This is a genomic window from Nocardia sp. CDC153 (assembly GCF_035818515.1).
Lineage (GTDB): Bacteria > Actinomycetota > Actinomycetes > Mycobacteriales > Mycobacteriaceae > Nocardia.
The window spans coordinates 1-57438 of the sequence record NZ_JAYKYU010000001.1 but is presented as its reverse complement, the minus strand read 5'-3'; the positions used below and the strand labels follow the sequence as shown (position 1 = coordinate 57438).

The window sequence follows — 57438 nt, the reverse complement described above, 5'->3', positions numbered from 1 at the left end:
CGAGCCGGTCGAGACCACCATGTCGGGGCAGACCTGGGCGAGTGCGTTGAGGTATTCCAGCGTCACGTAGCGGTCGGCGCGCCACACATTGGTGCCGCTGATGACGCCCGCGTAGAGGCGCTTGCGGCGGATGCCCGGGATCTTGGCCAGTTCCTCGGGCACCACCCGGTGGCTGGCCAGGTCCAGGCCGATGGCCTCCACCGAAGTGCGGCACAGGATTTCGACGGCCTCGCCGAAGTCGCCGTACTGTCCGGTGACCAGCATGCGCGGGCGCAGCGGGGCCTTGGACAGCTGCTGGTAGGTCTTCTCGAACAGCTCCATGGTGGAGGGCGAGCGGTCGCTGGTGAAGCAGGGCTCGTCGAGCTGCACGCAGGTCGCGCCGCGCTTGGCGAGGATCTCGAACAGCTCCTCGTACACCGGTAGCAGCTTGTCCAGCAGCACCAGCTTGTCGAATTCGGTCTGGCCGGGCACGTGTCCGGTCTTGGACAACAGCAGCAGCGACAGTGGGCCCAGCACCACCGGGCGCAGTTCGATCCCGGCGGCCTTGGCGCGGTCGAACTCGTCCAGCAGCGCCTCGGGGTGCAGCGAGAATTCGGTGTCGGTGTCGAGTTCGGGCTGGCGGTAGTGGTACGGCGTGTTCAGCAGCTTGACCAGCTCGAGCGGCGGCAGATCCGGTCGCCCGCGGGCCATCAGGAAGTAGAAGTCCAAGGGGTGCAAGTCTTCTCGGAAGGGCTCGAACCGCTTGGGGACCGCGCCGAACAGCAGCGCGTTGTCGAGAATGTGGTCGTAGAACGAGAAGGTGTTGCCGGGGACCTGCGTCAACCCGGTGGCGGCCAGCTCCAGATACTGGCTCTCCTGAATGTCGCGCCCGACGGCGATGAGCTCGTCGCGCGACAGCGTGCCGTGCCAATAAGACTCGAGCGCGCGCTTGAGTTCACGATGCGGACCGATCCGCGGATAGCCCAGGATGCTGGACCCGAACCCGTCGGTGATGTTGACCATCTGAACGAGCACTCCTTCCGAGCTGCCGGTCCCGAACGACCTGTTTGCAGCTTATGCCCGGTTGCGGTGGACGCCCCACATGCCCAGCGGCGTGCACCTGTGGTGAAGAAACACGATGCGCTCACGCGACCACCCGCGTGAGCGCATCGTTACGCCATGAAGGCTCGGGTCACGCGCGGTTGTACTGGTAGAAGCCGGCGCCGGCCTTCTTGCCCAGCAGACCGGCCTCGACCATGCGCATGAGCAGCGGGGGCGCGCTGTAGAGCGGCTCCTTGAACTCCTCGTACATGGAGTCGGCGATGGACTTCACGGTGTCGAGGCCGACCAGATCGGTCAGGGCCAGCGGGCCCATCGGGTGGGCACAGCCCAGCACCATGGCCTTGTCGACGTCTTCCTTGGTGGCGAAACCGGATTCGACCATGCGGATGGCCGAGAGCAGGTACGGCACCAGCAGCGCGTTGACCACGAAACCGGAGCGGTCGGCCGAGCGCACGACCTGCTTGCCCAGCACGTCGGCGGCGAACTGCTCGGCGCGCTTGGTGACGGTCTCGGTGGTCTTGAGGGTGGTGACCAGCTCGACCAGCGGCAGCACCGGCACCGGGTTGAAGAAGTGCATGCCAACGACCCGCTCCGGGTTGTTGGTGGCGACCGCGATCTTCATGATCGGGATCGACGACGTGTTGGAGGCCAGCACCGCGTTCGGATCGGTGACAACCTTGTCGAGTTCGGCGAAGATCGCGGTCTTCACGTCCTCGTTCTCCACGACGGCCTCGACCACCAGCTGGCGGTCGGCGAAATCGCCGAGGTCGCTGGTGAAGCGCAGCCGCCAGGCGGCCTGCTCGCGCTCGCGCTCGGTGATCTTTCCGCTGGACACCCCGCGGTCCAGCGACCGCAGGATGCGGGCACGCCCGGCGGCGGCGAGCTCGCGGGTCTGTTCGAACACGAGGACGTCGACATGCGCCCGCGCGCACACCTCCGCGATACCCGCGCCCATCTGTCCGGCACCGATGATGCCGACGCGCTGAATCTTTTCGCTGCTCACGTCCCGCTCCTGCTGTTTTGGCCGTCGTGGCTGTGGATGAAGGCGTCGTATAACTGAACGACCCTGCGCCTTCTTAAGGTCTCGAATCGCGTCCGTCGAAAAACGGTCTTACGAAAATCGTTATTAAGGAAATGCCCTCCCCGCCGGGGCTGTCGACGGGAAGGGCGGGGTGGACTCGCCGAGAGGGGCTTGCCATCCCTCTCGGCGAGTCCTGAGGTCCCGCGGCGGCGGAAGGTGTGATGCGACTGCCGCCTTGGGTGTGCCTCGGAACCTGAAGTGGCTCAGCTGTTCACACCGAGCCGCTTCGGGTGGCTCAGTGGAACTGGCCCTCTTCGGTGGAGCCCTTCAGCGCGGCGGTCGAGGTGTTGGGGTCGACGGTGGTGGCGATGGTGTCGAAGTAGCCGGCACCGACCTCACGCTGGTGCTTGATCGCGGTGAAGCCACGCTCGGCGGCGGCCTTGAACTCGCGCTCCTGCAGGTCGACGAAGGCGGTCATGCCCTCGCGGGCGTAGCCGTAGGCCAGGTCGAACATGCCGTAGTTGAGCGAGTGGAAGCCCGCCAGGGTGATGAACTGGAACTTGAAGCCCATGGCGCCCAGCTCACGCTGGAACTTCGCGATGGTCGCGTCGTCCAGGTGCGCCTTCCAGTTGAAGGACGGCGAGCAGTTGTAGGCCAGCAGCTGGTCCGGGAACTCGCCGCGGACGGCCTCGGCGAACTTGCGCGCGACCTCGAGGTCCGGCACGCCGGTCTCCATCCAGATCAGGTCGGCGTAGGGGGCGTAGGCCTTGGCACGCGCGATGCAGGGCTCGATGCCGTTCTTCACACCGAAGAAGCCCTCGGCGGTGCGGGTGCCGTCCAGGAACTCGCGGTCACGCTCGTCCACATCGGAGGTGATGAGGGTGGCGGCCTCGGCGTCGGTGCGGGCGATGATCACCGACGGCACGTCGGCGACGTCGGCGGCCAGACGCGCGGAGGTCAGGGTGCGGATGTGCTGCTGGGTGGGGATGAGCACCTTGCCGCCCAGGTGGCCGCACTTCTTCTCCGACGCCAGCTGGTCCTCCCAGTGCACGCCGGCCGCGCCGGAGGCGATCATGGCCTTCTGCAGCTCGTAGGCGTTCAGGGCGCCACCGAAACCGGCCTCGGCGTCGGCGACGATCGGGGCCAGCCAGTTGGCGACCGAGGTGTCACCCTCGACCTTGGCGATCTCGTCGGCGCGCAGCAGCGCGTTGTTGATGCGGCGGACCACGGCCGGAACCGAGTTGGCCGGGTACAGCGACTGGTCCGGGTAGGTGTGGCCGGACAGGTTCGCGTCACCGGCGACCTGCCAACCCGAGAGGTAGATGGCCTTCAGGCCCGCGCGCACCTGCTGCACGGCCTGGTTGCCGGTGAGGGCGCCGAGGGAGTTGATGTAGTCCTCGTTGTTGACCAGATCCCAGAGGATCTCGGCGCCACGACGAGCGAGGGTGTGCTCCTCGACGACGGTGCCCTGCAGCTTGACGACCTGATCGGCCGTGTAGTTGCGGGTGACGCCCTTCCAGCGGGGGTTGGTGTCCCAGTCCTGCTGGATTTCCGCAGCGGTCTTCGGGGTGCCGACCTTCGACATCTCTGACTCCACTTCTTCGTTCGGTCTCGGTAGCCCCGCCGGTCGAATCGAGGGCTGGGGAGCCTCGGATATTCGACCACTGCTGGAGCGGCAATTTGCAGGCTTGCTAGGCCTGCGCTGTGTACTTCCACACGATGGCACAGGAAAAAATGTCCGTCTACCTGTTGCAAGTGTGAATCCCCGCTAGCTTTCACCAGCATTTTGCTAATGCTGCGAAATTTGCTTGCGAATAGCAGCGGCGGAATCTACTTGCCAGTAGCCCTGACGTGCAGTTTTACATAACGCCCGTACTGCTTGCGTGACGGGAGCCACCGGTGCGTGACGCGCCGACGGCCGTCCAGATGTGAGCACCTTCACAGATCATTGTGATCTTGATAGTTGTGAGGCGAGCCACCGGGGTAGGCATTTCAGACCAATCGGTCGCACTCGAACCGTGAAATCTAGCGGCGCTAGACAAGCTAGCCCATTCGCTGTTATCGTTGCTTCAATTCCTAGCGACGCTAGATTCGATGAAAAGAGACACCCCGATGCTCGTCCTGACCGGCCAAATCCTCGCCGCCCTCGCCGTTCTCGCCAATGCCGTCGTCTACGGCACAGACTGGTCCGTCGCCCTCGTTACCCGGTCGGTCTACCGCGACCACCTGGACGACGCCACCGTCACGATCAGCGCCGGATGGGGCCACTACTACGGCGACAAGCGCATGCCCCTCTTCGGCGCGGGCGGCGTCATCACCGCCGTCCTCACCCTCGGACTGGCCATTGCCACCGGACACCTCGCCGCGGCCATCGCCGCCGCCATCGCCCTCGCCGCCCTGCTCACCTGGCTGGCCTGCTACGTCCGCATCGCCAAGCCGATCAACACCGCCCAGACCACCGCCGCCCAAACCGGCGTCATCCCGCCCAACGCCCGTGCGCTCCAGACCAAGTGGGACAGCATCCTCAACGCCCGCGTCGCGCTCCAAACCCTCGCCCTCACGGGCCTGCTCGCCGCCCTGATCCTGTTCTGACTCACCCAACCCTCGAACACGCGAAGGCCCCGCACCGAACCCGGTGCGGGGCCTCACCTTTCGTTATCGGCCGGCAGCTCCGGGGCCGACGAGCACCCCTCAGCTCGCCGACCGGATCGATTCGGCCTCCTCGTCGCGATCGACCTCTCGATCCCGCCCCGCCGCGCGCAGGGCCAGCCAGCACATGACGTCGGTGACGGTCACCCCGATCATCTCGGCGTGCAGCGTCGCGACCTCTGCGTCGAATTCCCCTGCCGGACTGGACAATCCGATGAGGATCATCTCCGCGAGCCGTAGCCCCACGATCGCTTCGTCACGCGACAACCTCCGATAGGTCGGCAGATAGGACAGCACCCACCGCCCCCGATCCTCTCCCGGCACGTCCACCCGGAAGGCGACTTCATCGGCCTTGTCGCTGGAGATCAGCCAGTCGAAATCCTGAATTGCCATCGATCCGTCCCTTTACTGACCGCGGACCCGTCCCCCGTGCCCGTTGTTTTTCGGTCACTCAATGATCGCGAGCGGACGAGCGACATTCGATCCCATGGGGTTTCGCGAATTCTTGGCACATCACAGGCCCTTGACCAGCCGAAACCCGCGCGGTACCAAGGAAATGTTCACAACGGCGGGGGTGAGACCGTGGACGAGAAGAATGCCGGGCGGCGGAATGGGGAGGGGGATGCGCTGGGGGCCGAGGCGCGGAAGGAACTTCGGGGGATTTTACTGGGGATCGGGTTGCGGGAGAACGAACTTCTGGAGCCGCTGGTGGCCGAATTGCGGTATCGGGGGTGTCGGCCGCGGAAGGCGTGGCGGCTGGCGAACGAGTTCACGCAGCAGTATGTGGCGGCGGAGTTCAATCGGCTGACGGGGAAGCCGAGTGCGCCGATGAAGGCGGCGCGGATTTCGGAGTACGAGTCGTGGCCGGGGGCGCGCGGGGCGGGGCGGGTGCATCCGCGGCCGACCCTGGAGGTGTTGAAGAATCTGGCGGTCATCTATCGAACCAGTTGGGACCAACTGGTGGATACCGCGGATCTGGCGCACATGCCGAGCGCGGAGGTGGCCGCGTATCGGGCGGTGGTGGCGCGGCGGACCACGGCGCTGCCCGCCGCCGCGGACAATGGATTCCCCAGCGGGCTGGCGCCTTTCGTGGGTCGCACCGAGCCGCAGCGGCTGTTGCGGGAGCGGATCGAGGCGCATCTGACGGCGCGCGGTCCGGGCGTGCACGTGGTGAACGGGCTCGCGGGGGTGGGCAAGACGGCGCTCGCGCGGTGGGTGGTGGAGACCTTCGGGGACCGCTATCCGGACGGGATCATCTGGGAGAACCTGCACGGGCACACCGACGGACGGCCGCCCCGCACACCCGCCGGAGTACTGGAACAGGTGCTGCTGAAGTTGGGGGTGCCGCCGGAGACCATCCAGCCCGACACCGCGCATCGCTCCGCGCGCTGGCGGCACGAGATGCGGGATCGGCGCGCGCTCATCGTGTTCGACAATGTGCTCGATTCCAAACAGGTCCGGGCGCTGCTGCCGGAGGCGCGCGACAGCTTCGTGCTCATCACCAGTCGGCACAAGCTGACCGGGCTGACCGGGGCGGTGCCGTTGCAGCTCGATGCCATGGAACCATCCGAGGCGGAGGAGTTGCTCGTCGAATTCGCCCATCTGCCACCGGATTACGATGTCGACGCGGCGCGGCTGGTGTTGCGGGCGGCGGGCGGGCTGCCGCTGGCCATCCGCCTGATCGCGGGCCAGATCGCCTATCAGGGGCCGGATCTGCTGGGCGCGGCGGCGGCCGAGTTCACCCGCTTGGCCGACCGGATGCGGCAGGGTCCGGGCGACGGCACCGAGGATTCGCTGGTGGAACGGGCCCTGGATCTGTTCTCCGCGGAGGGCGAAACGCTGCGCGCGGCCTTCGAACTGTCCTATCAGCGGCTGCCGGACCCGGAGTTGCAGCGTTGCGTGCGCTTGCTGGGCTGGTTCCCGGGCACCGAGATCACCGCCGAGACCCTCGCACCCATGGTGGGTGTGCCGCAGGCGCAGGCGTACGGGCTGATCCGGCAGATCTTCGAGGTGGGGCTGTTGGATCCGGCCGAGGCCGGGCCGAACGGCCAGCGCTACCGAATCCACGATGTGACAAAGCTTTTCGCCCGGGTGAAGGCCGACACCGCGGATCTGCCGAGCGAGCACGCCGCCGCGGTGGGGCGGCTGGTGCGGCATTGTCTGAGCGTGGCGCGCCAGGCCGGGGTGCAACAGCCCTACGAGTCGGCGGGCAGTTTCCCGGCCCCGCTCGCCCCGGACCCGACCGGTGCGACGCAGCGGGCGCGGGCCTGGCTCGCCCGGGAGCGCGAATTGCTGCTGGGCTGTGTCCGGGTCACCGGTTCCGAGCGCGGCACCGGCGAGCTGGCCCGACTGCTGGGCGCGTACCTTTCCGAACTCGGTCACCTCTCCGACGCGCGCGGACTCCTGTTCCGCGCCTTGGCCATTGCCCGCGACGCCGACGACCGCAGCACCGCCTGCGACATCCTCTTCGAACTGGGCACCCTGCACCGCCGCGCGTGCGCCTACGAGACCGCCGCCGCCTGTTTCCAGGAGGCCCACGACATCGCCACCGCCCTCGACGACACCCAGCGCATTGCCGCCACCCTGTGGGGTCTGGCCGATATCACCAGGCACCGCGGCGATTACGACCGCGCCCGCATCGCCTACTCCGACGTGCTCGGCATGGCACGGCAATTGGAGAACGCGAAATTCGAGGGCGACGCCCTGCGCGGTCTCGGCCATATGGAGCGCATGGGCGGCGACCGCGCCATCGCCCACCGCTACTACCTCGACGCCCTGCGCATCGCGGGCGAGATCGGCGACACCTACAGCCTGGGCTGGTCGCTGTGGGGCCTGGGCAGCGTCTCGCGCGAATCCCGCGAATTCGACACCGCCAGAACCCAATTGACGAAGGCGCTGACCATCGGCGCCGAGATCGGCGACCACCTGCTGCGCGCCGACGCCCTGCGCGGCCTGGGCCACCTCGAACGCGATGTCGGCGATCTCGATGCCGCCCAGGAGTTCTACGCCGAATCCCTCGAGCTCACCCGCCGCACCCGCGACCCGCACGGCGAGGCGGACGTCCTGCGCGCCCTGGCCTACATCGCCCTGCGCTCCGGGGGCGCGCACTGGCGGCCCTGCGATCTGCTGCTGAAATCCCTACTCCTCTACGAGAGCATGGGCATCAGGCTGGCCGATCAGGTCCGCGCGGAACTCGTCGAGGCCCTGGCCCGCTGCCGCCGCGAATCGGTGGTCCTGCCGGACCGGATTCAAGAGGATCTCCACCGCCTCGGCTTCGGCTGCTGAGCCCCGCCGACGGGATCTCTCATGCGGCGGGAGCGATCGGGCAATCGATAGTGGTCACTTGATCAGCGAACCTCGGCGGGTGGGATTACCCTGCTCGCGTGAACCCCGAACGCCGCGCTGGAATGGCGCTCGCGGCCGGTGCCCGGCCGCGCCCGCAAACGTCGGGCACCGGGGTGTGGCCGGGGTGGCCGTCACCGGGGGATCCAGTTCTTGCGACGGGGACTATCGCCGCGCGGAACAGTGCGGTGGGGAATTCCCACCCGCGGAAGGCTGCGGCCGGGATCGGTGGAGCGGCCGGGGTGTGCTCGGGTGCGGAGCGAAAATCGGGGGCGGGCACTTATTTAAGGCAACGAGCGGATATGGTGTGCGTCACGTGCGATGACCTCGCAACGGGGATCGATCGGGACTACCCGGCGGGCAGCGCACGGTGATCGGGAGCATGTGATGCGGGAAATCATCGACGACCTTCTCCGGGTGTGGCACAGCGGTCGGACGGGTGGGTTGGCGACTCTGGTTCGGACCCAAGGGGCTACCCCCGTGCCGATCGGTTCGGCCATGGTGGTGGACGCGGACGGTCGGGCCTTCGGTTCGATCTCGGCGGGCTGCGCGGAGGCCGCCGCCTACGAGGCCGCGGTGGAGTCCGCGCGAACCGGGCGGCGCGGGCTGCAGCGGTTCGGGCCGGGCACCGGGCTGGACGCGCAAATGGACTGCGTCGGCACCCTGGACGTCTTCATCGAACCGTTCTCGCGGCGGCATTTCCCCGAATTCCCGGATGTCGCAGCCGATATCGCGGCGCAGCGGCAGGTCACCGTGTTCACGGTGGTGTGGCACTCCGACCCGGACGTGATCGGCCAGCATCTGGTCACCGACCGCAAACACGGCACCGAACTGGTCTCGCTGCCGGACTCGGACGTGTTCGTCTCCTCCTTCGCCCGGCCGCCGCATCTGATCCTGGTGGGCGCCAACACCTTCGCGGGCGCGCTGGCCACCCAGGCCAAGCTGCTCGGCTACCGCGTCACCATTGTCGACGCCCGCCCGACCTTCGCCAACGCGGCGGCCTATCCGGGCTGTGAGGTGGTGGTGGACTGGCCGCACCGCTACCTGAACACCCTGGCGTCCGCGGGCGAGATCGACTCCACCACCGCGATGGTGGTGCTCTCGCACGACCCGAAGTTCGAAATCCCGCTGCTCACCGTGGCTTTGCGACTACCGGAGCTGGGGTACCTGGCCGCCCTGGGTACCCCGGCGTCGCACGCGCATCGGCTGGAGGCCCTGCAGGCGGGCGGCTTCAGCGACGACACCCTGGCCCGCCTGCACTCGCCCGCCGGTCTGGACGTGGGGGCGCGCACCCCGGCCGAGACCGCCGTCGCCATTGCCGCCGAACTGTTGGCGGTGCGCAACGGGACCTCGGCCGAGCCGCTGTCCGCCTCGCCGGGTCAGGGCAAGCGGCACGTGCAGCTGGTGCGCTGAACCTGCGGGATCGAGCCGATCACGCCTTGAGTTCCGGGTGCTCGGCGAACATTTCCTTGAGCACCGATAGGTCGAACAGCTTGTCGGCCTTGATATCGATTTTGGCCTTGGCCAGCGCCGCGATATTGTTCGCGATCAGCTCGTCGGTCATGGTGAACAGCCCGTTGGCCTTGGTATCGGCCGACACCACCAGTCCGTTCTGCGCCGACGCCTCCATCGTCTGTTCCTTGAGTTCCAGCCGCTGATCCTTGCCGTACACCTCGACGGCCAGCCGCGCGGATTCCTCCGAACTGGCGACGGCGTCCTTCCAGCCCTTGACCTCCGCCATGAGGAACGCCTTGAGCTTGTCGCGCTCGGTGTCGATGGTCTTCTGGCTGACCGTCAGCGTCTCCGCCACCAGCGGCAGCCCGTAGTCGGCGAAGAGGAAGTTCACGTTCTGGAAGCCCTTGGAGGCCAAGGTGATCGGCTCGTTGGTCGCGTAGCTGACCCAGCCGTCCACCTCGCCGTTGGCCAGCGGGGTCGGATCGTATTGCGCGGGCACGATGGTGACGTCGCTGGGCGTCATGCCATTGGCGGTCAGCAGGGCGTTGAAGATGAGCTGATTGGTGTCCTGCACACCGATCTTGCGGCCCTTCATGTCCTGCGGGTTCTTGATGGGCTTGGCCGCGGAGCTCACGATGCAGAAGGGGTTCTTCTGATAGGTGGTGCCGACGATCTTGGCGTTCAGCCCCTCCAGCACCGCGGGCGCGGTGGTCTGCGGCGCGGACATGCCGATCCAGATCTTGCCGGTGCCCAGCCCGGCCTCCACCGAGGTGCTGGCCGCGCCGCCCGCGACCAGGTTCACCGACCCGAATCCGGCGTCCTTGTAATAGCCCTTGGAGTCGGCGAAGTACTCACCGGCGAATTCGATGTTCTTGAGCCACGACAGCTGCACCGCGACGGTCCCGTACTTGGAGCCGTCCGCGACGGAACCATTGCCGCCGCCCGAGGAACTGCTGCCGCAGGCGGCGAGCACCCCGGCCCCACCCACCGCGGCGCCGGCGAGCCCGGCGTATCGGAGGAAGGACCGGCGGCCCATGGACGACTGCGAGGCCGGAACCGGCCCGAACAAACCACTCATGCGGAGAATCTAGGCGGTTTCGATTTCCGATATTTTGCTTTTCACCAGGTATTTGTATGCGGCAGGTTAACTCGTTGTGTCATTCGCGGGCCCGCTCCGGCGCGAAGCGCGCCAGCACCAGGTTCTCCAGCACGCCCACCACGGCGTAGGCGAAGACGGACACGACGGTGACCAGGGCGATCGAGGCCCACAGCCGGTTGTACTGGAAGGTGGGTATCGCCCGGATCAGCCCGGCCCCCAATCCCGTTCCGCTGCCCAGCCATTCGCCGAGCAACGCGCCGATCAGCGCGCCCGGCACCGAGATTCGCGCCGCCGCGAACACCGCGGGCAGCGCGGCCGGGACGGCCACCATGCGCATGGCGGTCCAGTTCGAGCCGCCGTAGGCCAGCACCAGTTCCGTGGCCTGTCGCGGCGCCGACCGCAGCCCGGTCATGATCATCACCAGGGCCGGGAAGAACACCACGATGGCGGCCATGACGGTGACGCCCAGCAGCCCGCGCCCGAACACCAGCACGATGATCGGGGTCAGGGCCACCAGCGGCACCGACCGCAGCAGCATGGCCACCGGCATGAACGCCTGCGCCACCGCCGGAATGCCGATGAACAGCGCGGCCACCACCAGGGCCGCGCCCAGGCCGAAGCCGAAGCCGATGAGGGCGTCCTTCAGGGTGATTCGCATATCGTCGAAGATCACCCGGCGGGCGGTGTCGGAGGTGGGTCCGGTCACCAGGTAGTTCCACACGTCGCCCGGACTCTTGCCGACCAGTCCGACCTGCGGGTACAGCTGCAGGAATCCCGACCACAGCACCACCAGCAGAATCAGCGAAACCACCAGCGGCAGCAGGAATCTGCCGATCGGGCGCAGCAGGTTCAGGGTCTTCATCACGCCTCCGCTCGGGTCCACGGCACCGCCACCCGGGCGACCAGCGCCACCAGGGCGTAGCCGAGCCCGGCCAGCGCCGCCGCGGCCAATGCCATGCCCCAGGTGCGCGGCACGTTGTAGGCGGTCTGCGCGGCGGTGAGGGCCACGCCGATGCCGCTGTCCACGCCGCCCAGATACTCGCCGATGATCGCGCCCAGCACCGCCGAGGGCGCGGCGATCTTCAAGGCGGCCAAGGTATTCGGCAGCGCGGCGATCACCTGTACCCGCCGCAGCCGCTGCCACCGGCCGCCGCCGTAGGCCCGCACCAGGTCCAGGCTGGTGCGATCGGCCGACCGCAGCCCGGACACGGTGCCGACCATGGTGGTGAAGAAGCAGTACATGGCCGCCAGGAAGATGGTCGGCGTGCGTCCGCCGAAGACCACCAGGATGATCGGCCCCAAGGCCAGCAGCGGCGTGCAGTAGCTCAGGATGGCCAGCTGGGTGACCAGCATTTCGATCGGTGGAATCAGCACCACCAGGATCGCGAGCGCGATGGCGAGGGCATTGCCCCACGCGAACCCTTGCAGCGCGCCCCAGGCCGTGACGCGGAAGTTCGGGCCGTAGAGCGCCCAGCCGTCGGTGTACATGGTGTGCACGACATTCCACGGGCTCGGGATGGTGCCGCCCGCGACGCGCAGTTCGGCCAGCAGGGTCCACACGGCGACCAGCACGAAGATGCCCGCCAGGCCGCCCAGCCGGGTGATCGCGAACCGTTCTCTTATTGCGCCCCAGTTCATTCCGTCACAACCCCACCCTGCCCGCTGCGTCCGAAAAGCAGTTCCAGCAGATGGTCGTGCAGCTTGTGGAACTCCGGCGAGCGCATCATCTCGGGGGTGCGCGGCCGCGGCAGGTCGATGTCGACCACCTCCACCACGCGACCGGGCCGCGGGCTCATCACCGCCACCACATCGGAAAGGAAGACCGCCTCGGCGATGCCGTGCGTGACCATCAGTGTGGTGGCGGGCTTCTCGGTCCAGATGCGCAGCAGTTCCAGGTTCAGTCGCTGCCGGGTCATATCGTCGAGCGCGCCGAAGGGCTCGTCCAGCAGCAGAACCGTCGGCTTCACCACCAGCGCACGGGCGATCGAAACCCGTTGCCGCATACCGCCGGAGAGCTGCGCGGGCTTGGCCTTCTCGAAGCCCTCCAGACCGACCAGCGCGATCAGATCGGCGATCAGGTCCTTCTCCACGGGCAGGCCCGCCACCTGCAGCGGCAGCTTGATATTGGATTCCACACTGCGCCAGGGCAATAGCGCCGAATCCTGGAAGGCGATGCCGAACTCGTGTCGCCGCCGCAGCTCGGCGGGGGTCTCGCCATTGATCTTGGCGGTGCCCGCGGACGGCGACTCCAGATCCGCGAGAATGCGCAGGATGGTGGACTTGCCGCAGCCGGACGGCCCCAGCAGCGACAGGAAGGCCCCCTGCGCCGTATGCAGATCGACATTGTCGAGCGCTTGCACCACACGCCGCCCGGAGCGGAAGGTCTTGCTCAGCCCGCTGATATGAATGCCCGTTCCCGTGGCGACTTCCGAACTCATAGGGCAACGGTAAGGGCCGGGAATTGCACGCAGATTGCGAATCGGCGGACAAGATTTCGCGGTTGTTACTTCCGGACACCCGGCACGGTTACCGCGACCTCACCACCAGGCCGGTGGCTCGAACCAGTCGCGGGCCTCCTTGCGAAACAGCAACACGATCACGGCCAGTGAGACCAGCGGTCCCAGCGGACCGGGCGGCTGCCATTCGGTGATCGACGGGACCGTCCACACCATGTTCATGGCCGCCACCAGAATCGCCGCGATGCGGACCGACTGGCCCTCCGAGTTGAAGGTCAACGCGACCAGACCGAGCAGAAAGGCCGCGACGAACGGTATCCCGGTCTGGATCGCGGCCCGCGTCCCCAACAGCCACCCCGACGACGCCACACACATCACCCCCAGGCCCGCCAACCCCAGCGCGAGCACCTGCGCCGCGCGCACCGCCCGCGGCATTCGATATCTGTCGTCCACGCCCGACCCTCGGTCGGGCTGTAGATCTAGGTCCGACACACCCCCAACCTAACCCCGCATCACCCCCTAACCCCGCCCACCACGCCGCCAGCCCCCAGGCCATTCGACAACACTCCCCGCCAATCCGGCTCGCCCCCTCAGGGCCGCGCCGCGACCGGTTCGAGTTCGCGGACCTGGACGGTGGGCAGCAGGCGGTCCCGCAGCACCCGGTCGATCTCGCCCGCGACCGGAATCACCACGGCGGCAGCGGAAGTCGCGACGGCGTCGGCGAGGACAGCGGGCCAATCCGGGTTCCGGTCATTGGCGAACGCGGCGATCAGCGCGGCGACGGCCGCGTCGCCCGCGCCGGTGGGGTTGCCCGCCAGCGGTTTCGGCAGGGCCGCGGTCCAGGCCCGGGTCGGGGTGACGGCCACCATGCCCGCGCCGCCCCGGGTCACGATCACCGCGCCCACACCGTCGGCGATCAGGGGATCGACCGCCGCGAGGATCTCCGCAATCGTGCCCGCCGGGCGGCCGGTGAGGCGCTCGAGCTCGTCGACATTGGGGGTGAGCACGACCCCGGGCACCCGCGCGGCCAATTCCAGTGCCTGCCCGTCGAAATCGCAGACCGTGGGCACGCCCGCGGCAATGGCGGTCCGGGCCAGCTCGGCGGGCAGGCCCGCGCTCACCCCGCCGGGCAGCGAGCCCGCGATGACCAGGCCGCTCATATCCGAGAGCATGCCGTTGACCCGCACCCGCAGCTGGTCGACGGCATGCGGTTCGGTGACGCGCGGCCCGGGCTCCCACAGCGCGGTGGCCGTGCCGTCCTCGGATTCGCTGATCACCACCGTGCGCCGCACCCACGGCAGCGCGTGCACGAAGTCCACCGGCATCTCGAGTTCGGCCGCCGCCGCGAAGGAGTGGTCGGCGAATCCGGTGGCCCGCGCGTACTTCCCGAGCTGGTTCAGCACGCGGGTGACATTGATGCCGCGCCCGCCCAGCCGCTGATCCACCGAGCGCACCCGCTGCGCCCGGCCGCGCTCGAAATGCTCCACCCGATAGGTCATGTCGTAGGCGGGGTTCAGCGTCACGGTGAGGATCACCCCACCATCACGGCACGTCACGGCACCGGATGCAACCCCTGAATGTCATTGTGGCACCGAATGTCGTTGCCATTCGGAGATATTCGAGGGGCAGGATGTCGGCCGTGCATCCGCTCCCACCGAAACACCTGCTGCTGCAGGCCTGCCGCGGCCTGCCACCCGACGATCACCCGGTGCTGCGCTGTGCCGGATTACTCGCGGACCTGCACGAACGCAGACTCACCGCCGCCATCGGCACCGAGCGGATCGACCATGATCGCGCCCGGCTGGTGCACGATATCGACGCCTGGGTGGCGGCCGAACTCCCCAAGGCGGCCCGCGACGCGCACCTGCACACCGAGACCGTGGGAACCGTGGTGGACCGGCTGGCGCAGTTCTCCGCGCTGGCCTATCTGACGCTGGCCATGTCGCCCGACGACACCATGCACGACGCGGCGCAGCGGCTGACCGAACTGGCCATCGCCTACGAGGATCTGGCGGGCGAACTGGCCGCGGGCCGGCGGCGGCTGCCGAATCTGACCGGCACCCACGACTACGAATCCTGACCGCGGAAATGACCGCGGCCGGTGGTACCCGGCGAGGGGGCGGGGCACCACCGGCCACACAGGTGGACCATGCGCAATCCACCGTCGATGCCGAGCGGACGGCACGAGTTCACAGGGGTCCGCGTGGGAGATGCGGTGGCAGTTCCTGCTTCTCGTCACCTGACAACCGTCCGGTCGACCATCGACCCCTCGAATCCTCCATCCCGAAACTCGGAGCGCCCCCTGTTCCAGCTGTGAATCCCCTGTGAGAGACCCCAACTCGGGGGCCGACCTACTTGCTGCCGGGTAGGAGGGCTTGGATGGTGTCGATGGTGTCGGCTTCGGCGGGTTCCTTGTCGGGGCGGTAGCGGACTACGCGGGCGAAGCGGAGGGCTACGCCGCCGGGGTAGCGGGGGCTGGTTTGGACGCCGTCGAGGGCGATTTCCACGACCAGGGTGGGGTGGAGGTAGACGGTGGTGGTGTCGCGGTCGCGTTCGTGGCGGGGGAATTCGGCTGTCTGCCAGTGGAGGAGGGCGTCGGTGAGGCCCTTGAAGGTCTTGCCGACCATGATGGGGTCGCCGCCTTCGGGGTCGCGGGCGCCGAGGTGGAGGTTGGACAGGTAGCCGGTGCGGCGGCCGTAGCCCCATTCCGCGCCGAGCACGATCAGGTCCAGGGTGTGGGTGGGTTTGATCTTCTGCCAGGCGCGGCCGCGGCGGCCCGCCGCGTAGGGGGCGGCCAGGGATTTGATCATGATGCCCTCGTGGCCCGCCGCCAGTGCGCCGTCGAAGTATTCGGCGGCGGTCTCGGAGTCGGGGGCGATGAGGGCCGGGATGCTGAGGCCGTTGGCCACGCCGGTGAGGGCGGCGCGGCGTTCGCGCAGCGGCGCGTCGAGCAGGTCGACGCCGTCGAGGTGCAGGCAGTCGAAGAAGTACGGGTGCAGCAGCAGTTCCTGGGCGGTGGCCGCGCCGAAGCGGCTCATGGTCTCCTGGAACGGGCGCGGACGGCCGGAGTCGCCCCGCGCCAACGTCTCTCCGTCGAGCACCACGCTGGTGCACGCCAATTTCCGCACCAGCTCCACCAGTTCGGGCACGCTCGCGGTGATGTCGCGCAGCGTCCGGGTGAACACCCACACCCGATCGCCGTCCCGGTGCACCTGAATGCGCGCCCCGTCCATCTTGTGCTCGACGCTGACCTCCCCGCCGAATTCGGCCATGGCCTCGTCGAGGCTCGCGCCGGGCGAGGCCAGCATGGGCTGGATCGGCCGCCCCACCTCGAGCCGAAAGGCCTCGAGCGCCGCGACCCCGCCGGTCCGCGCCGCGACCGCGGTCACCGGCAGCCGCCCGGACAGCATGTGCGCCCGCCGCACCGCCGCGATCGGCACCTCGAAGGCGACCGCCACCGACTCGGCCACGATCGCGGTCAGCGCGCCCTGCCGCATTTCCCCGGTCAGCAGCCGAATCAGAAAGTCGCGCTCATCCGGCGTCGCGGCCGCGAAGAGGGTGGTGAGCAATTCCTGTCGCCGCGCCGCCGACCCGCTGCCGCCGACCTCGGCGAGCGCGCCGAAACTCTTGTCCACCTCGTCCACGGACAAAGTCGGGGCGGCGGCCGATTTCACCTCCAGCGTGGTCAGGGTCCGCCATCCGGTCCCGATCCGCCCCTGCAGCAGGTCCCCCGACAGCCACGCCACGACCTGCGCCAATTCCCCGATACCGGCGCGTTTCAGCAGCTCGGCAAAGATATTGATCTTGTTCTTGCGCGACGACGTCGCCCGCACATCCCGCGACGCATCGACCACTTCGGACAAGAGCATCGTTCGACGGTAACCCGCCCCACCGACAGGATGTGACTCAAAGCTCAGCAGGCATGCTAATCCCGGCGTTGGCAACGATGCTAATGCGCCCATAAACTCGGTCGTATGGCCAAGACTTATGTCGGGGCGCGGCTCCGCCAGCTGCGTACCGAACGCGGGCTGAGTCAGGTCTCCCTGGCCAAGAAGCTCGAGATCTCCGCGAGCTATCTGAATCAGATCGAACACGACGTTCGCCCGCTCACCGTACCGGTACTGCTGCGCATCAGTGAAGTCTTCGGTGTCGACGCCGGATTCTTCTCCTCCCAGGACGACACCCGGCTCATCGCCGAGCTCCAGGAGGTCGTGATGGACCAGGAACTCGGGGTGGAGGCCGACGCCCAGGAGATCGCCGAAATGGTGTCCGCGCACCCGGGTTTGGCGCGCGCCATGGTGAATATGCATCGCCGCTATCGGAATACCACCGCGCAGCTGGCCGCGGCCACCGAGGACCGCTTCGCCGACGGCAGCGGTTCGGGCGCCATCTCCAAACCGCACGAGGAAGTGCGCGACTACTTCTATCAGCGGCAGAACTACATTCACGAATTGGATACGGCCGCCGAGGAACTCACCCACCGCATGCGCTTCCACGGCGGCGACTTGAAACGCGAGATTCCGCGCCGCCTGGCCGACGCGCACGGCGTGCAGATCGTGGAGCGCATCGACCTGGGCGACGGCCTGCTGCACCGCTACGATCCCGAGCAGCGCCGCCTGGAGATCGCCCCGCATCTCTCGGGCGGGCAGCGGGTCTTCAAGCTGGCGGCCGAGCTGGCCTATCTGGAATGCGGCGAGCTGATCGAAAAGCTGGTCGCCGAGGGCAATTTCTCGAGCCACGAATCGGTGGTGCTGGCGAAGCTGGGTCTGGCCAACTATTTCGCGGCCGCGACGGTGTTGCCCTACACCCATTTCCACGAGGTGGCCGAGGATTTCCGCTACGACATCGAGCGGCTCTCGGCGTTCTTCACCCAGAGCTACGAGACCATCTGCCACCGCCTGTCCACCCTGCAGCGCCCCAAACTGCGGGGTGTCCCGTTCTCCTTCGTCCGCGTGGACCGGGCGGGCAATATGTCGAAGCGCCAGTCCGCCACGGGTTTTCACTTCTCCTCCAGCGGCGGCACCTGCCCGCTGTGGAATGTGTACGAGACCTTCGCCTATCCGGCGAAGATCATGACCCAGATCGCGCAGATGCCCGACGGCCGCAAATACCTGTGGGTGGCGCGCACGGTGGAACGCCGCGCCACCCGCTACGGCGAGCCGAGCAAAATCTTCGCAATCGGGCTCGGTTGCGAACTGCGCCATGCGGGCCGCACCGTTTACGCGGATGGCCTGGATCTCAACGAGCCCAAGGCAACTCCGATCGGCGCGGGTTGTCGAGTATGCGAACGATCCAATTGCCCCCAGCGCGCATTCCCACCGCTCGGCAAATCCCTCGACATCAGCGAGCACCGAAGTTCCATCTCCCCCTACGTGATTCAGTGACAGATCCGATGACCTATCCGGACGGTGAACGCCGGTGAAATCTCGTACGAACATGATCATGTGAAAATGAGAAAGATCGTCGCCACGGCTGCGCTCACCATTGCCGCCATGGCGATCACGGGGGGCACGTCGTATGCCGCGCCGGAGCCGAGCGCGCAAGACGTGCAATCGATTACGCACCTCGCGGGTGATCAGGGCGGCATCCATTACGACACCGTCCGTTCCGATGCGAACAAGACCGTCACCACCACGCTGTCCGGCGGCACCTTCGCACTCACGGACTCGGGTGTTCAGGTTCTGAACGCGACCGGTGCGGTGACCTCGACGATGCCCCTGGCCATCACCGACGGCGTCAATATGATCGCGTTCCAGCCGAAGATCAGCGAGGACGGCGCGACCCTGGTCGCCACGCCGATCTTCGAGCCGGTCGGCTGGCTGTGCTCACCGAGTTCGCCCCGCTCGCGCAGCATCGAGGCCGGAGCGGGGTTGACCAGCCTCGTGGGCGTGTTCATCGGCGGCATCGTCGGCATCGCAATCGCGGTGGCGACCATGGGTATCGGCATCATCGCGCTGCCGTTCACCGCCCTCATCGGAGGTCTGATCGGCCTCGCGGTCGGTGGGGCCGCCGGTGCGGCGGTACCGAATTCCGATCAGCAGGACGCCTGGGAGTGCTCCACGTAGCGCTGAGCACCGTCACCGACGGATCTCAGCGCCCGCATCGAGCCGGTGTCAGCCATAGCTGTCGCCGGCTCGAACCGTATCCGCCGCGCTGACCTGCGCGTTCGCTTCGCCACCGCGGGCCGAATCCCGCTGTGGTGAGCAGAAATTCACGACTACGTAATAGTAGATATCCCGTCTTCATCGAGAGTCATTCCGGCGCAACACTTCCCGCCTACCGTTCCGTTTCACGAATACAACCGTTGTATACGCGGCGGTATTCGCAAGCGGCGCACGTGGCGTCGCAGCACATCGTGAAGTGAAGGATCCGCCCCATGCACGACTCTTCCCGCCGGGACAGGGCTTCCCGCCTGACGAAGGCGATCATCATTCCGACCGCGCTGGCGCTGTCCGCCGTCATGGTCGCCGGTTGCGGTTCGCGTGACAGCGATACCGCCTCGGGTTCCAATGCCAAGTCCTGCGTGGACACCTCGAAGGACACCATCAAGATCGGATCCCTGCACTCGCTGACCGGCACCATGGCCATCAGTGAGGTGACCGTCGCCAATGCCACCAAGCTGGCGGTCGACCAGATCAACGCCGCGGGCGGTGTCATGGGCAAGAAGCTCGAGGTGGTGCTCGAGGACGGCGCGTCGGACCCGAAGACCTTCGCGGAGAAGGCCGAGAAGCTGATCAGCTCCGACTGCGTGGCCGCGGTCTTCGGCGGCTGGACCTCGGCCTCGCGCAAGGCCATGAAGCCCAAGTTCGAATCGCTGAATTCGCTGCTGTACTACCCGGTCCAGTACGAGGGCCTGGAGGATTCGAAGAACATCTTCTACACCGGCGCGACCACCAACCAGCAGATCATCCCGGCGCTGGACTATCTCAAGCAGAAGGGCGTCACCTCCCTCTACCTGGTGGGTTCGGACTACGTCTTCCCGCAGACCGCCAATCGCGAGATCAAGGCGTACGCCAAGGCCAATGGCATCGAGATCAAGGGTGAGGACTACGCGCCGCTGGGCTCGACCGACTTCTCGACCATCGTCAACAAGGTCCGCAATTCCAAGGCGGGCGCGGTCTTCAACACCCTCAATGGCGACTCCAATGTCGCGTTCTTCCGCGAGTACGCGAACGCGGGCCTGAAAGCCGCCGATATGCCGGTGGTTTCGGTGTCCATCGCCGAGGAGGAGGTCGGCGGCGTCGGCGTGCAGAACGTCACGGGCCAGTTGACCGCCTGGAACTATTACCAGACCGTCGACACCCCGCAGAACAAGGCGTTCGTCTCCGCGTACAAGGCGGCCTACGGCGCGAACAAGCCCACCTCCGATCCCATGGAGGCCGCCTACACCTCGGTCTTCCTGTGGAAGAACACCGTGGAGAAGGCGAAGTCCTTCGCGGTGGCCGACATTCAGAAGGCCGCCGACGGCGTCAGCTACGACGCGCCGGAGGGCACCGTCACCATCGACGGCTCCAACCACCACATCACCAAGACCGCCCGCATCGGCGAGATCCACCCGGACGGCCTGATCTACACCGTCTGGGACTCCGGCAAGGCCATCGCGCCGGACCCGTACCTGAAGAACTACGACTGGGCCAAGGGCCTCAAATAAGGCCAAGGGCCTCGAGTAATTCGGCGGCCGCCGATGAGGGGCGGCTGGTGTGGATCCGCGCGAACCTCTCACCGCGCGACCGCACCAGCCGTTACGGCAGCCACCACCGCCCGTCGTTCCGGCGCGCTGTTGGCCGGAATCCACCCAGACCTGCCGGTTCATCCACCGGGTGGATCCCGGCCAAGGACACGCCGGGATGACGGGGCGTCTTTGTCGAAGAAGGTGCTCACATGGATGTCCTTGTCGGACAACTCTTCACCGGGCTGAGTCTCGGCTCGATCCTGCTGCTCGCGGCGCTGGGCCTGTCGCTGACCTTCGGTCAGATGGGTGTCATCAATATGGCGCACGGCGAATTCATCATGGCCGGTTGTTACACCACCTACGTTGTGGAGCAACTGATCTCGGCGACGGGGGTGGCGCTGATCGTGTCGCTGTTCGTCGGCTTCCTGGTCGGCGGCCTGCTGGGCGCGGCCCTGGAGATGGGGCTCATTCGCTGGATGTACGACCGGCCGCTGGACACGCTGCTGGTCACCTTCGGCGTCGGGCTGGTGCTGCAGCAGGCGGTGCGCGACATCTTCGGCGCGCCCGCCAAGAACGTGGTCGCGCCGCACTGGCTGACCGGCGGCCTCACCATCGCGGGCACGGTGGTGCCCAAGACCCGCATCTTCATCATGGTGTTGGCGGTGGCGGCGGTGATCGCGCTGGCCACGGCCCTGAAGACCACGCCGCAGGGTCGCCGGATCCGGGCGGTGGTGCAGAACCGCAGCCTGGCCGAAACCTCCGGCGTCTCTTCCCGTCTCACCGATGTCAGCACCTTCTTCATCGGCTCGGGTCTGGCGGCGGTGGCCGGGGTGGCGCTCACCCTGATCGGCTCCACCAGCCCCACCATCGGGCAGTCGTATCTGGTGGACGCCTTCCTGGTGGTCGTCATCGGCGGCCTCGGGCAGATCAAGGGCACCGTGATCGCGGCCTTCGCCATGGGCCTGCTGAATTCGTTCGTCGAGTATTCGACCACCGCGACGGTCGCCAAGGTGATCGTCTTCATCGTGGTCGTGATCTTCCTGCAGGTGCGCCCGCAGGGCCTGTTCACCGTCCGGACGAGGAGTCTGGCATGACCACCATCGCGCGTCTGAGCGCCAACAGCTCCCTGAAAGCCCTGGGCGGCTTCGCGATTGCCGCGCTCGTGCTGTTCGGCATCGCGCCCGCGGTGCTCACCGATTTCCGGTTGAGCCTGCTGGCCAAGTTCCTCTGCTTCGCCATCGTCGCGGTCGGCATCGGCCTGGCCTGGGGTCGCGGCGGCATGCTCACCCTGGGCCAAGGCGTGTTCTTCGGCATCGGCGCCTACATCATGGCCATGCACCTGCAGATGGCCGATGCCGCCAAGGCGCACGAGGACGTGCCGGAGTTCATGACCATCGCGGGCGTGGACAAACTGCCGTCCTACTGGCAGCCTTTCGAGTCCGCGCCGGTGGCGATCCTGGCGATTCTGGTGCTGCCCGCGGCCATTGCCGCGATCCTCGGTTTCGGTGTCTTCAAGCGCCGGGTCAAGGGCGCGTACTTCGCCATCCTGAGCCAGGCGCTGGCCGCGGCGCTGGCGATCCTGCTCACCGGGCAGCAGACCATCGGCGGTTTCACCGGTCTGAGCGACTTCCGCTCCTTCTTCGGCTTCCGCCTCGACGATCCGGTGAACCGGCGCATGCTGTTCTTCATCGCGGCGGGCACGCTGCTGCTCGTCGTCGCCATGGCGCGCCAGCTCATGCACAGTCGCTACGGGGAATTGCTCGTGGCCGTGCGGGATCAGGAGGAGCGGGTCCGCTTCCTCGGTTACGACCCGGCCAATATCAAGATCGTCGCGTATGTGGTGGCCGCGTTCTTCGCGGGCATCGCGGGCGCGCTGTTCACCCCCATCGTCGGCATCATCTCCCCCGCCGATATCGGTGTGGTCCCGTCCATCGCCTTCCTGATCGGTGTCGCCATCGGCGGCCGCACCACCCTGCTGGGGCCGGTGCTGGGCGCGATCGGCGTGGCGTGGGCGCAGACCACGTTCTCCGAGCACTTCCCGTCGGCGTGGACCTATTTCCAGGGCGCGCTGTTCATCGTGGTGGTCGGGTTCATTCCGGCCGGGCTGGCCGGATTCGGGCCCATGGCACGGCAGTTGGCGGAGCGGCTGCGGCCCCGGCGCGGTGCGCCGACCCCGATCGCGGTGGAGCCGACGCCCGTCGAACCGGACGCGGACCTCGCCGCCGTCGAGGAGAAGGTGGAAGCCTGATGGCCGAATACCTCGAAATCAGCAAGCTCTCGGTGAGTTTCGACGGCTTCAAGGCCGTCTCCGATGTCGACCTCACCGTCCTGTCCGGCGATCTGCGCTTCCTCATCGGACCCAATGGCGCGGGCAAGACCACCCTCATCGACGCCATTACCGGCCTCACCCCCGCGACGGGTTCGGCCCGCAAGAGCGGCACCGAGCTGATCGGCCGCAAGGTGCATCAGATCGCCCGCCTCGGCGTCGGCCGCACCTTCCAGACCGCCAGTGTCTTCGAACAGCTGACGGTGCTGCAGAACCTCGACATCGCCGCTGGCGCAGGGCGTTCCGCGCTCACCCTGCTGCGGCGCCGCAAGTCGGTGCTGCCCGCCATCGAGGAGGCGCTCGAGCTCACCGGTCTCGCCGAGCTGCGCGACAAACCCGCCGGGGTGCTCGCGCACGGTCAGAAGCAGTGGCTCGAGATCGGCATGCTGCTGGTGCAGAACGCCTCGGTGCTGCTGCTGGACGAGCCGGTCGCGGGCATGAGCGCCGAGGAGCGCGAGGAGACCGGAAACCTGTTGCGCCGCATCGGAACCGAACGCGTCGTCATCGTGGTCGAGCACGATATGGACTTCATGCGCGCCTTCGCCAACTCGGTGACCGTGCTCGCGGGCGGCCGGGTGCTCAGCGAGGGCAGCGTGGAACAGGTGCAGGCCGATCCCAAGGTGCAGGAGGTCTACCTCGGCACCGCCGCGGCGGGCGACCTGCCGCCGACCACCGACACCGCCGACCAGGAAGAGGAGGCCGCGGATGCTGGAGCTCGTTGACCTACACACCGGCTACGGCCGGACCGAGGTGATTCACGGTGTGTCCCTGAGCGTTCCGGAGAACGGGGTGGCCGCCATCATGGGCCACAACGGGGCCGGGAAGACCTCGCTGCTGCGCGCGGCGGTCGGGCTGCTGCCCGCCAAGTCCGGGCGGATCCGCTTCGACGGCGAGGACATCACCAAGCTGTCGCCGTCGCGTCGGGTCAAACGCGGCCTCGCCTACGTTCCACAGGGGCAGCAGAGTTTTCCACAGCTGTCCACAATGGAGAACCTCCAGGTGGTGGCGGACGGGCGCAAACGCGGTAGGGAGCTCGTCGCCGAATCGCTGGATCTGTTCCCCGCGCTGCGGGAGCTGTTGTCCCGCAAGGCCGGACTGCTCTCCGGCGGCCAACGCCAGCAACTCGCCATCGCCCGGGCCCTCATCACCGAGCCGAAGCTGCTGATTCTCGACGAACCCACCGAGGGCATCCAGCCGTCGGTGGTGGCCGAGATCGAACGCACCATCATCGATCTCACCGCGCGCGGCGGGCTGAGCGTGCTGCTGGTGGAGCAGCACATCGGTTTCGCGCTGCAGGCCGCACAGCAGTTCTACGTGCTGCGCTCGGGCCGCGTCACCTCCTCGGGGGCGGGCGGCGCGGGCGCGGAATCCGCGGTGCGCCTGGCCATGGCGATCTGATCGGACCCTGGACGTGAACGCGCGCAGGGGGCGTATTCCGTTGTCCGAGCGGGTCTATCGATCGCTGCAGCGCGATCTCGCGGCCGGGGTGCTGGTGCCCACCGAACGCCTCGGCGAGGAACGCCTCGCCGAGACCTACGGCGTCTCCCGCACCCCCGTCCGCGAGGCGCTGGCCCGCCTCTACGCCGACGGTCTACTCGAACGCCACGCCGACGGTCTCTACCCGTACCGCCCCCGGGTCGATGAGCTCGGCGACCTCTACGAACTCCGAATCATCCTGGAGGCCAGGGGAATCCAACGCCTGCAAGTGACACCCTCCGGCCCGCCGGAACCGGCGTCCGCCACCACCGCGACACCGAACACCCTGGCGTCCGCGCTGCCCACGGCCACCCTGCACGATATGACCGCGCTGCGGCACGAGCTCGAGACCTGGCGGCGGATTCGCCAATATCCACCGGCACCGGACGCGGCGCTGATCACCGCCGACGAGCAGTTCCACGCCACCCTGCTGCGGGCGGCCGGGAATTCCGCACTGGCGGACGCGCTTTCGGCCATGCAGGCGCGGGTGCGTCCGGTCCGGGTCCTGGACATCCCCACCCCGGGCCGCATCGCCGCCATGGCCGAGGACCACGTCGCCATTGCCGAACTACTGCTCACCGGCGACCTCGAATCCGCCCTGCGCACCCTGCTGGCCCACCTCACCAGCTCCCGCGCCCACGTCCTGACCCGAGCCCGCCGCGCCCTGGAGCTCACCAAGCTCGCCCAGGCCGTCCGCGAATAGCCCGCGGGTGGTCTGGCGAGTGACTGGGACAGGGTGTTGACTGGGGGGATGGTGTCGACGAAGCCACGAATCGCGCCGGGCCGGCTGCGGGAGCTGGGTCCGGTGAACTGGGTTGTCTGGCAGGCGCTTTCCCGCGCCGCGGGGACCGATGACGCGCATTTGTTCAGCACGCTGGGCCGGACCGGTGGGCTGTTCCGGGGGTGGCTGCACTTCTCGGGGCGGCTCATGCCGGGCGGCAAGCTGCCGCGCTACGAGTCCGAACTGGTCATCCTGCGGGTCGCGCACCTGCGGCAGTGCGAGTACGAGATGGACCATCACATCCGGCTGGGCCGCCGCGCGGGCGTCACCGCCGAGATCCTCGACCGCCTCCGCGAGGGCGGTCCGACCGCCGCCGGGTGGACCGACAAGGAACGCGCCCTGCTCACCGCCGTCGACCAACTGGTCACCACCCGCGACCTCGACGACGACACCTGGCAGCGCCTCGCCGCCCACTACGACGAACGCCGCCTGATCGAAATCGTCCTTCTCACAAACCAGTACGAGGGCCTGGCCAGCACCATCACCGCCCTCCGCATCCAAACCGACCACTAGCCCCGCCGTCGGCCGACCGGGAGGTCAGCGGCGCAGGCGGTAGACCGGTTGGGTGGCGGGCTCGGGGAGTTGGTGGGCGAGGGCCGGTTCGGCGGGGTGGGCGACGCGGGCGTGCAGGTGCATGTCGTGCCAGCCGTCGGCGTGCAGGCCCGCGCTGCGGTTGATGCCCTCGAGGACGAAGCCGGATTTGTGGGCGACCTTGCAGGACTGGGCATTGTGGACGGAGTGGCGGAGTTCGAGGCGGTGGAATCCGGCCACCTCGAAGGCCCACTCGACCAGGGCGTTCACCGCGTTCGGGGCGATGCCGCGGCCGCGCGCGGCGGGCACCACCCAGTAGGCGACCTCGGCCTCCCCGTGCCAGAGCTCCATGTGGTGCAGGGAGGCGCGCCCCACCAGCCGACCGGTACGACCGTCCGCGACAGCCCAATTCGCCGCCGTGCCGCTGTGCCAGGACCGCGCCCACGAGTCCACCCAGTCGCCCGCCTCCTCCACGGTGTCGGCGGTGCGCACGTGCCAGCGGCGAATGGCCGGATCCTGGAACGCCGCATACACCTCGGGCCCGTCGCGCCGCAGCCACGGGCGCAGCACCAGCCCGTCCCCGATCGAGAGCACCGGCTGCGCTGCCCGAGTGAAGGTTTCGGCGGCAACGATTGCCGGGGCTGCTCGCGGCATAGCTGGAATTCTGCCCGCGCACCGCCGCTCCGCGCGGCGAAATTGAGACCATCGTCCCGATCGGTCTGTGCCGCGCGCATTGTCCGCGCGGTCAAAGAACGCTCAGGGCCTGCGGTTTTCGATCAGAACGGTAGTGAAGGCTCACGTGGGAGGGCCGCCAGGCCCGAGCGTGCCCTGAACGCATCGAAGTGTCTGTCGGTAGGTGTCGATAGATTGCTCGGGTGCAGTTGCGTTACCAATACCGGGTGTATCCGACGCCGGGCCAGCAGGAGTCGCTGGCGCGGGCGTTCGGGTGTGCGCGGGTGGTGTTCAACGACGCACTTGCCGCACGGAAGGCCGCATTCACCGCGGATCGTTCCTATGTCTCCGATGCCGAGTTGTCGACGCGGCTTACCGCGGCCAAGACAACGCCGGAGCGGGCATGGTTGAGCGAGGTGTCGGCGGTGGTGTTACAGCAGGCGCTGACGGACCTGAACACCGCGTACCGCAACTTCTTTCAGTCCGTGACTGGTAAGCGCAAGGGCCCGAAGATGGCGCCGCCGCGGTTCCGGTCGCGTAAGGACAATCGGCAGTCGATCCGGTTCACCCGCAACGCACGCTTCGCGGTCACCGTCGGCGGAAAGCTGCGGCTTCCCAAGATCGGAGAGGTGAAGGTCGCCTGGTCGCGGGACCTGCCGTCGGAGCCGTCGTCGGTGACGGTGATCAAGGACGCGTCCGGGCGATATTTCGCGTCGTTCGTCGTAGAGGTCGACGACCAGCCGCTGCCCCAGGTCGATGCCGAAGTGGGTATCGACCTGGGTTTGACCACGTTCGCGGTCTTGTCGAACGGCAAGCGGATCGAGTCCCCGAAGTTTCTGCATCGGGCCGAGCGCAGACTCGCCCGCGCGCAGAGGAACCTTTCGCGTAAGCAGAAAGGCTCGAACAATCGCACCAAAGCCCGCGTGAAGGTGGCGAAGGCGCATGTGAAAGTTGCTGACACGCGCCGGGATTGGGCGCACAAGCACACCACGGCGATAGTTCGCGAAACCCAAACGATCTATGTCGAGGACTTGTGCGTGAAGGGCCTGGCCCGTACCCGGTTGGCGAAGTCGGTGCACGATGCCGGTTGGTCGATGTTCACCGGCATGCTGAAGGAAAAGGCAGCTCGATCCGGGCGGTACTTCGGGAAGGTGGACAGGTTTTATCCGTCGTCGCAGATCTGCGCGCCGTGTGGGCATCGGGACGGCCCCAAGCCGCTGTCGGTACGGGTCTGGACGTGTCCGGTTTGTGCTGCGGTGCTGGATCGTGATCTGAATGCTTCGAACAATGTTCTCGCCGCCGGACGGGCGGAGAGATTAAACGCCTGTCGAGGCCGGGTAAGTCCGGGGCTTGCCCCTGCACCGGCCGATGAAGCAGGAACCCACCGAAAGCGCCCGCCAGGGGGCTTGTAGGAATCCTCGGCCTTCAGACCGAGGAGGACGTCAATTCCAGGCGCTCGACCCCGAAATCGCTGAAGAATTTTTCCCGGGGTGTCGATTACGCCGCGCCCCGATCGAGGAGTAGGTGAGGACCAACCCGGTCCTGACACTCGACGGAAGGATTCGCCATGCGAAAGGTAGTCGCCTTCTCGCACATGACCCTCGACGGCTTCGCGGCCGCGCACACAGGTATGGGACTGGAATGGACGTTCCACGGCTACAGCCCGGACCTCGCCGCATTCCACGACGAGCACATCCGCGCCGATGTCGGCACCACCGTGTACGGCCGCAAGACCTTCGAGGGTATGCGCGACCATTGGTCCAGCGTCCCGGACAACCCGGACGCCAGCGCGCACGATCTCGAGCACGCCGCCTGGGTCACCGCGATCGACAAGCTGGTCTTCTCGACCACGCTCACCGACCCGCGCTGGAACAACACCCGCGTCATCGGCGCCGACGCCGCGGCCCGGGTCGCGGAGCTGAAGGCGGAAGACGGTGGCGCGCTGGTCATCTACGGCAGCCCGACCCTGGTGCACTGGTTCGCCGAGCAAGGATTCATCGACGAATACCGCATCGTCATCCACCCGGTGACGATCGGCGCGGGCACCCCGCTCTTCCGCGACAAGACCGCCCTGACCCTGAATCTGCTGGAGTCGAAAACCTTCGATTCCGGTGCCGTTTACGTCAACTACACCCTCGCCTGAGGAGAGGATCGAACAATGCGACACATGGTGCTGATTCGCCTGGACCCCGCGCAGGCCCCGGAGGGTCCCAGCGAGACGCTGATCAATGACATGAACGCCCTCATCGAGGAGATGACCAAGGCCGGCGTCCTGCTGGACACCGCGGGTCTGGGCATCGACGAGACCGTGCGCATCCGGCAGACCGGCGGCACGCAGACCGTCCACGACGGCCCGTTCACCGAGTCCAAGGAGATCATCGGCGGCTACTGTCTCCTGCAGACCCGGTCGACGGAGGAGGCGGTGGAATGGGCGAGCCGATTCCTGCGCGTCCACGGCCCGGAGTGGAACGTCGAGGTCGAGGTGCGGAAGGTCGAGGGCGGCCAGAGCTGAAGCCGCCACCGGCCCAAGGAGTTCACGCGCCGCGAACGGTCGGCGCGTGAACTCCGGCGACGGCGCTCCCGTGCCAGGGGCAGAGCGGGCGCGGCGGGCGGTGGAGGCAGCCTGGCGGATCGAGTGGCCCAGGCTCGTCGCCGGGCTGACCCGGCTGGTCGGGGATATCGCGACCGCCGAAGAACTGGCGCAGGACGCTCTAGTCGCGGCCTTGGAACAGTGGCCGCGCGACGGTGTACCGCCCAATCCCGGCGGCTGGCTCATGCTGACGGCGAAACACCGTGCGGTGGACCGGATTCGGCGGGACGTGAACTTCGCACGCAAACTGGAGCTGCTCGGCAGGGAGACGCTCACCGCCGAGCAGTCCGGCGATGATCCGGCTCATCTGGTCGCCGATGAGGCGGAGCCGGCCATCGCCGACGACCTGCTGCGCATGATCTTCACGGCCTGCCATCCGGTGCTGTCGCCACCGGCGCGGGCAGCGCTCACCTTGCGCATGGTGGGCGGGTTGACCACGACCGAGATCGCACGGGCCTATCTGGTTCCGGAATCGACTGTCGCGCAACGCATCGTGCGGGCCAAACGGGCGATCGCGGCGAAGCGGATCCCCTACGAGGTGCCCGAGGGTGCCGAGTTGACCGCGCGCCTGGATTCCGTGCTCGAAGTCATCTATCTGATTTTCAACGAGGGATACACGGCCACCGCCGGAGACCGCTGGGTGCGCGCCGAATTGTGCGAGGAAGCCCTGCGATTGGCGCGAATTCTGACCGGCCTGCTGCCCGAGGAACCCGAGGCGCACGGGCTGGCGGCCCTGCTCGAGCTGCAGGCCTCACGCCTGCGTGCCCGCAGTGATTCCGGCAGCGGGCTGGTGCTGCTGCCGGATCAGGACCGCTCCCGTTGGAATCGGCTCTACATCAGCCGCGGCTTCGCGGCCCTGGCCCGGGCGCACACGGTGAGCCGGACCCGCGACCGAGAGCCCGGACGCTACGCGCTGCAGGCCGCCATCGCGGCCGTGCACGCAATGGCCCTGACCGCCGAAGACACCGATTGGCGACGCATCGCCGGGCTGTACGCGATACTCGCGCAACGGTTTCCGTCGCCGGTCGTGGAGTTGAACCGAGCCGTGGCGGTAACAATGGTGCACGGGCCCGCCGCCGGGCTGGAGTTGATCGACGCGATCGCCGAGAGCGGCGCGCTGACGGAATACCACCTGCTGCACGCGGTGCGCGGGGACCTGCTGGCGCGACTGGGCCGAGCGGCCGAGGCGCAGGCGGCCTTCCGGCGGGCGGCCGAGCTGACGGCCAATGAGACCGAGCGCGAATTGCTGCTCGGCCGCGCGCGCTAATCCCGGCAATTCGCCCCGGGCGGACATTTTCCGGCGTGTTGATCTACGGCGTGTCGATCCTGCTCGTGAACTGAAAGGTCGTAATGTCAGTTCGTCTGAAAACAGATTGGTCTGATTTTTCGTGCTTGCTGTGACCGTCGGTGTTACGGGGGACGAACACGGAAGGACCAGGCGTTGCCCGCTTTTCCAGACTCCAAGAAGCCGCCGCTGCGAGCCGCCCTCCTGGGACTGCTCGTGGCCGCCATCGCCCCGCTGACCGTCGCGACCGGTAGCGCCGACGCGCGCACCGATATCGCGAACCCGATCGCCGATGCGGCCTCGATCGGGGTTGCGCTGCCGGTGAATCCGTCCGAGCTGATCGAGTTGATCGGCACGGCCCAGCGCTACACCAAGCCCGCGTTGCAGACCGTGGCCCGCTTCATCGTGCCCGGCGACCAGTGGGATTCGTTCAACCAGATCATCACCCACGAGAGCAACTGGGAAGTGTTCGCCATCAACCCGACCTCCGGCGCCTACGGCCTGGCCCAGGCCCTCCCCGCGCACAAGATGTTCAGCGAGGGCCCGGACTGGATGTTCAACCCGCTCACCCAACTGCGCTGGGCCTACCGCTACATGGTGCAGCGCTACGGCAGCCCCAATGCCGCCTGGGATTTCTGGCAGGCCCACAACTGGTACTAGGGGCCTGCCGATCAATCCTCAGCGCAGCGCGGCCCGGAAGACCTCGGCCACCGGGGTGGACGGGCGGCCGAGCAGGCGCTGCAGGTCGCCGGAGTCGACGGCCAGGATGCCGTTCGCGATGCCCGCGTCGGCATCGGCCAGGGCGGCGGCGTAGCCCGCGTCCAGGCCCGCGCCCTGCAGCGCCGCGGCGTAGTCCTCCTGCGGCAGGTCCTGGTAGCGCACCGGCTTGCCCGAAACCTCCGAAAGCACCTGCGCCAGTTCGGCATAGGTGAGGGTCTCGTCGCCGCCGAGCTCGTAGACCTTGCCCTCGTGGCCGTCGGTGGTGAGCACGCGGGCGGCCGCCTCGGCGTAGTCGACGCGGGAGGCTCCGGACACCTTGCCGTCGCGGGCCGCGCCGTAGAGCGTGCCGGTCTCGACCGCGTGGGCCAGGCCGCCGATGTAGTTCTCCCAGTACCAGCTGTTGCGCAGCAGCACGGTCGGGATGCTCGCCTCGGCCAGCACGGCCTCGGTGCCGATGTGCTCCTGGGCCAGGATCAGCGGATTGACGTCGGCCTTGGGAATGCTGGTGTAGGCCAACAACTGCACGCCCGCCCGCTCGGCGGCGCGAATCACATTGGTGTGCTGGGCAACCCGCTTGGCGAACTCGTTGCCGGAAACCAGCAGCACGCGATCGACACCCTGGAACGCCCGCTCCAGCGCCTCCGGATCGTCATAGCTCGCCACCCGGACCTCGGCGCCGCGCTCGGCCAGATCGGCCACCTTGGCGGGATCGCGCACCACCGCCACCACGGGCTGCGATCCGTCCTTCAACAGTGCCTCGACGACCAGACGGCCCAGCTGCCCGCTTGCTCCGGTGACTGCGACGGTCATGTCTACCTCCAGGTATCAGGGAATGAACTGCACTCTCGTGATGTACTAACCAATAGTAAGCACATACCATTCCCAAACCGCTACCCGAATGACAGGTAATCTGAATCCCATGACCACCCGGCGTCCCGACCAGGCGTTTGCGGTCGACCCCACGCTGGAGGCCGACGTTTTCGCCCGCAACTGTTCCTCGCGCCCCGTCCTCCAGGACGTCGCCAGCCGCTGGGGCGTGCTCGCGCTGGCCGCCCTCCGCGAGGGCCCCTACCGCTTCTCGGCGCTGCGCCGCCGCGTGGACGGCATCTCCGAGCGCATGCTCTCGCAAACCCTGCAGACCCTGGAACGCGACGGCATGATCAATCGCGAAGTCCAGCAGTCCATCCCCCCGGTCGTCGAATACACCCTCACCGACCTCGGCGCGCAGGTGGCCGACAAGCTCATCGGCCTGATCGAGATCCTCGAATCCAATATCGACGCCATCACCGCCGCCCAAGACGCCTACCACCGCGAGTAGGACATGAAAATGGCCCGGTACCAGCGGTTTACGCCGGTACCGGGCCTTCGTTCGAAGATCAGAAGTTGATCATATGGCCGGCGAGGCCGTGGATCGCTTCCTGGATCGCTTCCGACAGGGTCGGGTGGGTGTGGACGTTGCGCGCCACCTCGTTGACCGTGAGGTCCCACTTCTGGGCCAGGGTCAGTTCGGGCAGCAGCTCGGAGACGTCCGGGCCGATCATGTGGCCGCCCAGCAGTTCTCCGTACTTGGCGTCGGAGATGAGCTTGACGAAGCCCTGCGCGTCGCCGAGGCCGTGCGCCTTGCCGTTCGCGGTGAACGGGAAGTTCGCGACCTTGACGTCGTAGCCCTCGGCGCGGGCCTGCTCCTCGGTCAGACCGAAGGAGGCGACCTGCGGCTGGCAGAAGGTGGCGCGCGGCATCATGCGGTAGTCGCCCAGCGACTGGGTCTCGGCACCGGCGATGGTCTCGGCGGCGACCACGCCCTGCGCCTCGGCGACGTGCGCGAGCTGCAGCTTGGCGGTGACGTCACCGATGGCGTAGATGCCGGGCACATTGGTGCGCATGTACTCGTCGATGGCGATGGCGCCGCGGTCGGTGAGCTGCACGCCGGTGGCCTCGAGGCCGTAACCCTTGACGCGCGGCGCGAAACCGACGGCCTGCAGCACCTTGTCGACGGTGACGGTCTCGACCGCACCGGACTTGTTGTCCTTGATCGAGACGGTGACCTTGGACCCGTCGTCCTCGATGGACTGCACGGCCGCACCGGTGGTGATGGTGATGCCGAGCTTCTTGTACGCCTTGGTGATCTCCTTGGAGACGTCGGCGTCCTCGTTCGGCAGTGCGCGGTCGAGGAATTCGACGATGCGCACGTCCACGCCGTAGTTCTTGAGGACGTAGCCGAACTCCATGCCGATGGCGCCCGCGCCCACGATGAGGATCGAGCCCGGCAGGTCGCGGGTGAGGATCTGCTCTTCGTAGGTGACCACATTGGTGGAGAGCGAGGTGCCCGGCAGCAGCTTGGTCTCGGTGCCCGCGGCGATGATCACGTTGTCGAACGTGATGTCCTCGGTGCCGCCCTTGGTCAGCTCGACCGACAGCGACTTGGGACCGGTGAAGGTGCCCTTCCCGTCGAACTCGTCGATCTTGTTCTTCTTCATCAGGAAGTGAACGCCCTTGACCCGGCCGTCCGCGACCTTGCGGCTGCGGTCGAACGCCGCGCCGAAGTCGAAGGTCGCGTTACCCGAGATACCGAAGGTCTTCGCTTCCTTGGTGAAGATATGGGCCAGCTCCGCATTGCGCAGCAGTGCCTTGGACGGGATGCAGCCCACGTTCAGGCACACGCCACCCCAGTATTTCTGCTCGACGATCGCTGTTCGCAGGCCGAGTTGAGCGGCGCGAATCGCGGCGACATAACCGCCGGGACCAGCGCCGAGAACGACGACATCGTAGTGGGAAGTCACGCCCCCGAGAGTAGACCTGTCGCCGGTCGCTCACTGCGCCATCCCCCGCCCGGGTGAGACGCGGAACACGTGAGACGGCTCACGCCTGGCCGGTTTCGAAGCGACTGATCAGTCCGTCACGCACGGTGAACCGCCACGCCGTGCGCATGGCACCCCAGCGGTCGTTCGAATATTCCGCCACGAATTCGGTCGGGCTGGCGACGGATTCGAGCTTCATGCGGCCATTGGTCGCGAAGATCTCCGAATCGGTCCACTGGGCCAGATTCCGCTCCTGGCCGTCGTCGGTCATGGAGGCGTCGGCGGTCAGGGTCTGGAAGAAGGCCGCGGAATCGCCAGCGTTCACGGCGTCGACGAACTTGCGCACGGTCGGATCGAGTTCTGTCATCGCACATCCCTCTCGGTCGGCGAGCACTGATCGAGCAACCTCGTGGCGAGTCTAATCCCGCCACACGGCACGGGCCACGCGCGCGAAGTTGCCGCCGAAGACCGCCGCGCGATCCGCCGCGGAGAAGCCGCGCGCGGCCAGCACCTCGTCCAGACCCGGCACGCCCGAGACACCGAGCAGGTCTTCCGGTGGCACCCATTGCAATTGGCCGTAGCGGGTGTACTCCTCGGAGTAGCTCTCCGGGTTCTTGGCCAGTTCCGCATTGAAATCGTCTGCGTCGAAGGAGTAATCGGAACCGACGCCGATGTGCTCAATACCAACCAGTTCCGCGCCATAGGCGATGTGGTCGGCCATGGCCTCGATCCGTCCGCCCCGGTCGGCGGGTTCATTGTGGCCCAGGAAGATTCCGACGCCGTTGATGCCGATCACGCCGCCGGTGGCGGCACACGCCTTGGCCTGATCGTCGCCGATATTGCGCGGATGTGCCCACAGCGCGGCGAAATTGGAGTGACTGTAGATCATCGGAACGTCGCTGATCTCGGCTATATCGAGACCGGTCCGCCGTGAACAGTGCGATCCATCGGCGAACACCCCGACCTCGTTGAGCTTCCGGATCAAATCCCGCCCGTATGCGGTCAGCCCGGAGTCCGCGCTGTCGAGACACCCGCACCCCGCCGCATTGGCGTGGTTGTAGGTCGGCAACAGCGAGCGCAGCCCCAGTTCATAGAACAACTCGACATTGTCCAGATCCCCCTCCAACGGCCCGGCGTCCTCGAGGTCGAAGGCGAGCGCGAGCGTCGAATCGGTCTCCGCCGACGGCACCTCCGGCCACGCGTCCTCGATGCTGTGCACCAACCGAAACCGCCCGTCCGTCAAGGCATCCCGCCGGAACTGCGTGACCAACTCCAACGATTCCCGCGTGCTTTGCGGTGAATATCCGATATTCACCGAGAGGTACGAGCCCGACGGATACCGGGTCAACTCCAATAGGTCCGCGGTCGGAAGCAGCGGCAGACAGCAGTGCTGTTCCCACAGCCGGAACCCATGCGACACGCCGAGACCTCCTGGATCGGACCGATATCGAAACCGCAATCCTACTGACCGGCCGTCATGTCGCCCGGCAACACGTTCGCGACCGGCGAACACCGGGCTGGGCAACAATGAGGGGATGAGCGGTGTTGGAGAGGGCGTGACGGATCCGTACCTGTGGCTGGAAGAGGTCGAGAGCGAGCGCGCCCTGGAGTGGGCGCAGGAGCGCAATGCGATCGCCAAGCGGAGATTCGCGTCCTCGGAGCGCTTCGGCGAACTCGAGGCGCGGGTGCTGGCCATGCTCGACACCGACACCCGCATCGCCTATCCGGGACGCCGCGGACCGTGGCTGTACAACTACTGGCGCGATCGCGAGCACCCGAAGGGCCTGTGGCGGCGCACCACCTTCGCCGAGTACGCCAAGGACGATCCGGACTGGGAGATCCTCATCGATCTGGACGCCCTGGCCGCGGCCGAGGACGAGAACTGGGTGTGGGGCAGCGCGGCCGTCCTGCGCCCGGCGCAGCGCCGCGCGCTGATCAGCCTGTCCCGCGGCGGCGCGGACGCCAAGGTGGTGCGCGAATTCGATATCGAGACAAAGACTTTCCTCGCACCCGAGGACGGTGGCTTCTACCTACCCGAGGCCAAGTCCGATTTCGCGTGGATCGACGACGACACCCTGTACGTGGGCACGGATTTCGGTCCCGGCTCGCTCACCGATTCCGGCTACCCCCGCGTGGTGAAGCGCTGGCGGCGCGGAACCCCGCTGGCGGCGGCGGAATTCGTCTACGAGGGTGCGACCACCGATGTGGCCGTCTCGGCGGGCTACGACCGCACGCCCGGCTACGAACGACACTTCCTGGGCCGGGCCACCGACTTCTTCAACGAAGAGGTCTACCTGCTCGAGTCCGACGGCACCCTGCGCTTCATCGACGTCCCCAGCGACGCGTCCGAATCCTGGTACAAGCAATGGCTGCTGGTGCGGCTGAAGTCCCCGTGGGAGGTGCACGGCACCACCTACCCCGCCGGTACGCTGCTGGCCACGAACTTCGAGGAATTCCTCTCCGGCGCACGCGATTTCGAGGTCCTGTTCACCCCCGACGCGCACACCGCGCTGCACGGCTACGGCTGGACCGAGAACCATCTGCTGCTGATCACCCTGCGCGACGTCCAGACCGATCTGCACGTGCTCACCCCCGGCCCCGACGGCTGGACCCGGGAGCCGCTGGCCGACACCCCGCGCATGGCCACCACCAGCGTCATGAATCTGGACCGCCTCGAGGGCGGCGACGAATTCATGCTCTCCACCAGTGGTTTCACCCGCCCCACCACCCTGATGTCGGGTTCGGTCGGCGGTCCCATCGAGGTGCTGAAGCAGGAGCCGGAGTTCTTCGACGCCGACGGCATCGAGACCGAGCAGTTCTTCGCCACCTCCGACGACGGCACCCAGGTCCCGTATTTCGTGATCCGCCACCGGGATCGGCGCGGCACCCCGGGCCCGACGGTCATGTCCGGCTACGGCGGCTTCGAAGTCTCGCGCACGCCGGGCTATTTCGGCGCGGTCGGCATGGGCTGGCTGGAACGCGGCGGCACCTACGTCCTGACCAATATCCGCGGCGGCGGCGAATACGGCCCCGAATGGCACACCTCGGTTCTGAAGGCCAACCGGCACAAGGCCTTCGAGGATTTCGCCGCCATCGCCCGGGACGTGGTGGCGCGCGGCATCACCACCCCCGGGCAGTTGGGCGCGGTGGGCGGCAGCAATGGCGGCCTGCTCATGGGCGTCATGCTGACCCGCTACCCGGAGTTGTTCGGGGCCATCGTGTGCCAGGTGCCGCTGCTGGACATGAAGCGCTATCACCTGCTGTTGGCGGGTGCGTCCTGGATCGCCGAATACGGTGACCCGGACAAGCCGGAAGAGTGGGAGTACCTGTCGAAGTACTCGCCGTACCAGAACACCAGCGCCGACCGGCGCTACCCGCCGATCCTGCTCACCACCTCCACCCGCGACGACCGCGTGCATCCGGGTCACGCGCGAAAGATGGCCGCGCTCTTGGAATCCGAGGGTCACGACGTCTGGTACTACGAGAACATCGAGGGCGGGCACGGCGGCGCGGCCGACAACAAGCAGTCCGCCTTCCAGGCCGCGCTCATCTACGAGTTCTTCGCCCAACAGCTCGCACTGGGCTGACTCAGCCGATGATCGCCGCCAACCCGTAGCCGATGGCGATGGAGGCGACGAGGGTGACCAGACCGGGACGCATGAACGAATGGTTGAGCACGTACTTGCCGAAGTGCGTGGTCCCGCTCTGGTCGAAGTTCACCGCCGCGATGCTGGTCGGATAGACCGGCAGGATGAACAGCGCGGCCACCGCGGGCAGCATGGCCACCAGCTGCGCCGAGGGAATGCCCAGGGCCATGCCCAGCGGCATCATCGTCTTGGTGGTCGCGGCCTGACTCAGGATCAGCGCCGCGACCACGGTCACGATAATGGCGAAGGTCCACGGGTAGTCCTTGGCGACGGTGCCGAGCTTGTCGACGATCAGCGTCTTGTTGGCCTCGACGAAAGAGTCACCGAGCCAGGCCAATCCGAACACGCCGACCAGCGCGACCAGACCGGCCTTGGCGACCGGCGTGCCCGGCACCCGGGCGGCGTCGACCTTGCACAACACCATGATCACCGCCGCGGTCGCGAGCATGAGCACCTCGATGGCGTACGGCATGGCCAACGCGTCGACCTTGCCGTCCGCACCGTGCACGTCCGGCCGCAGGCTCGGGAACGCGCCGGAGATCACGATGGCGAGCACGCCGAGCAGGAAGATGCCCGCCGACCAGGAGGCGCGCGGCGGCAGCGGCGCCCGGTCGGCATGGCTCGGGTCGATGGGCGGGATCTCACCGGCCGCCAGTCGCCGCTGATATTCCGGATCGTCGTCGAGATCCTTGCCGAGCCGGAGCACCGAGAGCGCGCCGACCATGGACCCGATGAGCGTGGACGGCACGGTGATGGCCAGGATCTTGACGATGGACCAGCCGTCGGGCCCGAAGATCACCACCGAGGCGGCCGTGGACGCCGAGACCGGGCTGGCCACGATGGCGATCTGATTGGCGATGGTGGCAATGGAAATCGGCCGCTCCGGCCGGATTCCGCCCTCCCGGGCCACCTCGTGGATGACCGGCAGCAGCGGATAGAGCAGGTGCCCGGTGCCCGCGCCGACGGTGAAGGCGTAGGTGACCAGGGGCGCGACGAAGGTGATCCGCTTGGGATTGCTGCGAATTATCCGTTCGGCGATCCGGACCATGTAGTCGACGCCGCCCGCGGCCTCCATGGTCGCCGCGGCCACCACCACCGACAGAATGATCAGCAGCACGTCGACCGGCGGCACGGTCGGCTCGACCCCGAAGATGGTCGCCAGCGCGAAGACGCCGATACCACCCCACACACCGAGGCCGATGCCGCCGACCCGGGATCCGATCATGATGATCGCCAGCATGACGGCGAGTTCGAGCAGCATCTTGACCATCGTCGACCCGCCTGTTCGGCTAGTAGTTGGTGGTGCCCCGGCATGCTGTTATCGCGTCGCTCTTGAAAGATATCCGGACTATTCGGAAAGATTGCGATTTGTTTGCCAGTTTCGGTTGCAGGAAAACAAATGCCGCCCTTCCGGACGAGGAGTCGACGTGGGCCAACTGGACGAGCTGATCAAGAGCACCGCCGCCGCTACGGGTCTCGATCCGGACGATGTCCGAGCCTTCACCGCGGTCGCCGAGCGCCGGGAGTACCCACCGGGCGCGATCCTGTTCCACGAATCCACGCCCCGGGAATGGGTGGGCATCGTGGTCGAGGGCGAGGTCAAGATCAGCACCGGGCTCACCGGTCACGAGACCGAACTGGCCCGGCTCGGGCCCGGCAGCATGGTCTCGGAAATCGCGTTGGTGGACGATGCTCCGCACACCGCCACCGGCCACGCCCCGAAGGGCGCGACGGTGCTGACGGTGCCCACCGCCACCCTGCGCGCACTGGCCGACACGCATCCGGATCGCTACTACCGCATGGTTTCTCGCGTCGCGCAGTTGGTCGCCCACCGCATGCGCAGCGTGTCCGAGCAGCTGTCGGCGGCCATCGCGGCACAGCAGCAGTTGGGCGGCATTCGCACCGAACACGATTCGCTGGGCACCCGGGAGCTGCCCGCCGAGGCCTACTACGGCGTGCAGACCCTGCGCGCGACCGAGAACTTCCAGATCTCGGGCATCAAGTTGCGCAAGTTCGGGCACCTGGTGCACGCGCTGGCGTACGTGAAAAAGGCCGCCGCACTGGCGAATCTGGAGCTGGGGTCCATCACCCAGGAGAAGGCCGACGCCATCGTGCGCGCCTGCGACGAGATCATGGAGGGCAAGCTCCGCGAGGACTTCGTGGTCGACATGGTGCAGGGCGGCGCGGGCACCTCGACCAATATGAACGCCAACGAGGTCATCGCCAATCGCGGCCTCGAGCTCCTGGGTCATCAGAAGGGCGAATACCAGTACCTGCACCCCAATGACGACGTGAACTGCTCGCAGTCCACCAATGACGTCTACCCCACCTCGGTGAAGCTCGGCGTCTACCTGTCGCTGCAGGATGCGATCGCCGCGCTCGAGGAGCTGCGAAATGCCCTGAAGGCCAAGGCCGTCGAGTTCAACGACGTGATCAAGATGGGCCGCACCCAGCTGCAGGACGCGGTGCCCATGACCCTGGGCCAGGAGTTCGGCGCGTACGCGGTCATGATCGGCGAGGCCGTCGCGCATCTGCGGCGCATCAGCCAGGACCTGCTGGCCATGAACATGGGCGCGACCGCCATCGGCACCGGCATCACCAGCCCGCCCGGCTACGCCGAACTGGTCACCGCCAAGCTCGCCGAGGTCACCGGTCTGCCCATCTGCCAGGCCGAGAATCTGGTCGAGGCGACCCAGGACTCCGGCGATTTCGTGGCGGTCTCGGCCACCCTCAAACGCGCCGCGGTGCAGCTGTCGAAGATCTGCAACGACCTGCGCCTGTTGTCCTCCGGTCCGCGCGCGGGACTGGGCGAGATCAATCTGCCCGCCATGCAACCGGGTTCGTCGATCATGCCGGGCAAGGTGAATCCGGTCATCCCGGAAGTGGTGTCGCAGGTCTGTTTTCAGCTCATCGGCTACGACATGACCGTCACCATGGCGGCGGAGGCCAGTCAGCTCGAGCTCAATATGGCCGAACCGGTCATGGCCTACGACCTCATGATGGGCACCATGATGCTGCGCAATGCGGCCATCACGCTGACCAGCCGCTGCATCACCGGTATCACCGCCAACCGCGAGCATTGCCGGGATCTGGTGAACCACAGCATCGGTCTGGTCACCGCGCTGGTGCCCAAGCTCGGCTACGAGCAGTCGGCGGCCATCGCCAAGAAGGCGCTCAAGACCGGCGAGAGCGTCTACGACCTGGTGCTGCAGGACAGTTCGCTGACCAAGGACGAACTCGACGAGCTACTCAGCCCCGAGAAGATGACCGCCCCGCGCTCCCGCCTGCTCTGAGCACCGGTCGCAAGAAGGTTCTGACACCGGTCGTGAATCAGCGGTCCCGAAGCCACTTTTCGACGTAGTCGAGGGTGGAGTCGGGATCGCTGATCCATCCGTTGTGTCCGAGCGAGGCCGGGTTGTGCCAGGTGGTGATGTCGGCGTTCGGCATCTTGGCCAGCAGCTGTCGCGCCGAGCTCTGCGGCGTCAACTCGTCGCCGCGCAGCGTGATCGACAGCACCGGCAGCTTCAGCCGCCCAATGCGCTCCTCGTAGTCGATATCGGCTCCGGCGGGCTGGAATCGACCTGTGCGGGCCAACCGCGCCCAGTCGGCGATGAGCGTCTTCGACTGCCGCCCGAATCCGCCCGCCGTAATGGTCTCGCCGGGCCAGAATCCGGCGAGATTGGCGGTCAGGGACAGCGCGGCGCTGCCGAGGGCCGCGAGTCCGGTGTAGCCCCGGTGATGCGGTGTGCCCGAGGCGATCAGGATGAGCCCGCCCAGCCGCCCGCGAATTCGTGAGGCGTACATGACGCCGAGCTGCCCGCCCATGCTGTGCCCCAGCAGATATGGGGTGCTGTCGGGGAACCGTTCCCGCACCACCTCGAACATGGCCGGGAAGTCGACGGCCACCAATTCCTGATAGCCGTACGAGCCCGCCGAACCGGGTTTCGGCTTGCTGTCGCCGTTTCCGCGGATCTCCAGCAGCGCCACGTCGAAACCCCGGTCCGCCAAGGGCTTCCCGAACAGCGAGTAGTACTCGCCCGGAACCCCCAGTCCCGGAACGATCACCACCACCGGCCGCGGGCTGTCGGCCGTAATCGGATGCCGGTGTGGGCCTTTCGCCGGAATCAGCCGCACCGGCACGGTCGACCCGTCGGGCATCTGAATGGGCACGGTCTCCATGCGCGGCACGCTACCCGTAAAGGTCGCGCCCGTCCGCCAGGCGGCGGACGGGCGCGAAATCTAGTCGGACAGGACGGGTTCGGGCCGGGGAAGCTACGGGATCAGGCGCTGACCGCGCCCATGATGACGCGGCGCAGCACGCGGATGACGTCGTCGAGCGGCTGGCGCGGTTCCGAACCGCTCCAGGCGTCGACCACGTAGTTCACCGCGCCGATAATGGCCAGCACGCGCATTTCGTAGTCACCGGGCGGGATTTCACCGTGCAGCGCGGCATCCTCGGCGGCACTGGCCAGCAGCGCGCCCCAGGCGCGGCGCAGCTCCAGGCGGAACTTCTCCACCTTGGGTCCCGCGCCGACGACTTCGACGAGCGCGACTCTGGCCTTGCGCGGATCGCGCCCGATGGACTCGATATAGGCGCGGACCGCGGCGTCGATGATGTCGATGGCGCTGGCGTCGGTGTGCTCGGCGATGGTGGCCGCCACGGCTTCCCGGGATTCGCGATCGATCTGCTCGTAGAGCTCGAGCAGCAACGATTCGCGTCCGGTGAACTCCTCGTAGAACTGCCTCGAGGAGAGCCCGGCGTCTTTGCAGATGGCTCCGACGGAACTATTGGCATACCCATCGCGCGCGAACACCGTGAGCCCGGACTCCAGAAAACGCGCACGACGCTGCCGCTGCCGGTCTTCTACGGGCTGCCCGGCGTACATTCTTCCCGCGTTCGTTTCCTGTGACATTGCGCCAGACAATACCGAAGGGCCCGATCCCCTCGTCATGGATCGGGCCCTTCGTTTGCACCTTCGACTAACCGCGCGATAGCCGAAAGTTGGCTCAGTGACTTCGGGCAGTGCGGCGCACCCGGGACGGTGGGTATAGGCAGGGGAACCGTCCCGGGTTCGGGACGCGGGTCCGGGGGGAGACTCGCGGCCCGATGTCGCATTGACCCGAAAGTCACTGATCGTTTGCCGTTCATCACGATACAGAGCAGGCGAACTGGACGGAATACTTTTCGAGGAGATTTTTAGTATTAATTTCGCGAGTCCTCGCGAGCCGCCCGGCCACGCCCGCCGAGCACATCGGATCGGCGACCCGGCAATGGCACGAAAAAGGGCCCGATCCCCTCGTCAAAGATCGGGCCCTTCGTCATCGAATCGGCTTCCGCGCAGTAGCCGAAAGATGGCGCTTGCGCGGCTACTTGGCGGAAAGGCTCGACGAGCCGGTCTGCAGCAGCTTGAGGATGGTCTGAACTAGAACATCCGAAAGGAGGTTCGCCATGATGGTGCTCCGATTCAACAGGTTGCCAGTGCCGTCACTGACCGTTTGCCATCCGGACGATACCGAGCACCCACCCACCGGCGGAAGATTTCGGATGAACTTTCTAGAACTTTTTCCAGAGGCCGCTAGATTTCACTCACCCCGCCGGGAACCTCCGGCTCGCCGAGGGTGAGCATGAGCCGGTTGGCCCAGGAGAACGAAGCGGTCGAAAGCACCAGGTCGTGCAGTTCGACCTCGCTGAAACCCAGCTCGCGCAGTCGTTTCAGGTGATCGGCGTCCGCGCGCGGCGGATTGGCGGCCAGCGCGTCCACGAAATCGATGACGGCGTCCCACTTCTCGTCGATCCGCACGCCATTGCCCTCGTCCAGCAACCGCTGCACATCCTCGGTGCGCTTGGACAACGCGGAAGTGAAACGAGAATGAACGGAGGCGCAGTATTCGCAGCCGTTGTGCCGGGAGGTAACGGTCGCCGCGAGTTCGCGCTCGGCCCGCGAGAGTCCCTCGCGGCCATAGAAGATCTCTTTGTCATTGGCGCTGCGATGGGCCAGCACCGCCGCGTTGCGCGCCAGTAGCCGGAAGTAGGGGCCGACGCCCCGGTCGCCCTCGAGCAGCGGCCGCTGGGTCTCGTCGGCATCGGCCAGCGCGATGGGCTCCACCCACGGCACCCAATCCAGCTGCTCCTGGGTGAATCCCCGTGGCCGACGCCCGGTTTCGACGCTCCGCACTTCACTCATGGTCCAGCACCTCACTCATGTTCCGCTCCGATCAGGGTCAGCCCGGCCAGCAGCCGGACCTGGAAATGCACGAACCCGATGAGCTGAGCCACCGTCACGATGTCGCGCTCGGACAATCCGGCGGCGGTCAGCGCGTCGATATCGGCCCGGGTCGCCGCCGCGGGCGCGGTCGTGACCCGCTCGGCATGACGCAGAATCGCCGCCAGCACCGGATCACCCTCCGCCGGAACGGTTCCCAGCCCCGCGTAGTGCGCGGCCAACTCCGGCGCACCGGCCAGCTCGGCCACCGCGACCGCGGCCGCGATCAGCCGCTCCCGCCCGACGCTCGCGCTCGCCGGGCCGTTCAGCAGCGCCTCGTACACGCCCTGGGTGTGCTCGATGACCGCCGGACGCGTCTCGCGCAGCGCCCGAACCGCCGCGGCGCGTTCCCCGAGCACGGCATCGATGACATCCGCCGAAACGACGGAGTCGAGCGGCCCGGCCGCGGTGGCGGTGGGTACTTCACTCACGGGTGAGTCCTTTCCTCGGAACGCCAACCCAGTTGCGGCGCAACCTTCGTGGCGATGAGTTCGATGGAGCGCAGGGTGGCGGCATGGCCGGGATCGACCGGATGCACCTGCACGATGAAGTCGGTGGCGCGCCGCAGCGCCGTATCCGCCGCGAGCTGCTCGGCCACCTCGTCCGGGGTGCCGTAGTAGATGTCGCGCAGCACCTCGGCGACGGAATTCGCCACCTCGGGTCCGCCATTGCGGCCCAGCTGATTCAGGAATCGGGCCGCGCCGCGCTCGGCGAGCTCGGCCGCCTCGTCGTGGTCGTCGGCCACGAAAACGCCTCGGGACGCGCCGATTCGGGGCTTCGCACCCGCGGGCAGGGCCGCGAGATAGGCCTCCACCAGCGGCTGCTGGATCTCCCAGAGGGGCGCGTCGGGCGCGTCCGGATCGCGGGGCTGAGACTTCGACAGCAGCAGGCCGTCGCCGGCGGCTCCGGCGCGTCCCGCGCCCCCGGCCGAGAAGGTGGCCTGCCACAGGCGATTTCGCAGTCCGGGCGCGGGCGGATTCAGGCCGCGGTCACCGACCAGCGGCGCGCCCGCCAGCGCCGCGGTGACCCGGGCCAGCTTGTCGGCGTAGACCTGCTGGCGATCGGCACCGGCCAGGTCGAAGAGCTCGAACGCGTGGCGTGAGCCGCCCGCGCCGAAGCCCAGTTCCAGCCGCCCGCCCGCGAGGGTGTCCAGCACGGCCGCGTCCTCGGCGACCCGGATCGGATCCTCCAGGGCCAGCGTCACGATGGCGGTGCCGAAGCGCAGGTGCTCGGTGCGGGCCGCCGCGTGCGCGAGGAAGACGAACGGCGCGGGCAGCCCGCCCTCGGCCGGATCCAGGTGATGCTGTGCCACCCAGGCGGTGTCGTAGCCGAGCCGTTCGGACAGTTCGATCTGTTCGAGCGCGTGCCGGTAGACGGTGGCCGCGTCCTCCCCCGCCGCGGTGCGGACCAGGCGGGTGAAGAAGCCGAGACGTTGCGGGGTCATAGGGTCACCTTTCCCAGGTAGGCGTCGCGCACGGCCGGATCGCCGACGAGTTCGGCGGCCGGGCCGTGCAGCACGATCCGTCCGGTGCGCAGCACGTTCGCGGTGTGCGCGATGCTCAGGGCCAGTTCCGCCTGCTGCTCCACGATCAGGATGGCCAGGCCCAGTTCCCGATTGAGGCGGGCGATCTCGTCCAGCACCCGGTCCACGAACAGCGGCGACAATCCCATGGTGGGCTCGTCCATGCAGATGAGCCGCGGCTTGCTCATCAGTGCCCGCGCGAACGCCAGCATCTGCTGCTCACCGCCCGACAGCGTGCCCGCCCGCTGGGTCCGGCGCTGCGCCAGCCGCGGGAAGTGCTCGAACAATTCGGCGGCCCGCGCGGCCAGCACCGCGCGGCGCTCCTTGCGAATGTAGCCGCCGACGAACAGGTTCTCCTCGACGGTCATGGACCCGAAGACGCGCCGGGCCTCCGGCACCGAGGCGAGCCCGGCCCGGATGCGCGCCGAGGCGGGCGTGGCACTCACGTCGACGCCGTCGATCTTGACCGCGCCCGCGGATGGCTTCAGCAGTCCCAGCGCGGTTTTCATGGTGGTCGACTTGCCGGAGGCATTGCCGCCGAGCAGCGACACGATCTCGCCGGGGCGGACCTCGAGCGAGACTTCGTCCAAGGCGCGGGACGCCCCGTAGTGCACCACGACCTTGTCGAATTCGAGGATCGGCGTGGCGTTCTCGTCGAATACCTCAGACATCGATGGCCGCCTTCCCCGCCACTCGGCTGCGCCCCAGGTACGCCTCGATGACGCGCGGGTTCTCGAGCACCTCGTCGGGGGTGCCCGCGGCGATGACGCGGCCCTCGTCGAGCACCAGCACCCGGTCCGAGAGGTCGTGGACCAGGTCCATCTTGTGCTCGACCAGCAGCACGGTCTGGCCCTGCGCCTTCAATTCGGCCAGCTGCCGGCCGATTTCGGCGGTCTCGGTCTGGTTCATGCCCGCGGCCGGTTCGTCGAGTAGCAGCAGATCGGGTTCCAGCGCGAGCGCGCGGGCGATCTCGGTGCGACGGCGATTGGCGTAGGACAGCGTGTAGGTGGGGTGATCGGCGCGGGGTCCGAGACGCTCGGAGAACCGGGCCAGTTGCGCGTCGATCCGAGTCGCCGACTCGCGGCGCTCGGCGCGCGCCGCGGGCGTGGGCACCAGGGCCACGGCCAATTCGGCGAGCAGCGAAACCCACCGCAGCACCGGGATATTCGCGATCGAACGCAAGGGCCGGGTGGCACGCAGTGTGGTCTGCAGGCCCACGTCGACGTTCTCGCGCACGGTCATATTGCCGAATACCCGGCCGTTCTGGAAGGTGCGCGCGATACCCGCCGCGGCCGCCGCCTCGGGTCGGCCGGGACGAATCCGCTTGCCGTGCACCAGAACTTCCCCGGCGTCCGGCTTCAGCACACCGGAGATCAGATTGACCGTCGTCGACTTCCCGGACCCGTTCGGCCCAATGATCGACACGAATTCGCCAGGTGCGATGGAGAATTCGACCCCGTCCACCGCCTGGACGCCGCCGAAGGCGCGGCGCAGACCGGTGACCGTCAGCACCGCACCGGTATCAGACTGCGACACGATCCCTCCTCACCAGAATCCCCTGCGGCCGGAACCGCACCACCAACAGCAACACCAAGCCGTACAACACGATTCGCCACGAGGGCGCGAGTCGCAGCGCCTCCGGCACCCCGATCAAGACGACCGCGCCGAGCACCGCGCCGTAGGGCGAGGCGGTGCCGCCCAGCACCAGAATGGTCACCACCAGCAGTGACATCGGCAGGTTGAACACGGTCGGGTCGATATAGGAGTACTGGTGGGCCAGCAGCGCCCCGCCGATGCCGGAGAAGAACGCCGCGAGCGCGAAGGCCAGCGCCTTGTAATCGCGCACCGGCACACCCGCCGAGCGCGCCGCCACCTCGTCGGCCCCGATGGCCCGGATGGCGGTGCCCAGCCGCGACCGCTGCACCCCGATGATCACCGCCAGCACAATGGCCAGCACCACCAGCTCCAGCCGGAAAATATCTGTGTGCGTGGTGAATTCGTAGCCGAACAGCTTCGGCGCGGGAATCCCGAAGATGCCGTAGCTGCCGCGCGTCACCGACTCCCAGTTGCGAATGATCGCCACGATCACGATGCCGATGCCCAGGGTGGCGATGGCCACGTAGTGACCGCCCAACCGCCACAGCGGGGCGGCCAGCACCGACGAGGCCACCGCCGCGACCAGGCCCGCGACCAGAATCGCGGGCAGGAACGCCCAGCCGTGCGAGACCGTCAGCACCGCCGAGGTGTACGCGCCGATGGCGATCGGCCCGGCCTGCCCGATGGCCAGCTGCCCCGCCGATCCGGCGACCAGCGTCATGGAGACCGCGATGATGGCGTAGGCCAGGATCTGGGTGCCCACCGAAATGCTGTAGTCATTGGCGACCGACGGAATCACCACCGCCGCAAGGCCGAACGCGAGCAGCGCGTGCCACCAGCGCACCGGCCACTCCCGGCCCGCGGACAGGAAGGTGCCGGTCATGGGCTCGGATTCGATGGCGGGCGGGCGGGCCAGCAGGCCGCCGGGCCGCAGCACCAGGAAGAGCACCAGCAGCCCGAAGGTGATGAGGTCGCGGTAGCCGTCCCCGAACCAATAGATGCCGAACGCCTCCACCAGTCCCAGTACGAAACCGCCGAGGACCGCGCCCGGAATCGAGCCCAGCCCGCCGATGGTGGCGGCCACGAAGCCGGTCATGCCGACGATGCTGCCGCTGGTCGGTGAGATGTTGGAGTTGTACAGGCCGACGAAAATGCCCGCCAGCCCGCCCAATCCGGACGCGATGGCGAAGGCCAGCGACTGCACCCGGCCCACACCGATGCCCATCTGGGCGGCGGCGTCGGGATCCTGCGCGGTGGCGCGAATCGCCAGCCCGTGGCGGCTGTAGCGCAGGAACGCCCACAGCCCGGCCATCACCGTGAGGGTGATGGCGAACATGACCACGTCCGAGGTGCCCAGCCGCACCCCGCCGACCCGAATATTGTTGGTGGACAGCACCTGTGGGAACGGTCGGGTATCCGGTCCGAACACCAGGGCGACCACGTTCTCGATGATCAGCCCCACCGCCACCGTGGCCAGCAGGGCCGCGATGGCCGGAGCCCGGCGCAGCGGCCGCACCGCCAGCACGTCGATGGCCACGCCGACCAGCGCGGTCACCGCCACCACCACCAGCAGCGCGGCCCACCACGGCACCCCGTGCTGGGCGATCAGCCACCAGCCCAGCACCGAGCCGAAGGCGAAGATCGCGCCGTGCGCGAAATTGATGACATTGCTGACCCCGAAGATCAGGGTGATGCCCACGGCGATGAGCGCGTACGCATTGCCGTGGACCAGACCCGCGATGAGCGTGTCGAACATCTACTTATTGCTTCCGACCGGCAGGAACTTGCCGTTCTGCAGGATCAGCTCGATCGGCTTCACCCCGCTCGGCCGCCGCGTCTGCTGATCGAAGGCGAAGGTGCCCAGGCCGATTCCGTCGAAATCCTTGATCTCACGCAGGCCCTTCAGCACGCCGTCGCGGGTCGCGCCGCCGTACTTCGCGGCCTTCACCAGCACGTTCAGCGCGTCGTAGGCGTAGACGTTGAAGTCGCCGGGATCGGTGTTGAACTTGGCCCTGAACTTGGTGACGAAGCTCTGGATCTTCGGGCTCGGATCCGACGGGGTGAACACGCCGTTCACGATGTCGCCCTCGGCCGCCTTGCCCGCCAGCTCGATGAACTGCGGGGTGTTCTGGCCACCGAAGAACTGGCCGTTGAACCCGACGTCACGCAGCTGCTTGACCACCAGCGCGCCGTCCGGGCCGTAGCCCAGGTGCACGAACGCGTCCGGGTTGGCGTCGCGGCCCTTGATCAGCACCGGGCGGAAGTCCTGCGAATCCGGCAGGATCGAGGAGGAGTAGGCGATCTCGATGCCCTTCTCCTTGGCGAACTGCTCGAAGAACTTGAAAGCCTGCTTGCCCCAGTCGGTTTCGAGGTACACCACCGAGACCTTCTTGGCCTTGGACTGCACCCATTCGGCATTGCGCTCCTGGAACACGTCCAGGGTGATGGAGGGGCTCCACGAGTAGTCGCCGCCCTTGGTGAAATCCACCGAGGAGTTGGTGAATCCGTACTGCACCAGCTTGCCGCGGTTGTAGACCGGCGAGGCGGCGATGGAGGCGGGTGAGGAGAAGTCGCCCAGCTCGGCGATGATGGACTGGTCGCCAACGAATTTCGTCGCGATCGGCACCGTCTGCTTGGGGTCGGACTGGGAGTCCTCCCACTTCAGCGCGACCTTCTTGCCATTGATCCCGCCATTGGCGTTGATCTCGTCCAGCGCCAGGTCGAAGCCCTGCTGCCAGAGCCGCCCGTACTCGGCCGAACCGCCCGTCTTCGGCCCCGAAACGCCGAAATAGACCGTGTCCGAGCCGCTTCCGGTGGAATCGTTGGAGCAGGCCGACACCAGCCCCGCCACCAGAGCCGCAGCCGCGACACCCACCGCCACCCGGCCGACAACACGCTTCCGGGACCAGATCCTGCTCATTGTTACCTCTACACTCGCGCACCGACTCGCCAGCCGGGCATGGGGACGCGACCGCGCTGCCACCCGCGATCGAATAGCGCTTGCGATACCCGCGACGGCACCGCCTGGTCGTCACCCGGGGCACCCCACCGCTAAGCGAGGGTTGCCGATCAGCGAGCCGGGGCTCGAACATGCTGATACTCGTGACCGTGCGGCAAAAGTAGCCGCGAGCCGCCCCACCCCGACAGCATTCGAATCACCCTGATGCCAACGAAGGCCGTCGACCGGGCGAGGAAACCCCTTGCCGGGCACCCGGTTACCCCGCCGTCGTCGCCACACCGACGCCGCGACGCCAGTGCGCGGGGTCGCCGCTGGAGCGCGAGCTGGACGCTAGTGCGCGAGCTCGACGCTAACGCGTGAGATTCGGCGCTAGGGCTCGAGGTGGGCGGCGAGCCAGGCCGGGAACTCGGTGAGGTCGCCGAGCACCACATCGGCCCCGGCGGCCGAGAGTTCTTCCGCTGAGTACGGCCCGGTGGTCACCGCCACCGACACCGCGTCGGCCACCTTGGCCGCGCGCACATCCCCGAGATGGTCGCCGACGTAAATGGCGGCCCCACGCTCCCGCAGCACCTCGCCCTTCTCCTCGGCCCAAGCCCCACCGACCAGCTCGTCAACCTCCAAGCCAAGGTGATCGAGATGTAGCTGCGCGTGCGGCCCATTCTTGGCCGTGATCACCAACACTCGCCCACCCGCCGCGTGCACCGCCGCGAGCGCCTCCACCACACCGGGCAAATGCGCGGCCGCCTCCACCGCCAGCTCCGGATAGAACTCCCGATACATGGCCACGATCCCCGGCACCTCGTGCTCCGGAAACCACTGCGCGGCCTCGTGCGCCAGCGGTGGCCCGAGCCGCGAAACCACCAGCTCCGAGTCGATTGCCACCCCGGTCCGCGCCGCCACCGCATCCCACACGGCCGCGATGCCCGGCCGCGAATCGATCAACGTCATATCCAGGTCGAACCCGACAATGAGTCCGCCGTCCGCCGCAGTCGCATGATCGATAGCCACGCTCCGACCCTACGGTGTACATCGGCCCGTCCGCACCGAGCCTCGTCGCCGCGCACCGCTCTAGCTCAGTCAGGCCAATCGGTATGACCACCGCAATGTCGCAGGTTGCCGTCCGCGCCATTCTGGTCGAGGACCGAGCGCCGGGGGCACCGGGCTCGGCGCGGACTCAGTTTGGCAGTCGGTGCGCGGCAATGGGTTTCAGCTGTTCGCGGAGGAGATCGCCGTCGGGGCCGAAGATCTCGGCGTCGGTGTCCACCGCGATCTGTACCGCCTTGCTCACCAGTTCCCGTCCGGCGGGCTCGAGTTCGATGCGCAGGGCGCGGGCGTCAGCGGGGTCGGCGCGGCGCGCGAGCAGCCCGCGCTCCTCCAGGCCGCGAATCACCTTGGAGGCCATCATCCGGTCGGCGCCGGACATGTCGGCGACCTGCTGCTGGGTGGGCAGTTCACCCTGGCGACTCAGCCAACCGGCGGAGGCCAGCAGATTGAACTGGGTGGGGGTCAGCCCGAGCGGACGCAGATTGCGCTCCAGCCGCGTCCGCCATTCCAGCGCCGCGTGATGCAGCCAGAAGCCCGGGCTCATGAGCGGCCCCCGCGGGACGCCGACCCGGCGCATGCCCTCCGGCTCGGATAGTTCCCGCGGTTCGCCCGGCGATTCAGCCACGCCGCATTGCCTCCTGTTCCAGTGCCGCGAAGGTCAGCGGCATGTCCGCCCGCATGGCCTTCTCCCAGACCAGCTTGAACAACGGCCCGAAGATCCCGTGGACCTCGACATTCTCCGCCACCCGCACCGTGCCGTCGCCGAGCGCCTCGTAGGTGCGGTGGCCGCGCAGTTTTCCGAACGGAATGCCCGCCTCGCTGGTCCACGAATGGCCCGGTTCCACCGCCACGATGGTAAACGGCCCGGCGGGCGCGCCCTTCGGCTTGACCCACCCCTTGGTCCCGGCCGCGAATTCACCGTCGATGCGGGACTTCTCCTCGTGCGGGTCCCATTCGGACCAGCGGGCCACATCGGTGGCGACCGCCCAGATCTTGTCGACATCGCCCTTGATCACGGCCGATTCGGTGAACGAGTACATCATCGCTGTCATCTCCTGATGAGAACTTCTGTTGTTGCGACAACAGTAACCGTAGTCGCGACAACAATCAACCCCCTTTGGTGAAATCGCCGATGGAGATGGCGGGTCCGGTGGAGGGACAGCGATCCATCACCCCACCGAACCCGATCCGACCCGCCGCTACGGAGCGGGCGCGTAACCGAGCGGGCGCGTCGTGAACGTGCCCCGACCCTGCGTCCGGCTGCGCAAACGGGTTGCGTAACCGAACAATTCGGCCAGTGGAACCGTGGCGGTGAGCACCACGGTGCCGGTACGGGTCAGCGAACCCGTGACTCGCCCGCGCCGGGCCGCGAGATCACCCAGCACAGCGCCGACATGATCCTCGGGCACGGTGGCGGTCAACTCCACCAGCGGCTCGAGCACCGCCATGGCACTGGCGCGCAAGGCCTCCCGCATGCCGAGCCGTCCAGCGGTGCGGAAGGCCAGCTCCGACGAATCCTTCGAATGCGTCGCACCGTCGGTGAGGGTGACCCGCACGCCGGTGACCGGATGGCCCGCGAGCGGCCCCTCGGCCAGGGCGTCGCGGCACCCGGCCGCCACCGCGCGCACGAACTCCGCGGGCACCCGGCCGCCGACCACCGTCGACTCGAACTCGAAACCGGTTGCCCCGGCCTCGGATTCGCGCAGCGGCTGCACATCGAGCACGATGTGCGCCCACTGCCCGGCCCCGCCGTCCTGCTTGACGTGCCGATACACCAGGCCCCGCACGCCGCGCACCACGGTCTCGCGGTAGGCCACCTGCGGCCGCCCGACCAATACGCTCAGCCCGCGCTCGCGGCGCAACTTCTCCACCACGACCTCGAGATGCAGCTCGCCCAGACCGGCCAGCAGCGTCTGCCCGGTCTCGGGATCGGTCCGCACCGACAGGGACGGATCCTCGTCCACGAGCCGGGCCAGGGCCACGGCCAGCTTCTCGGTGTCGGCGCCGGACTTCGCCTCGATGGCCACCGACATCACCGGCTCGGTCGGCGTCGGCGGCTCCAGCTGGACCGGCGCGTCCGGCGCGCACAGGGTCGCGCCGACACGAACGGCCTTCGGCCCGACCAGCGCGACGATATCGCCCGCGATCGCGGAACCCACCTCCTCGTGACGGTCGGCCTGCACCCGCAGGATGCGCGCGATCCGCTCGCGACGGCCGCCGCCCGCGTCGAGCACGGTGTCGCCCTTGGCGAGGACGCCCGAGTAGACGCGCACGAAGGTGAGCCGCCCGGTCGGTGTGGCGTGCACCTTGAACGCCAGTGCCGCAAGCGGTTCCGACGGATCCGCGGCACGGCTGTCGTCCCCGGCGCCGACCGCGGGCCGATCCAGCGGCGACGGCAGGTAGGCGACGACGGCATCCAGCAGCGGCTCGATACCGATATCGCGGTAGGCCGCGCCGCACAGCACCGGAACCACCTCGCCGGAGAGCGTGAGCTCGCGCAGCGCCGCGGTCAAGGTCTCGGCGGACAGCCCGGAGTGCTCGACGAACTCCTCCAGTGCCGCCGAATTCCGTTCCGCCACCGCCTCTTCCAGCTCGCGGCGCGAGCGCTCGACCGCGTCCGCGAGGTGCTCCGGCACCGGGCCTTCGACCACGCCGCCATCCCAGTGCAGCGCCGCCAGCCGGACCAGGTCGACCACGCCGGTGAAGGCGTCCCCGGAGTACACCGGCAGCTGCACGAGCAGCGGAACCGGATGCAGCCGTTCGCGAATCGAGGCGACGGCGGCCGGCAGATCGGCCCCGGCGCGATCCATCTTGTTGACGAACGCGATGCGGGGCACGCCGTAGCGGTCGGCCCGCCGCCAGACGGATTCGCTCTGCGGCTCCACACCCGCGACAGCGTCGAAAACGGCTACGGCACCGTCCAATACGCGCAGGGACCGCTCGACCTCATCGGAGAAGTCGACATGCCCCGGGGTATCGATGACGGTCAGCCGGTGCTCGTTCCACACGCAGCTCACGGCCGCCGCGAAAATGGTGATGCCCCGATCCCGCTCCTGCGGATCGAAATCGGTGACGGTGGTGCCGTCGTGCACCTCGCCGCGCTTGTGGGTGATACCGGTGAGGAACAGCATGCGTTCGGTCACCGTGGTCTTCCCGGCATCGACGTGCGCGAGAATTCCGAGGTTGCGAACGATGGCAAGGTTGTGTCGAGAGACATTGGTACGCACGGTCATAGGTCCTTCGTGCTGATCTTGAATAGAACAGCGCGATTCCCCTGAACGTCAGAGGTCCAGGGGTCGACTCAGTACCGGCCGCGCAGCCGGCACCGAGCCGGCGAAGACACCAGGATCACCTCGAAGCGCGGACGGGCGACGACGGTGGTGCGACGATTGCGCATGACCGGCCCTTCCTGCTCGAGAGTGTGATTGAAGCTAACAGTGCAACACCGGCGGTGTCGCGTGAATTTCCGCGCGGCGCAATGGCGCTCACAGCGACAGATGCCCGAAATGGATCACGGCGAGATTGGCCACCACCAGCAGCGGGAAGACGACCGCGGCCGCGCGGTGGCCGAGCTGCCACAGCCCGGCGGACGCGCCGCCGAAGACGGCGACCTTGGTGGCCACCGCCGCGACGGGGAGGGAGTAGCTCGCCTGCGGTGCGGCGAACAGGCCCCAGAGCACAATCGCCGCAACGGCCATGCCAAGGCCCAGCAGGACCTTCGCCACCCGGCTGCGGCCGGTGCGGAAACCCCAGTAGGCCAGCGCGCCGACGGCCACGAGTTCGAAGACGAAGGCGAGGGTGAGATTGGTGGCCGACCAGGCCGTGGCGATCATAATTCGATTCTCACCGCATCACTGCACCGAGTCAAGAGCAGTGCTCTCGTTGGGTGGTGAGGAGAGCGGAAGCACTGGATATCTACCCAAAAGAATTAGAAGGAAGCGCTTCCATGGCCTCACCGCGCATCACGGTAGCAGTCACTCCGGGATCAGGTCACCCAGGTTTTCGGGGGTGAACACCCGCGAGCCCGCGGGCAGGCCCTCCGGCCGCTCCATGCCGATGAACGTCACCGGCTGCTCGAAAGTCTGCCCGTCCCAGAGGGTTACGTCGTCGGCCAGCAGACCCGCGAGGTAACCGACCGTCAGATACCGCCGGTCGACCACCGCCCGGGCCAGCGCGGTCGCCGAAACCCGGTTGTTCTCCACGGCATTGAACTCCGGCTCGCCCGCGAGGTTCAGATGCAACCATTTCACCAGCCACTCACCCGACGACGCGCGGAGGAAGACCAGCGGCAATGCGACCCGACCCGGCCCGCGCAGCTCCGATTTCATGCGCACCGTGCGCGGTTCGTACGGCAGTCCCCGCTGGTCGCCGTCGCGCAGCATGAAACCGAAGAACGACTCGGCGACCTCGTCGAAACCCTCGCCGGAGAACACGTTCACCTGCGGCACGATGGCGTGCGCGTCGACCTTCGACAGATCCAATTCGATGAACTCCGAGGCACCTTCGGGCGCTTCGGTGATGTCCCCCGAATGCACGCCGCCCACTGCCGTCAGGCTCGTGTAGGACAACCAATCGACGAGTTCGTAGTCCTCGTCCAGCAGGAGGGCGGAGAGGTCGAAGTCGGTGCGCTCGGCCAGCTGCCGCCAGTAGACGAAGAACCGGAGCCGCTCACCGCGCACCGGCGCTACGGAACCGCGCGGCAGCACACCGAGACCACCCGCGATCGCCTTGCCGCTCAGGGGAAGTGCGACATCGAAGACGTCGGGGTCGATCACCAGAACGCCCGGGGACGGCAGGCGTCGCCGCAGCTCCGCGTCCAGTACGCGGCGCAAACGGCCGAGGACGTTCGCGTCGATCGGCTCCCGGGTGTCCGGTAGGACTCGGCCGCGGCCCATCCGGTTGGCGAATACACGCGGCGCGCGGCCGTCACGGTTGTCCAGATGCTCGCGGACGGACAGGATGACCCGGCCGGACACGGCTCCGATCGTCGACTCGACCGCCGCCAACACCGCCTCGCGTTCGGTGTCGGAGCCGCTGGTACGCAGCAGGCGATCCACCGAACGCAGCAGCAGACCCGGTGCCATCCGCAGCAATTCGGCCGCGCCCGCGATATCACCGGCCGCCACCAGTGCCTCCAGCCGCGATGCGAACGAGGGCGCGCGGCGCTCACCCCGGGCGACCGCGAAAACCAGTGCGGCGTGCTCCCATTGCGGGAACTCGTGCGGATGCAGCCGCTCTCCCAATCGCTTCCACGCCTCCCGGTGCGCGGCCACATCACCGAGTTTGGCGGGCTGCTCGGCGATCACCGTATCCAGCGCGGCCAGCAGTCCCCGCCGGGAACGACGCGACAGCGAACGGAATCGCGTGGGCCGCAGTAGTGACACATCGCCCTCGGACAGCAGGCACGCCAGCCGCAGGACATCGGTCACGGTGTCCGCCAACAGTTTCTCGCCCGCCGCGAGCCGGACCTCATTGATGATCGCGCGATGCTCACGCACCGGAATCGAATCCGGCTGCGGGCCTTGGGCGCAGTACAGTGCCAGCTCGCGCAGGACCGCCAGGTCCTCCGCACCCACCGGAGTGGTGCGCCCGGCCAGGGACAGGTAGAGCGCGGACACCTCGTCCTCGACCGACCGTCCCAGCCCCAGCACGGTCACCCGATCGCCCGCGGATTCGATCAATTCATCGTGCGCCGCGGCCATCTCGGCATGGTCGTGCTGATACCTGCCGTACTTGGGCAGGGCGAGCAGATTCAACACCCCCTGCTCGAGCCCTTCGGCCACCGCGGCCGCCGCCAGCTCGTCACCGAGCGCGTCCAGCAGGCACTCCGCCCAGAACTCCACGGTGTCGGGCACATTCGCGGGGAAATTCTTGAAGTACACATTGTGCTCGACATGTGCCCCGGCCATCCGCCGCACGATCGGCAGCACCCGCACCGCGGTATCGATCACGAATTCCGGTGCCAGACCGGACAGTACGGCCAGTAGTTCACCGGAAAGCTTGAACCCCACCGACATCAACACGGCATCGAACTGCCGAGCGGCCGTCTCCCCCGCCCCAGCCGGTCCATCGATACCGGGCAGTCGCAACGTCCGGCTGATAACCAGCTCTTCCAGATCCCAACTCACCCAGGGATCTTCCCAAAAAACGCCGAAGGCCCCCAGCTGATTAGCTGGGGGCCTTCGCGAAGGATGTTCCGGCGGTGTCCTACTCTCCCACACCCTGTCGAGTGCAGTACCATCGGCGCAGGTGGCCTTAGCTTCCGGGTTCGGAATGGGACCGGGCGTTTCCCCACCGCTATAGCCGCCGTAACTCTATGAAACTATCCACGCGGTGCGAAAGGGCTTGCCACCCTCCGCAACACGTTCGTGTGTTGTTTCAGATACTGCACAGTGGACGCGTAGCTTCTTTGTTGGTAAGTCCTCGGCCTATTAGTACCAGTCACCTACACCCGTTACCGGGCTTCCAGTTCTGGCCTATCAACCCAATGGTC

At 67.5% G+C, this 57438-nt stretch carries 53 protein-coding genes, 2 rRNA genes and 1 riboswitch (1 of these 56 only partly in view); of the genes, 21 read left to right on the top strand and 34 right to left on the bottom strand.

Features of this window, described 5'->3' with window-relative positions; all coding sequences use genetic code 11:
* From metE to aceA, 3 genes are all read right to left on the bottom strand, one after another.
* Positions 1–1002, bottom strand: the 5' portion of a protein-coding gene (gene metE, locus VMT65_RS00275; protein WP_326305819.1) for a 5-methyltetrahydropteroyltriglutamate--homocysteine S-methyltransferase. Its footprint begins 1314 nt before the window's first position; the window shows 1002 of its 2316 coding nt (coding positions 1–1002); the start codon lies at positions 1000–1002; its stop codon lies off the left edge, out of view.
* A gap of 169 nt (positions 1003–1171) precedes the next feature.
* Positions 1172–2044, bottom strand: a complete 873-nt coding sequence (locus VMT65_RS00270) for a 3-hydroxybutyryl-CoA dehydrogenase (RefSeq protein ID WP_326305817.1) — start codon at positions 2042–2044, stop codon at positions 1172–1174.
* Positions 2045–2357: 313 nt separating this feature from the next.
* On the bottom strand, positions 2358–3647 hold the full coding sequence (gene aceA / locus VMT65_RS00265; RefSeq protein WP_326305815.1) for an isocitrate lyase: 1290 nt from the start codon (positions 3645–3647) through the stop codon (positions 2358–2360).
* 509 nt (positions 3648–4156) lie between these two features.
* Here aceA and VMT65_RS00260 point away from each other — a divergent pair.
* Positions 4157–4654, top strand: a complete 498-nt coding sequence (locus VMT65_RS00260; protein WP_326305813.1) for a DUF1772 domain-containing protein — start codon at positions 4157–4159, stop codon at positions 4652–4654.
* Between the two features lie 99 nt (positions 4655–4753).
* Here the strand turns inward: VMT65_RS00260 and VMT65_RS00255 are convergent, their stop codons facing one another.
* Positions 4754–5104, bottom strand: coding sequence for a hypothetical protein (locus tag VMT65_RS00255; protein WP_326305812.1), 351 nt, complete (start codon positions 5102–5104; stop codon positions 4754–4756).
* A gap of 189 nt (positions 5105–5293) precedes the next feature.
* On the opposite strand from VMT65_RS00255, the gene VMT65_RS00250 reads away from it, so the two are divergent.
* Together VMT65_RS00250 and VMT65_RS00245 are read left to right on the top strand one after the other, a co-directional pair.
* Positions 5294–7996 carry a tetratricopeptide repeat protein gene (locus VMT65_RS00250; protein ID WP_326305810.1) on the top strand — a complete coding sequence of 901 codons (2703 nt, stop codon included), beginning with the start codon at positions 5294–5296 and terminating at the stop codon, positions 7994–7996.
* A 444-nt stretch (positions 7997–8440) separates the two neighbouring features.
* Positions 8441–9466 carry an XdhC family protein gene (locus VMT65_RS00245; RefSeq protein WP_326305808.1) on the top strand — a complete coding sequence of 342 codons (1026 nt, stop codon included), beginning with the start codon at positions 8441–8443 and terminating at the stop codon, positions 9464–9466.
* Between the two features lie 19 nt (positions 9467–9485).
* Here VMT65_RS00245 and VMT65_RS00240 read toward each other — a convergent pair whose 3' ends face one another.
* The 6 genes from VMT65_RS00240 to VMT65_RS00215 form a co-directional block, all read right to left on the bottom strand.
* Positions 9486–10586 (bottom strand): ABC transporter substrate-binding protein, encoded by a 1101-nt coding sequence (locus VMT65_RS00240; protein WP_326305807.1) that lies wholly within the window; start codon positions 10584–10586, stop codon positions 9486–9488.
* Between the two features lie 79 nt (positions 10587–10665).
* Positions 10666–11469 carry an ABC transporter permease gene (locus VMT65_RS00235; RefSeq protein WP_326305805.1) on the bottom strand — a complete coding sequence of 268 codons (804 nt, stop codon included), beginning with the start codon at positions 11467–11469 and terminating at the stop codon, positions 10666–10668.
* Positions 11469–12245: an ABC transporter permease gene (locus tag VMT65_RS00230; RefSeq protein ID WP_326305803.1), complete on the bottom strand. Its 777-nt coding sequence runs from the start codon at positions 12243–12245 to the stop codon at positions 11469–11471. Before VMT65_RS00230 ends, VMT65_RS00235 begins: the two co-directional genes overlap by 1 nt.
* Complete coding sequence (locus tag VMT65_RS00225) at positions 12242–13045, bottom strand: ABC transporter ATP-binding protein (protein WP_326305801.1); 804 nt, start codon at positions 13043–13045, stop codon at positions 12242–12244. Before VMT65_RS00225 ends, VMT65_RS00230 begins: the two co-directional genes overlap by 4 nt.
* Positions 13046–13144: 99 nt before the next feature.
* Positions 13145–13516, bottom strand: coding sequence for a hypothetical protein (locus VMT65_RS00220; RefSeq protein WP_326305799.1), 372 nt, complete (start codon positions 13514–13516; stop codon positions 13145–13147).
* 137 nt (positions 13517–13653) lie between these two features.
* Positions 13654–14619 carry a hexose kinase gene (locus VMT65_RS00215; protein ID WP_326305797.1) on the bottom strand — a complete coding sequence of 322 codons (966 nt, stop codon included), beginning with the start codon at positions 14617–14619 and terminating at the stop codon, positions 13654–13656.
* 83 nt (positions 14620–14702) lie between these two features.
* Here VMT65_RS00215 and VMT65_RS00210 point away from each other — a divergent pair, with 83 nt between their 5' ends.
* Positions 14703–15143, top strand: a complete 441-nt coding sequence (locus VMT65_RS00210) for a DUF4254 domain-containing protein (protein WP_326305795.1) — start codon at positions 14703–14705, stop codon at positions 15141–15143.
* Between the two features lie 271 nt (positions 15144–15414).
* Here VMT65_RS00210 and VMT65_RS00205 read toward each other — a convergent pair whose 3' ends face one another.
* The gene (locus VMT65_RS00205; RefSeq protein WP_326305793.1) at positions 15415–16932 is read right to left on the bottom strand and encodes an ATP-dependent DNA ligase; all 1518 of its coding nucleotides are present in this window, start codon (positions 16930–16932) and stop codon (positions 15415–15417) included.
* Positions 16933–17037: 105 nt separating this feature from the next.
* Between VMT65_RS00205 and ramB the strand changes: the two genes are divergently transcribed.
* The 9 genes from ramB to VMT65_RS00160 all read left to right on the top strand — a co-directional run bounded on the left by ramB (position 17038) and on the right by VMT65_RS00160 (position 25831).
* Positions 17038–18447, top strand: a complete 1410-nt coding sequence (ramB, locus tag VMT65_RS00200; protein ID WP_326305791.1) for an acetate metabolism transcriptional regulator RamB — start codon at positions 17038–17040, stop codon at positions 18445–18447.
* A 66-nt stretch (positions 18448–18513) separates the two neighbouring features.
* The gene (locus VMT65_RS00195; protein WP_326305790.1) at positions 18514–19128 is read left to right on the top strand and encodes a hypothetical protein; all 615 of its coding nucleotides are present in this window, start codon (positions 18514–18516) and stop codon (positions 19126–19128) included.
* A 311-nt stretch (positions 19129–19439) separates the two neighbouring features.
* A complete protein-coding gene (gene urtA / locus VMT65_RS00190) occupies positions 19440–20714 on the top strand; it encodes an urea ABC transporter substrate-binding protein (RefSeq protein WP_326305788.1) in 1275 nt (424 codons plus the stop codon).
* Between the two features lie 230 nt (positions 20715–20944).
* Positions 20945–21829, top strand: coding sequence for an urea ABC transporter permease subunit UrtB (urtB, locus tag VMT65_RS00185; protein WP_326305786.1), 885 nt, complete (start codon positions 20945–20947; stop codon positions 21827–21829).
* Positions 21826–22983 carry an urea ABC transporter permease subunit UrtC gene (gene urtC, locus VMT65_RS00180; protein WP_326305784.1) on the top strand — a complete coding sequence of 386 codons (1158 nt, stop codon included), beginning with the start codon at positions 21826–21828 and terminating at the stop codon, positions 22981–22983. Before urtB ends, urtC begins: the two co-directional genes overlap by 4 nt.
* Positions 22983–23783, top strand: a complete 801-nt coding sequence (urtD, locus tag VMT65_RS00175; RefSeq protein ID WP_326305782.1) for an urea ABC transporter ATP-binding protein UrtD — start codon at positions 22983–22985, stop codon at positions 23781–23783. The genes urtC and urtD overlap by 1 nt, the downstream gene beginning before the upstream one ends.
* Positions 23767–24459 carry an urea ABC transporter ATP-binding subunit UrtE gene (urtE, locus tag VMT65_RS00170; RefSeq protein ID WP_326305780.1) on the top strand — a complete coding sequence of 231 codons (693 nt, stop codon included), beginning with the start codon at positions 23767–23769 and terminating at the stop codon, positions 24457–24459. The genes urtD and urtE overlap by 17 nt, the downstream gene beginning before the upstream one ends.
* 13 nt (positions 24460–24472) lie before the next feature.
* Positions 24473–25240 (top strand): GntR family transcriptional regulator, encoded by a 768-nt coding sequence (locus VMT65_RS00165; protein WP_326305779.1) that lies wholly within the window; start codon positions 24473–24475, stop codon positions 25238–25240.
* A gap of 48 nt (positions 25241–25288) precedes the next feature.
* The gene (locus tag VMT65_RS00160) at positions 25289–25831 is read left to right on the top strand and encodes a carboxymuconolactone decarboxylase family protein (RefSeq protein WP_326305777.1); all 543 of its coding nucleotides are present in this window, start codon (positions 25289–25291) and stop codon (positions 25829–25831) included.
* A gap of 24 nt (positions 25832–25855) precedes the next feature.
* On the opposite strand, the gene VMT65_RS00155 is transcribed toward VMT65_RS00160, so the two are convergent.
* Positions 25856–26503, bottom strand: a complete 648-nt coding sequence (locus VMT65_RS00155) for a GNAT family N-acetyltransferase (RefSeq protein ID WP_326305775.1) — start codon at positions 26501–26503, stop codon at positions 25856–25858.
* A gap of 221 nt (positions 26504–26724) precedes the next feature.
* On the opposite strand from VMT65_RS00155, the gene VMT65_RS00150 reads away from it, so the two are divergent.
* The 5 genes from VMT65_RS00150 to VMT65_RS00130 all read left to right on the top strand — a co-directional run bounded on the left by VMT65_RS00150 (position 26725) and on the right by VMT65_RS00130 (position 31056).
* Positions 26725–27933, top strand: a complete 1209-nt coding sequence (locus VMT65_RS00150; protein WP_326305773.1) for an RNA-guided endonuclease InsQ/TnpB family protein — start codon at positions 26725–26727, stop codon at positions 27931–27933.
* Positions 27934–28088: 155 nt separating this feature from the next.
* Positions 28089–28664 carry a dihydrofolate reductase family protein gene (locus VMT65_RS00145; RefSeq protein WP_326305771.1) on the top strand — a complete coding sequence of 192 codons (576 nt, stop codon included), beginning with the start codon at positions 28089–28091 and terminating at the stop codon, positions 28662–28664.
* Between the two features lie 15 nt (positions 28665–28679).
* Positions 28680–29033, top strand: coding sequence for a YciI family protein (locus VMT65_RS00140; RefSeq protein WP_326305769.1), 354 nt, complete (start codon positions 28680–28682; stop codon positions 29031–29033).
* Positions 29034–29103: 70 nt separating this feature from the next.
* The gene (locus tag VMT65_RS00135; protein ID WP_326305767.1) at positions 29104–30378 is read left to right on the top strand and encodes an RNA polymerase sigma factor; all 1275 of its coding nucleotides are present in this window, start codon (positions 29104–29106) and stop codon (positions 30376–30378) included.
* A 174-nt stretch (positions 30379–30552) separates the two neighbouring features.
* Positions 30553–31056: a transglycosylase SLT domain-containing protein gene (locus VMT65_RS00130; protein WP_326305765.1), complete on the top strand. Its 504-nt coding sequence runs from the start codon at positions 30553–30555 to the stop codon at positions 31054–31056.
* 18 nt (positions 31057–31074) lie between these two features.
* Here the strand turns inward: VMT65_RS00130 and VMT65_RS00125 are convergent, their stop codons facing one another.
* A complete protein-coding gene (locus tag VMT65_RS00125) occupies positions 31075–31926 on the bottom strand; it encodes an SDR family oxidoreductase (RefSeq protein ID WP_326305763.1) in 852 nt (283 codons plus the stop codon).
* A 109-nt stretch (positions 31927–32035) separates the two neighbouring features.
* Between VMT65_RS00125 and VMT65_RS00120 the strand changes: the two genes are divergently transcribed.
* A complete protein-coding gene (locus VMT65_RS00120; protein ID WP_326305761.1) occupies positions 32036–32434 on the top strand; it encodes a winged helix-turn-helix transcriptional regulator in 399 nt (132 codons plus the stop codon).
* 58 nt (positions 32435–32492) lie between these two features.
* Here the strand turns inward: VMT65_RS00120 and lpdA are convergent, their stop codons facing one another.
* The 3 genes from lpdA to VMT65_RS00105 form a co-directional block, all read right to left on the bottom strand.
* On the bottom strand, positions 32493–33896 hold the full coding sequence (lpdA, locus tag VMT65_RS00115) for a dihydrolipoyl dehydrogenase (RefSeq protein ID WP_326305760.1): 1404 nt from the start codon (positions 33894–33896) through the stop codon (positions 32493–32495).
* Positions 33897–33975: 79 nt separating this feature from the next.
* On the bottom strand, positions 33976–34281 hold the full coding sequence (locus VMT65_RS00110; RefSeq protein ID WP_326305759.1) for a nuclear transport factor 2 family protein: 306 nt from the start codon (positions 34279–34281) through the stop codon (positions 33976–33978).
* 51 nt (positions 34282–34332) lie between these two features.
* Positions 34333–35334 (bottom strand): dipeptidase, encoded by a 1002-nt coding sequence (locus VMT65_RS00105; RefSeq protein WP_326305758.1) that lies wholly within the window; start codon positions 35332–35334, stop codon positions 34333–34335.
* 115 nt (positions 35335–35449) lie between these two features.
* On the opposite strand from VMT65_RS00105, the gene VMT65_RS00100 reads away from it, so the two are divergent.
* On the top strand, positions 35450–37501 hold the full coding sequence (locus tag VMT65_RS00100) for a prolyl oligopeptidase family serine peptidase (RefSeq protein WP_326305757.1): 2052 nt from the start codon (positions 35450–35452) through the stop codon (positions 37499–37501).
* Between the two features lies 1 nt (position 37502).
* On the opposite strand, the gene VMT65_RS00095 is transcribed toward VMT65_RS00100, so the two are convergent.
* Positions 37503–38822, bottom strand: a complete 1320-nt coding sequence (locus VMT65_RS00095; RefSeq protein ID WP_326305756.1) for an anaerobic C4-dicarboxylate transporter — start codon at positions 38820–38822, stop codon at positions 37503–37505.
* On the opposite strand from VMT65_RS00095, the gene aspA reads away from it, so the two are divergent.
* Entirely contained in the window at positions 38713–40854 is a 2142-nt protein-coding gene (gene aspA / locus VMT65_RS00090; RefSeq protein ID WP_442790147.1) for an aspartate ammonia-lyase, read from the top strand. The genes VMT65_RS00095 and aspA overlap by 110 nt on opposite strands.
* A gap of 37 nt (positions 40855–40891) precedes the next feature.
* Here the strand turns inward: aspA and VMT65_RS00085 are convergent, their stop codons facing one another.
* The 17 genes from VMT65_RS00085 to VMT65_RS00005 all read right to left on the bottom strand — a co-directional run.
* Positions 40892–41740 (bottom strand): alpha/beta hydrolase family protein, encoded by an 849-nt coding sequence (locus VMT65_RS00085; protein WP_326305752.1) that lies wholly within the window; start codon positions 41738–41740, stop codon positions 40892–40894.
* Between the two features lie 101 nt (positions 41741–41841).
* Positions 41842–42474, bottom strand: a complete 633-nt coding sequence (locus tag VMT65_RS00080; RefSeq protein ID WP_326305750.1) for a TetR/AcrR family transcriptional regulator — start codon at positions 42472–42474, stop codon at positions 41842–41844.
* 663 nt (positions 42475–43137) lie between these two features.
* Positions 43138–43746 carry an alkylhydroperoxidase domain protein gene (locus tag VMT65_RS00075; protein WP_326305748.1) on the bottom strand — a complete coding sequence of 203 codons (609 nt, stop codon included), beginning with the start codon at positions 43744–43746 and terminating at the stop codon, positions 43138–43140.
* A gap of 11 nt (positions 43747–43757) precedes the next feature.
* Positions 43758–44255, bottom strand: coding sequence for a hypothetical protein (locus VMT65_RS00070; protein ID WP_326305746.1), 498 nt, complete (start codon positions 44253–44255; stop codon positions 43758–43760).
* The gene (locus tag VMT65_RS00065) at positions 44252–45268 is read right to left on the bottom strand and encodes a putative FMN-dependent luciferase-like monooxygenase (protein ID WP_326305744.1); all 1017 of its coding nucleotides are present in this window, start codon (positions 45266–45268) and stop codon (positions 44252–44254) included. The genes VMT65_RS00070 and VMT65_RS00065 overlap by 4 nt, the downstream gene beginning before the upstream one ends.
* The gene (locus VMT65_RS00060; RefSeq protein ID WP_326305742.1) at positions 45265–46017 is read right to left on the bottom strand and encodes an ABC transporter ATP-binding protein; all 753 of its coding nucleotides are present in this window, start codon (positions 46015–46017) and stop codon (positions 45265–45267) included. The genes VMT65_RS00065 and VMT65_RS00060 overlap by 4 nt, the downstream gene beginning before the upstream one ends.
* Positions 46010–46882, bottom strand: a complete 873-nt coding sequence (locus VMT65_RS00055) for an ABC transporter ATP-binding protein (protein WP_326305740.1) — start codon at positions 46880–46882, stop codon at positions 46010–46012. The genes VMT65_RS00060 and VMT65_RS00055 overlap by 8 nt, the downstream gene beginning before the upstream one ends.
* Positions 46869–48698 carry an ABC transporter permease gene (locus VMT65_RS00050; RefSeq protein ID WP_326305738.1) on the bottom strand — a complete coding sequence of 610 codons (1830 nt, stop codon included), beginning with the start codon at positions 48696–48698 and terminating at the stop codon, positions 46869–46871. Before VMT65_RS00050 ends, VMT65_RS00055 begins: the two co-directional genes overlap by 14 nt.
* Positions 48699–49862, bottom strand: a complete 1164-nt coding sequence (locus VMT65_RS00045) for an ABC transporter substrate-binding protein (RefSeq protein ID WP_326305737.1) — start codon at positions 49860–49862, stop codon at positions 48699–48701.
* Between the two features lie 71 nt (positions 49863–49933).
* Positions 49934–50050, bottom strand: a riboswitch (SAM riboswitch).
* A 220-nt stretch (positions 50051–50270) separates the two neighbouring features.
* Positions 50271–50909: an HAD family hydrolase gene (locus VMT65_RS00040; protein WP_326305735.1), complete on the bottom strand. Its 639-nt coding sequence runs from the start codon at positions 50907–50909 to the stop codon at positions 50271–50273.
* Positions 50910–51075: 166 nt separating this feature from the next.
* Positions 51076–51570: a MarR family winged helix-turn-helix transcriptional regulator gene (locus VMT65_RS00035; protein WP_326305733.1), complete on the bottom strand. Its 495-nt coding sequence runs from the start codon at positions 51568–51570 to the stop codon at positions 51076–51078.
* On the bottom strand, positions 51563–51997 hold the full coding sequence (locus VMT65_RS00030; protein ID WP_326305731.1) for an SRPBCC family protein: 435 nt from the start codon (positions 51995–51997) through the stop codon (positions 51563–51565). Before VMT65_RS00030 ends, VMT65_RS00035 begins: the two co-directional genes overlap by 8 nt.
* Positions 51998–52144: 147 nt before the next feature.
* Entirely contained in the window at positions 52145–54178 is a 2034-nt protein-coding gene (gene fusA, locus VMT65_RS00025) for an elongation factor G (RefSeq protein WP_326305730.1), read from the bottom strand.
* Between the two features lie 252 nt (positions 54179–54430).
* On the bottom strand, positions 54431–54778 hold the full coding sequence (locus VMT65_RS00020) for a YrdB family protein (protein WP_326305728.1): 348 nt from the start codon (positions 54776–54778) through the stop codon (positions 54431–54433).
* Between the two features lie 141 nt (positions 54779–54919).
* Entirely contained in the window at positions 54920–57073 is a 2154-nt protein-coding gene (locus tag VMT65_RS00015; protein WP_326305726.1) for a TerD family protein, read from the bottom strand.
* A gap of 66 nt (positions 57074–57139) precedes the next feature.
* A 5S ribosomal RNA gene (gene rrf, locus VMT65_RS00010) occupies positions 57140–57256 on the bottom strand.
* 100 nt (positions 57257–57356) lie between these two features.
* A 23S ribosomal RNA gene (locus VMT65_RS00005) occupies positions 57357–57438 on the bottom strand; the annotation flags it as partial.

What these genes read in the sequence shown, in the direction of transcription:
- aceA (WP_326305815.1), bottom strand. Translation starts at nt 3,647, where the DNA reads ATGTCGAAGGTCGGCACCCCGAAGACCGCTGCGGAAATCCAGCAGGAC.
- VMT65_RS00260 (WP_326305813.1), top strand. Translation starts at nt 4,157, where the DNA reads ATGAAAAGAGACACCCCGATGCTCGTCCTGACCGGCCAAATCCTCGCC.
- VMT65_RS00255 (WP_326305812.1), bottom strand. Translation starts at nt 5,104, where the DNA reads ATGGCAATTCAGGATTTCGACTGGCTGATCTCCAGCGACAAGGCCGAT.
- VMT65_RS00245 (WP_326305808.1), top strand. Translation starts at nt 8,441, where the DNA reads ATGCGGGAAATCATCGACGACCTTCTCCGGGTGTGGCACAGCGGTCGG.
- VMT65_RS00240 (WP_326305807.1), bottom strand. Translation starts at nt 10,586, where the DNA reads ATGAGTGGTTTGTTCGGGCCGGTTCCGGCCTCGCAGTCGTCCATGGGC.
- VMT65_RS00235 (WP_326305805.1), bottom strand. Translation starts at nt 11,469, where the DNA reads ATGAAGACCCTGAACCTGCTGCGCCCGATCGGCAGATTCCTGCTGCCG.
- VMT65_RS00230 (WP_326305803.1), bottom strand. Translation starts at nt 12,245, where the DNA reads ATGAACTGGGGCGCAATAAGAGAACGGTTCGCGATCACCCGGCTGGGC.
- VMT65_RS00225 (WP_326305801.1), bottom strand. Translation starts at nt 13,045, where the DNA reads ATGAGTTCGGAAGTCGCCACGGGAACGGGCATTCATATCAGCGGGCTG.
- VMT65_RS00205 (WP_326305793.1), bottom strand. Translation starts at nt 16,932, where the DNA reads ATGCTCTTGTCCGAAGTGGTCGATGCGTCGCGGGATGTGCGGGCGACG.
- ramB (WP_326305791.1), top strand. Translation starts at nt 17,038, where the DNA reads ATGGCCAAGACTTATGTCGGGGCGCGGCTCCGCCAGCTGCGTACCGAA.
- VMT65_RS00195 (WP_326305790.1), top strand. Translation starts at nt 18,514, where the DNA reads ATGAGAAAGATCGTCGCCACGGCTGCGCTCACCATTGCCGCCATGGCG.
- urtA (WP_326305788.1), top strand. Translation starts at nt 19,440, where the DNA reads ATGCACGACTCTTCCCGCCGGGACAGGGCTTCCCGCCTGACGAAGGCG.
- urtB (WP_326305786.1), top strand. Translation starts at nt 20,945, where the DNA reads ATGGATGTCCTTGTCGGACAACTCTTCACCGGGCTGAGTCTCGGCTCG.
- urtC (WP_326305784.1), top strand. Translation starts at nt 21,826, where the DNA reads ATGACCACCATCGCGCGTCTGAGCGCCAACAGCTCCCTGAAAGCCCTG.
- urtD (WP_326305782.1), top strand. Translation starts at nt 22,983, where the DNA reads ATGGCCGAATACCTCGAAATCAGCAAGCTCTCGGTGAGTTTCGACGGC.
- urtE (WP_326305780.1), top strand. Translation starts at nt 23,767, where the DNA reads ATGCTGGAGCTCGTTGACCTACACACCGGCTACGGCCGGACCGAGGTG.
- VMT65_RS00160 (WP_326305777.1), top strand. Translation starts at nt 25,289, where the DNA reads ATGGTGTCGACGAAGCCACGAATCGCGCCGGGCCGGCTGCGGGAGCTG.
- VMT65_RS00155 (WP_326305775.1), bottom strand. Translation starts at nt 26,503, where the DNA reads ATGCCGCGAGCAGCCCCGGCAATCGTTGCCGCCGAAACCTTCACTCGG.
- VMT65_RS00145 (WP_326305771.1), top strand. Translation starts at nt 28,089, where the DNA reads ATGCGAAAGGTAGTCGCCTTCTCGCACATGACCCTCGACGGCTTCGCG.
- VMT65_RS00140 (WP_326305769.1), top strand. Translation starts at nt 28,680, where the DNA reads ATGCGACACATGGTGCTGATTCGCCTGGACCCCGCGCAGGCCCCGGAG.
- VMT65_RS00125 (WP_326305763.1), bottom strand. Translation starts at nt 31,926, where the DNA reads ATGACCGTCGCAGTCACCGGAGCAAGCGGGCAGCTGGGCCGTCTGGTC.
- VMT65_RS00120 (WP_326305761.1), top strand. Translation starts at nt 32,036, where the DNA reads ATGACCACCCGGCGTCCCGACCAGGCGTTTGCGGTCGACCCCACGCTG.
- VMT65_RS00110 (WP_326305759.1), bottom strand. Translation starts at nt 34,281, where the DNA reads ATGACAGAACTCGATCCGACCGTGCGCAAGTTCGTCGACGCCGTGAAC.
- VMT65_RS00100 (WP_326305757.1), top strand. Translation starts at nt 35,450, where the DNA reads ATGAGCGGTGTTGGAGAGGGCGTGACGGATCCGTACCTGTGGCTGGAA.
- aspA (WP_442790147.1), top strand. Translation starts at nt 38,713, where the DNA reads ATGGTCGCCAGCGCGAAGACGCCGATACCACCCCACACACCGAGGCCG.
- VMT65_RS00095 (WP_326305756.1), bottom strand. Translation starts at nt 38,822, where the DNA reads ATGCTGCTCGAACTCGCCGTCATGCTGGCGATCATCATGATCGGATCC.
- VMT65_RS00085 (WP_326305752.1), bottom strand. Translation starts at nt 41,740, where the DNA reads ATGGAGACCGTGCCCATTCAGATGCCCGACGGGTCGACCGTGCCGGTG.
- VMT65_RS00080 (WP_326305750.1), bottom strand. Translation starts at nt 42,474, where the DNA reads ATGTCACAGGAAACGAACGCGGGAAGAATGTACGCCGGGCAGCCCGTA.
- VMT65_RS00075 (WP_326305748.1), bottom strand. Translation starts at nt 43,746, where the DNA reads ATGAGTGAAGTGCGGAGCGTCGAAACCGGGCGTCGGCCACGGGGATTC.
- VMT65_RS00065 (WP_326305744.1), bottom strand. Translation starts at nt 45,268, where the DNA reads ATGACCCCGCAACGTCTCGGCTTCTTCACCCGCCTGGTCCGCACCGCG.
- VMT65_RS00060 (WP_326305742.1), bottom strand. Translation starts at nt 46,017, where the DNA reads ATGTCTGAGGTATTCGACGAGAACGCCACGCCGATCCTCGAATTCGAC.
- VMT65_RS00050 (WP_326305738.1), bottom strand. Translation starts at nt 48,698, where the DNA reads ATGTTCGACACGCTCATCGCGGGTCTGGTCCACGGCAATGCGTACGCG.
- VMT65_RS00045 (WP_326305737.1), bottom strand. Translation starts at nt 49,862, where the DNA reads ATGAGCAGGATCTGGTCCCGGAAGCGTGTTGTCGGCCGGGTGGCGGTG.
- VMT65_RS00030 (WP_326305731.1), bottom strand. Translation starts at nt 51,997, where the DNA reads ATGACAGCGATGATGTACTCGTTCACCGAATCGGCCGTGATCAAGGGC.
- fusA (WP_326305730.1), bottom strand. Translation starts at nt 54,178, where the DNA reads ATGACCGTGCGTACCAATGTCTCTCGACACAACCTTGCCATCGTTCGC.
- VMT65_RS00020 (WP_326305728.1), bottom strand. Translation starts at nt 54,778, where the DNA reads ATGATCGCCACGGCCTGGTCGGCCACCAATCTCACCCTCGCCTTCGTC.